This window comes from Allobosea vaviloviae, from assembly GCF_001298265.1.
Lineage (GTDB): Bacteria > Pseudomonadota > Alphaproteobacteria > Rhizobiales > Beijerinckiaceae > Allobosea > Allobosea vaviloviae_B.
Genome location: NZ_LGSZ01000035.1, coordinates 1 through 54,700 on the forward strand (window position 1 = coordinate 1; position 54,700 = coordinate 54,700).

Genomic DNA, 54,700 nt, shown 5'->3' on the forward strand with positions numbered 1-54,700 from the left:
ACCGATCTCTCGGCTACAAGGCCCAACGTCCTGGGAAAGCGCAGAAGAGGCGCCGCTCAGCGGCGGCGCCGTCTCGATGGGCGGTTTATAGGACCCACCACCCAGACCTGTCAACACAGGATTTGAAGAAAATCGACAAAGCCGTCGCGGCCCCGAGGAACCAAGGCGCGAGAGCGGGGTTTATGGCCCCGAAAACCGGCCGGACGCCTTCGATTTCGGGATCTATTCGGCTGTTTCCGGCCAAAGAAGAATCTTCGAATCGTCGCCTCGTCAGGCCCATCCGGCTTAGCAGCGGCAGGCCGACTGTTTTGTGACGTCATCCGACCCTGTTCAGACGCCCGCCCGTCAGGGGGCGCGGCACGCCGGTCGTGCTCGGCAGGCTCAGCGGCAAGCCCTTCACCGAACGGATCGCCAGATAGGCGAAGAGCTGGGCCTCGAGCGCATCGCCATCCCATCCGGCAGCCTCCACCGGCTCGACGGGAACGCCGAGGCGCTGCGACAGGCGCGTCATGAGATGGCGGTTCAGCCGGCCGCCGCCGCCGACAAGCCAGCGCCTGGGCGCGCGCGGCACATGGCGCAGCGCGGCGACGAGGCTCTCGACCGTGAAGGCGGCCAGCGTCGCCGCACCGTCGGGATCGGACAGCGGCTCGACGACCTGCGCCCGGCGATGGAAATCATTGCGGTCGAGCGATTTCGGCGCGGGCCTGTCGAAGAAGGGATTGTCCATGAAGCCCGCGACGAGGTCGTCACGGACGCGGCCGTTTGCTGCGAGCGCGCCATCCGCATCAAAGGGGCGGCCCAATCGGCGCAGCATGAAGTCGTCGAGAAGCGCGCTGGCGGGGCCCGTATCGAAGGCGATGACGTCGTCGCCATCGATATAGGTGACGTTGCCGACGCCGCCGAGGTTGAGCACCATCACCGGCTGCTCCATCCCCTGCGCCAGAGCGCGGTGATAGAGCGGGGCGAAGGGTGCGCCCTCCCCGCCTGCGGCGACATCTGCATGGCGGAACCGATCGATGGTGGGAATGCCGAGCGCGGCCGCCACGGTCGGCCCGTCGATCAGCTGCCGCGTGAAGCGCTGCTGCGGCCGGTGATAGACAGTCTGGCCGTGGAGGCCGACGAGATCGATGATAGCGTGGTCGATGCCGTGATCGGCCATGAAGCGCCGAATCGCCGCGAGATGGTCGGCGGTGACATCTGCTTCCAGTTCGAACAATGGCTCGGTCAGGGCGCGCTGCGCCTCGGCGATCAGGGACTGAAGCGCCTGGCGCGTGGTATCTCTATAAGGATAGGACGCATCGGCGCCGAACGTCACGGCATCTCGCCCGTCACTGGTGACGATCGAGACGTCGATGCCGTCCATCGAAGTGCCGCTGATGACGCCGATGGCCGTCAGCATCGGCTTGTCCAGGGAGCGCATGTGCCCAGCATCTCCTTGACGCGTTTTCCTCACGCGAACCGGCATCCACTTCGCTCGCAAGCGCTCTAGTCGCCGGGCTGGGCCCCGTCATGGCCACCGATAATGACCAGATCGACCTTGCCGACCAGAGCCAGGTGCTTCACCGCCTCCTGATATTCAGGCGAGGCGTAGCAGGCGCGCGCCGTCTCCTCGTCCTTGAATTCGAGGATGACATTGTGCTTTCGCCCCTCGCCGCGCGCGAGCTTGTACTCGCCGCCCCGGACGAGGAACTTCGCGCCGTATTTCGCGAAGGCCACCGCGTTCAGCGCGCGATAGCGGGCATATTCCTCTTCGTTCTCGACATCGACGCGGGCGATCCAATAGCCCTTGGCCATGATCAGACCCCTTCGACCACGACGATGTCGATCTCGCCGGCGCCTTCGCGCAGCTTGCGAGCCTCGGAATATTCCTGCGACATCGCATAGGCCTTGGCGGACTCGAAATCCTTGAACTCGATGACGACGTTGCGGGCCCGACCCTCGCCCTCCGCCACGGTCATCAGGCCACCGCGAACGAGCGGCGTGCCGCCATATTGCTTGATCGCTTCGGAGGCCTTGGCCGCATAGGCAGCCCATTGCGTCGCGTTGGTGACCTTGGCGCGCGCCACGACATATCCCTTGGGCATGATCCGTATCCGTTTCTTGAGGTCATTCTGGAAGGCGAGCTTAGGAGGCCGCCGCGATCTCGTCCATGATCGCGGCCGCCGCTGCACGCGGGTCTGCCGCGCGGATGATGGGACGCCCGACGACGAGATGATCGACACCGGCGCGGATCGCCTCGCCGGGGGTCAAAGTGCGCTTCTGGTCGCCGGCTGCGCTGCCCGCGGGCCGGATGCCCGGCGTCACGATCAGCATGTCGGAACCGATCACGTCGCGGACGATCTCGGTTTCGGCCGCCGAACAAACGATGCCGTCGATGCCTGCGGTGCGGGCCTGTTCGGCGCGCAGGCGCACGAGGTCGCGCACGGCCAGGCCGTAGCCGGCATCGCGCAGATCGCCATCGTCATAGGAGGTCAGCGCCGTCACGGCGAGGAGCTTCAGATCCGCCCCGTCGCGCCCCTCGACGGCGCCGCGCATCGTTTGCGGGTAGGCATGAACCGTCAGCAGATCGACGCCGAGATTGCTGAGCGAGGCCACGCCCTCGGTGACGGTGTTGCCGATGTCGTGCAGCTTGAGGTCGAGGAAGACCTTCTTGCCCTCCGCCACCAATTGCTGGGTGAGCTGAAGCCCGCCGGCGAAGGCGAGCGCATAGCCGATCTTGTAGAAGCTCGCGGCGTCCCCGAGCTGAGAGACGATGCGATAGGCGTCCCAGATCGTCGGCACGTCGAGCGCGACGATCATGCGATCACGAAGGTCGTTGATCTTCTGGGTCATCGGCCGGCTCTCCGCTGTTTGCGGGGAAGGGCCATGATTCGAGCAGGCTTGCAAGCTTTAGGAGCGCGGGCATCATCCGTTCAATGGATGCCCTGTCCGGCGCTTTAGCGTGAGACTGCCAGCCGCAGGCTGGCATCACGGGCCGGCCGGCATCACAGACGGAGTCCTTTGATGTCGACCTGGATCGAATTCAGCAGCCCCATCGGGAAATGGTGCGAAGCGCAGTCGGTGTCGCTTGGCATGACATCTCGGCCGGCAGCCGGCGGACCGGCACGCAAGGCTCAGTCCAGTGATTTTTCAGTGACCCGAGTCGCTGACGCGTTATCGAGCCAGCTGTGGCTCCATGCCGCCAGGGGCACGGTGTTCGGGCTGGTGACGATCGAGTTCTACAAGAACCCAGGCGACATTCTCTATCTCTCCTATGCGCTGAAGGATGTCGTGATCAGTTCGATCTCCAGCAGTAGCGGAGGCGGTCGTCCCATGGAGAGCGTGGGTCTGGCGGCGGGGTCCATCTCCTGGCAGTATTTCAAGAGCGACGACTGATCGCCGCTCTTCACGCTGCGTCGGGCAGAACCTGCGCGAAAACCTGGGCCCAGACCTCCTGCGTCTGAGCGCCCGACACCGCGAGCTTGCCGTCGACGATGAAGAACGGCACGCCGGTGACGCCAACCTGGCGCGCATGGTCCTCAAGCCCGATCACGGTCTCGCGCAGTTCGCCATTGGCGAGTTCGTCGCGCGCCGCCTGCTCGTCGAAGCCCTGCTCAACCGCGATCTCGACCAGGGTCTCGACATCGCCGATGTCGCGACCGTCCTGCCAATAGGCCTTGAACAGCGCCGCCTTCATGTCGCCGCCGCGCTGGACGGTGGATGCCGCCGCAACCAGCATATGCGCCATGCGGGTGTTGACGCTCTTGGTGACGCCGGCCCAGTTGAAGGTGACGCCGCTTTCGAGCGCGGCTTCGGACAGGCGCAGTTCGATCTCGCGGCGCTTGCCGGCGCCGAACTTCGCATCGAGATACTGCGTGCGGTCCATGCCCTCGGCCGGCATGTCGGGATTGAGCTCATAGGGCAGCCAGGTGATGGCGACACGCTCGGTCAGGCCATGGCGGTCGAGCGCCGTCTCGAGCCTGGCCTTGCCAATGAAGCACCAGGGACAGGCGAGATCGGAAACGATCGCGATCGGCAGTTTCTCTTGCATGGGAATGTCCTTCGCGGTTCGCCGCCGGCCGCCCTCACGCCGGCGGATAGCGATGCTGCTCGCCATGGCGGTCTTCGGCGAATGCCTCGGCGCCCGGCATCTCGCAGGCTGACAGAAAGGCGGGTCCGACGGGGATCTTGCCGGCCCCGCCGGGGATGTCGAGGATATAGGTCGGCTGGCACAGTCCGGAAAGATGGCCTCGCAGGCTTTTGATGAGGGCCTGCCCCTCTTCCAGCGAGAGCCGGAACTGCGCCGTGCCCGGCGCGAGATCGGGGTGATGGAGATAATAGGGCTTCACCCGGTTCTCGACGAAGGCCCGCATCAGGGCCGACAACGTTGCGACGTCGGCATTGACGCCCCTGAGCAGCACGCTCTGGCTGATCAGGACATGGCCGGCATCGGCCAGACGCGCCAGCGCAGCACGAGCGGCGGCGCTGAACTCGCGCGGATGGTTGGCATGAACAGCGATGTAGCTCGCCTTGCCGGGCACGCGCAGGGCGCGTGCAAAGTCGGGAGTGATCCGGTCGGGATCGACGATCGGTACGCGCGTATGCCAGCGCGCGACCTTGATGTGGGAAATCGCCGAGAGGCGGCGGGCGATCTCGCGCATGCGCCTGGCCGAGAGGATCAGCGGATCGCCGCCGGTCATGATCACCTCCCAGATCTCGGGGTGCTCGGCGAGGTAGGCCAGCGCCGCATCGAGCTTTTCGCCGGTCAGCGCGTCGCCGCCGGGGCCGACCATCTCGCGCCGGAAGCAGAAGCGGCAATAGACCGGGCAGGCATGGACGAGCTTGAGCAGAGCACGGTCGGGATAGCGGTGCACCACGCCCTCGACCGGCGAATGCGGCTCGTCGCCGATCGGATCGGCCAGTTCCTGCGGCAGGGTGACGAGTTCGGCGGGATCGGGGATGAACTGCCGCGCGATCGGGTCGGTGGGATCGGCGGGGTCGATCAGAGCAGCCATGGCCGGCGTCACGGCGACCGCGTAGCGCGCGGCCACGGCATCGAGCGCAGCACGCCGATCGGGCGCGATGAGGCCGTGGGCGACCAGCGCGTCGATGCTGCGGAGCGGGGTATGGACCGTCATGCCCCTCCCCTGCCCGGTTGCGCGACCGGCGTCCAGAGCACGTCCTCGATCCGGCGCGCACCGGTACAGAGCATCGCCAGCCGGTCGAAACCCATTGCGATGCCGCTCGCCTGCGGCATCTGCGCGAGCGCGGCGAGGAAATCCTCGTCGATCGGATAGCGCTCGCCATAGATGCGTTGCTTCTCATCCATGTCTGCCTCGAAGCGCCGGCGCTGCTCACCTGCGTCGGTCAGTTCGCCGAAGGCATTGGCGAGCTCGACGCCGCAGGCATAGAGCTCGAAGCGCTCCGCCACGCGCGGATCGCCGGGCTTGGGGCGCGCGAGCGCCGCCTCCGAGATCGGGTATTCGCACAGGATCGTCGCGCGGCCGCGGCCCAGATGGGGCTCGATCCTCTCCGACAGGATTCGGCTGAAGATGTCGGACCATGTGTCGTCATCGGCGACGCGGATGCCGGCCTCGATCGCGTCTGCCGCGAGCCCACCCCGGTCGACATCGTGGTCGGCCGTCACGGTCCGAAGCAGGTCGATGCCGGCATGGCGGATGAAGGCCTGCTGCAGTGTCAGACGCTCGGGCTGCAGGAAAGGATTGGCCTCGACGCCGCGCCAGCGCAGCGTGGTCGCGCCCGCGGCCCGCGCCGCCTCCGCCAGAAGCGCGGCGCTGTCGTGCATCAGAGTCTCGTAACCCTCGCCGGCCCGGTACCATTCCAGCATCGTGAATTCGGGATGGTGCAGGGCGGTGCGCTCACGGTTGCGGAAGACGCGGGCGAAGTCGAAGATCCGGCACTCGCCCGCCGTCAGCAGCTTCTTGGCGGCGAATTCGGGCGAGGTGTGCAGATAATAGGGGTGGCCCGCACCGGCATCGTCGACCAGCGTCGTGCCAAAGCCGTGCAGATGCGTCTCGTTGCCGGGCGACACCTGCAGAATCGCGGCCTCGACCTCGACGAAATCGCGCTCATCGAACCAGCGCCGGAGTGCTGCCTTGATGCGGTTGCGCGCCAGCAGCGCCGGGCGCCGGTCGGCATGGATGTCGGGCCGCCAGAAGGGCGGGTGGCCTGCTGTCATGACCGGCGATCAGCCTGCCTGCTTGAGCAGCGCTTCGCGCAGGATGTCGTTGATGCGGGTCTGCCAGCCGGGGCCGCCCGCCTTGGCCCGCTCCAGCACGTCTTGATCGAGCCTGAGGCTGACGAGCTTCTTGGTCGGCGCCTTCTGCGGCCCGCGCTCGCCGCGGCTGCGGCGATGCTCGCGCATGAGCGCCACCAATTCGGAGGGCAGCACTTCATAGGCTGGGCGCATCAAGGCGAAATCTGCATCGGTCAGCTCGCGCACCTCGCCCTCGGCATCAGTTAAAGGCTCCAGCGCCACGTCGATTTCAGCCGGCTTCCTGCTCATAGCGCCTCACCTCTCTCGCATTGGCCTTTCGGAAGCTGATCACGCGAATGCCACCGGGTATCTGCGTAACGCAGACGACATACACCCTCGCGCCGATCAGCCCCAAGGACACGAAACGGCGCTCGGGATACGCAACGCGCCTGTCCTCATGCGTTTGGGCCGTTTCCCAGGAAAACCCATCGACCAGCATGAAATGCAATCCGCGCTCGCGGATATTGCGCTCGTTCTTTGCCGGGTCGAACGTGATCCTCACGCTTTAATTGTATATACGGCCCAGGAAAGTCAAGCGGCGATCACCCGCACTGCCGCGCGACGACTTCCGTTTCGGCCCTGAATGCGGTAGTTGCGCGGCAACGAATTCGCACGATGCGCGCAAGGCGCCGCGCTAGCTCAGGGTATTTGATATGGTCAAGGTCATCGCATCCTCCGTTCGCAAGGGCAATGTGCTCGAACTCGACGGGCATCTCTGCTCGGTTCTCTCGGCCGAGAGCTTCTTTCCCGGCAAGGGCACGCCGACGACGCAGATCGACATGCGCCGGATCCATGACGGCACCAAGATGACGCAACGCTACAAGACGACCGAGCAGGTCGAGCGCGCCTATGTCGAGGATCGCGACTACACCTATCTCTATCAGGACGGCGAGCAATACGTCTTCATGAACCCCGAGAGCTTCGACCAGATCAATGTCGATGGTGATGTGGTCGGCGACATGGCGCCATATCTCCAGGAAGGCATGAAGGTCTCGCTCTCGGTCTTCGAGGAGAAGGCCGTCTCGATCGAGCTGCCGCAGCGCGTGACCGTCGAGGTCGCCGAGACCGAGCCGGTGACCAAGGGCCAGACGGCGTCGTCCTCCTACAAGCCGGCGATCCTGGTCAACGGCGTGCGCACCGCGGTGCCGCCCCATATCGGCCCGGGCGTGCGCATCGTCGTGATGACGACCGACGGCTCCTATGTCGAGCGCGCCAAGGACTGAGGCAGGACGATTGATCGCGCCGCGCCGATGCAATCGACGGCGCAGATGTTATATCGGCGACGCAGCGGGCCCTCTCCGGGCCCGTTTTCGTTTTCCGAGGATAGCCCCATGACGCTCACCACCCGCGCCGTTCTCTCCGGCGTCACCCAGACCCTCAAGGCGCTCGACGCCATTCTCGACAAGACCCTGGTCCAGGCGGCCGAACGCAAGATCGATCCCGCCGTGCTGCTGTCCTCGCGGCTCGCGCCGGACATGCTGCCGTTCACGCGGCAGATCCAGCTCGCTTGCGACTTCGCCAAGAATCTGGTGGCCCGGGTGGGCGGCGGCGAGAACCCGAAATTCCCCGACGAGGAAAAGACCGTCGAGGAGCTCAAGGCGCGCATCGCAAAGGTGCTGGCCTTCGTCGCGGCGGCAGACGACGCGGCGCTCGACGCCGGTCTTGCCAAGGACGTCACCTTCCCGCGCGGCCCCTCGGCGACCGTGACGATGAAAGGCGAGGCTTATGTGACGCGGTTTGCGCTGCCGAATTTCTATTTCCACGCCGCAACGGCCTACAACATCCTGCGCGAGAACGGATTCCATATCGGCAAGCAGGACTTCCTGCTCGGCGCGCTCGACGCCTGACGGACGGCGATAGGCCAGCCCACCCCACCGCGAAGCGAGGCGGCCTTGAATTCGCCACAGGCCGCCTCCATATGAGTGTTACGGCGATGTTGAGGGCGTTCCACTGCCCTCCGGCGCCGCAGAAGACGGCCATGAGCCGAACGTTTGACGCCGGATGTACGCGCACCCGTTCAGGACATGGCCGTTGGTTCTTCCAGGGCCCGTAGCGGATTTCCGCTGCGGGTCTTTTCGTTTTCCGTTGCCGTCACAGCCGGGCTTGTCCGGCCCATCCCGCATCGAGCGCTACGACCGAGACGTGGATGCTCGCCACAAGGACGAGCATGACGGTGAAGCCTAGTCCCGCAGGAACTGGTTGTTGAGCCGCTCTTCGCCCAGCGTGCTGGCAGGCCCGTGTCCGGGCAGGAACTGCACATCGTCGCCGAGCGGGAGAAGCTTGGCCTTGATGCCGGCGATCAGCGTCTCGTGGCTGCCATAGGGAAAATCGGTGCGGCCGACCGAGCCGGCAAACACCGTGTCGCCCGCGAGCAGGAAGCGCAGATGCTTCTGGTAGAAGGTGACGTGGCCGGGCGTATGGCCGGGCACATGCTGGACCGAGAACGTCACATCACCGATCGCGATCTCGTCGCCCTCGACGAGCCAGCGCGCCGGCGTCACCGCCTTCATATCTGTGATGTCGAAACGCAGCCCCGAGGTCGGCAGGTCGTCTAGCAGGAACTTGTCGGCCTGGTGCGGCCCGATCACCGGGATCGACAGCGTCTCCGACAATTCGGTCGCGCCGCCGGCATGGTCAAGATGGCCATGGGTCAGCCAGATCGCGGCAGGCGTCACGCCGAGTTCCTTCAGCGCCCCGAGAATGATCGGAACATCGCCGCCGGGATCGACGATCGCGGCCTGCATCGTCTTCGTGCACCAGACGATCGAGCAGTTCTGCTGGAACGCGGTGACAGGCACGACGGCGATCTGGAGCGGGGGCTGGGGCTGTTGCGTCATTTCGGTCCTTTCGAGGCCACGTCATTCTCGGGCGGAGCGAAGCGCAGACCCGAGAATCTCCGGCCAGAGATGCTCGGGTCAAGCCCGAGCATGACGCGGATTGCCATTTCAGCGTTTGCCGCAGCGGTTCGACAGCAGCGCGCGGTAATCCGCCAGTTCCGAATCCATCATGGCGACATTTTGCTCGCGCTGCGCACCGCTCTGGCAGGTCGCAAACACGGCCCGTGAACTCTGCAGAAAGCCGACATGCTCGCGCCATGTCCGGCACTGGGTCGCCTGATCGGCATTGGCCACGGCGGAGAGCCGCGTCTGCTGCCGACGCAGCGCGCCCTCGTTCTGGAACAGGTCGCGCGAACAGGTCGCCGGCTGGTTCTGTGCGAAGGCGCCTTCGGAGATGGGGACGAGGGCGAGCGCGAGGCCAAGGAGCGCAGCCACCCTCATCCGAGGTTCAACTCCTTGAAGAAGTCGTTGCCCTTGTCGTCGATGACGATGAAGGCCGGGAAGTCCTCCACCTCGATGCGCCAGACGGCCTCCATCCCGAGTTCGGGATATTCGAGCACCTCGACCTTCCTGATGCAGTCCTGCGCCAGGCGGGCGGCAGGGCCACCGATCGAGCCGAGATAGAAGCCACCATGGCGCTTGCAGGCTTCGCGCACGGCGGCCGAGCGGTTGCCCTTGGCGAGCATCACCATGGACCCGCCGAAGGATTGGAACTGGTCGACGAAGGAGTCCATCCGGCCCGCCGTCGTCGGCCCGAATGAGCCCGAGGCCATGCCGTCGGGCGTCTTGGCCGGACCGGCGTAGTAAACTGGGTGGTTCTTGAGATAGTCGGGCATGCCCTGCCCGCTTTCCAGCCGCTCGCGGATCTTGGCGTGGGCGGAATCGCGCGCGACGATGATCGTGCCGGTGAGCGAGAGCCGGGTCTTGACCGGATACTTCGTCAGCGTCGCCAGGATCTCGCTCATCGGCCGGTTGAGGTCGACCTCGACCACGTCGCCGCCGAGCGAGGCATCCTCGACCTCGGGCAGGAATTTCGACGGGTCGGTCTCCAGCGCCTCGAGGAAGATGCCGTCCCGGGTGATCTTGCCCTTGGCCTGGCGGTCGGCCGAGCAGGAGACGCCGAGCCCGATCGGCAGCGAGGCGCCGTGGCGCGGCAGGCGCACGACGCGCACGTCATGGCAGAAATACTTGCCGCCGAACTGGGCGCCGACGCCGAGCGCCTGCGTCATCTTGTGGACCTCCTCCTCCATCGCGAGATCGCGGAAGGCATGCCCCGAAGGCGAGCCGGAGGTTGGGAGCGCGTCGAGATATTTGGTCGAGGCGAGCTTGACGGTCTTGAGATTCTGCTCGGCCGAGGTGCCGCCGATGACGATGGCGAGGTGATAGGGCGGACAGGCGGCCGTGCCGAGCGTCAGGATCTTTTCCTTCAGGAAGGCCATCATCCGATCCTTGGTCAGGAGCGAAGGCGTCGCCTGAAAAAGAAAGGTCTTGTTGGCGGAGCCGCCGCCCTTGGCGACGAAGAGGAATTTGTAGGCGTCCTCGCCTTCCGCATAGATGTCGATCTGAGCGGGGAGATTGGTCGCCGTGTTCTTCTCCTCGAACATCGACAAGGGAGCGACCTGGGAATAGCGCAGATTGCGCTTGAAATAGGCGTCGGCGACGCCCTCGCCCAAGGCCTGCTCGTCCTCGCCATTCGTCCAGACCATGCGGCCCTTCTTGCCCATGATGATCGCAGTGCCGGTGTCCTGGCACATCGGCAGCACGCCGCCAGCGGCGATGTTGGCGTTCTTGAGCAGGTCGTAGGCGACGAACTTGTCGTTCGAGGTCGCCTCGGGATCGTCGAGGATCTTCGAGAGCTGGGCGAGATGGCCCGGCCGCAGCAGATGGTTGATGTCGATGAAGGCCTGCTCGCTGAGCCGGCGGATCGCCTCGCGCGAGACGCTCAGGACCTCACGGTCACCGAGTTTCTCGACCATGACGCCATCGCTGCCGAGCTTGCGATACGGCGTCGTATCCTCGCCGAGCGGAAAGAGATCGACATGGGTATAGGCCATCGGCGGCACTCCGGCATTGAACGGCGCTCCCCCGGCGCATCGCGGCACGAGGGCTCGCGGGATCGAATAGACGATGTTTCGATCTGGTCAAATGCAAGAGCGCGCGATGGCACGGGGGCCGCCATGATTTCGCGGGAACGGCTTGCGCGGGAACGGCTTGCGCGAGGGCGTCGCCTGGTCGGGCTCACGCCGCCTTGGCGGCCGTCTCCGCGAGGATCGCGTAGATCGCCGCAGGATCGCGAATGCTGCGGACCTGTTCGAGCACTGCCTGATTGCGCAGCACGCGGGCGACACGGGCGAGTGCCTTGAGATGGTCGGCGCCGGCGCCTTCGGGCGCGATCAGCACGAAGATGATGTCGACCGGCTGGCCATCGAGCGCGTCGAAGTCGATCGGCTTTTCCGCACGGGCGAAGAGCCCGATCAGTCTATCGATACCGGGCATGCGGCCATGCGGGATGGCGATGCCGTCGCCGATGCCTGTCGAGCCCAGGCGCTCACGCTGAAGCAGTGCCTCATAGAGATCGCGCTCAGGAAGGCCGGCGACGCGCGCCGCATGCTGCGCCAGCTCCTGCAGCGCCTGCTTCTTACCATTGGCCCGCAGCGGCGAAATCACCGCTGCAGGTGTCAGGAGATCGATCAGCGTCATGCGCCAGTCCATGCATGTCCCATGCCGCGTCTCGTAGCCTTTGCGGCAGGGTCAGGTTCGGGGGTCGCGCGGTCGCCCGCCAGACCTACGACAATGCGGACGGCGGATCGATCCAGCCGATATTGCCGTCGCGGCGGCGGTATACGACGTTCGTCCTGCCATTGCCAGCATGGCGGAAGATCACCACCGGCGCTCCCGTCAGGTCGAGTTCCGCGACGGCGTCGCTGACTGTCATCACGTGCAGGGATTTGGTCGATTCGGCGACGATCACCGGGTTGTCATCGGCCCCGTCGAACTCGACCTCCTCGATTTCCTCATCGGGAGCCGCAATCACATAGCTGGGGATTTCGACGCCGGGCTCGCGGCCATTGGTCTGCGACGAGCGATCCTTGAGACGTCGCTTGTAGCGGCGCAGCCGCTTCTCGATGCGTTCGGCCATCTTGTCGAGGCTGGCATAGGCGTCATGCGCCGTGCCGGAGGCTTCGAGCGTGATTCCCGACGACAGATGCAGCACGCCGTCCGTCTTGAAGGCAGTGCCGTCTTTTCCGACCGTGACATGGCCCTGATAGCCGCCCTCGTAATATTTGCTGAGAGCGGCAGCCACGCGGGCTTCGGCCTGACCCCGCAGGGCCTCGCCGACGTCGAGATTCTTGCCGGAGATTCGCAAGCTCATAGAGTGCTTCCCCTTGTTTTAGCTATGGCCAGAAGAGCGGCCATCCATAGGAGCTAAGAACTCACCCCCGGGGAAGTCAATGACGAGCGGGCGATAGGCCTGCGATCCAAGGTGGACATGGCGGTGGGCGCGACGCGAGCCAAAGCAGCAAAACCCCCGGCGTTGCCGACCGATCCAGGCCGACCGTTCGTTATCCAATCGTCATATCGCCTGTTTCTAAGTGCGGCCCTTCCATTCGACCCCATGATGGGTGACCGCCTTGCATCGCGTGCCGTACTCCACTTTCTCCCGCCGCTCCCTGCTGACATCGACCTGCTTGGCAGCGATCGCGACGTCGGCGGGCCTTTTGGTCACGGAGGCGCGGTCCCAGAGCTTCACCATTCCCTCGGGAACGACCCTGACCACCCAGCGCACGCTCACCACCACCGATACCGGGCAGATCGCGGCAGGCGGAGCACTGAGTGTCGGCGGCGGCACAGCCTCGCTTCTGATCGGGACCGCGACGGGCGTCTCCGTCACCAATAACGGCACGCTGGAACAAAGCGGAACGGGCCGCGCCATCGACGTCACCGGCGGCGGCACCACGCGCAGCTTCCTGATCAGCAACGGCGCCTCCGGCGTCATCCGCACAGCCGCCAACGACGTGATCCGCGTCAATGTCGCGGTGACCGGCACCACCATCACGATCGATAATTCCGGGCTGATCCAGGCCGGCGGCACCGGCTTTGCCGGCCTCGGCCAGGCGCTGGACTTCCGGGCCATCACTGCGACGACCGGCAACAACATCACGGTCGTCAACCGCGCCGGCGGCGTGATCGAAAGCCTGACCGACGATGCGGTCCGGCCCGGTCAGGCCACCACCATCCAGAATTCGGGCATCATCCGCAGCTTCGGCGCGAACACGTCGGGCGGCGCGAACGGAACCTCCGACGGCATCGACGCCGGTGGTCGCACCGGCATCACCGTCACCAACAACGCCGGCGGGGTGATCTCGGGCGCGCGTCACGGCATCACCGCAGACAACGACATCACCGTCGTCAACAATGCCGGCGCCACCATCATCGGCCGCAACGGCTCCGGCGTCGGCTCGGACGGCAACGGCACCGTCACCAATTACGGCACCATCACCGGCGGCTATGCCGGCGTCGGCAATATCTTCAACTCGGACGGGACCGCGTCGGCCAACGGCGACGGCGACGGCGTCGATATCGACCTGATCGGCACGATCCGCAATTTCGGCATCATCCAGGGCCTCGGCGCCGGCGGCGTCGATTCCGGCGGGCGTCCCAACGGCTCGGACGGCATCGCCATGGGCGGCGGAACGATCGAGAACAATGCAGGCGCGCTGATCTCGGGCGCCAATCGCGGCATCCTGATCGACGATGGGGCTTTCGGCTCGGCTGTCGCCGCGGTGTCGATCAGCAATGCCGGGACGATCCGCGGCCTGTCAGGCACCGGCATCGGCATCGTCGGCAATTTCAACAACGTGCTCGCCAACAGCGGCACGATCACGGGGACGGGCTCGGAAGCCGCGATCTTCATCAATGGCAACGGTGCCAACAGGATCACCAATAGCGGCACCATCTCGACCAGCGGCAGCGCACAGGCGCTGTTTTTGAACGGCAATGGCGCAAACACCGTGACCAACAGCGGCACGATCGCAACCAGCGGCACCGGCGTCGCGCTCCAGTTCGGCAACGGCAACAACAGCCTGACGACCTCTGGCACGATCCGGGCGGCGAGCGCCGCGGGCACCGCCGTGCTGTTCGGCGACGGCAACAACAGCATGGTCGTGCAGGGCGGCGAGATCGTCGGCAATGTCACGGCCGGCAACGGCACGAACAGCCTGACCTTCGCGCTCGGCAGCGGATCCTTTGCGATCAACAGCGCCTTCAGCGGCTTCTCGAATGTCACGGTCGAATCCGGCAAGCTCCTGGTCAACGGTTCGCTGTCGTCGAGCGGCGGGCTGACGATCGCGTCGGGCGCCTCGCTCGGCGGCAGCGGCGCGCTGCCCTCGCTGACGGTCAACGGCACGCTCTCGCCCGGCAACTCCGTCGGCGTGCTCAACGTCAACGGCAACCTGACGCTGGGCGCGGGCTCGACGAGCATCATCGAGGTGCAGGGCGCCACGATCGACCGGATCAACGTCGCCGGCGCCGCCAACCTCAACGGCACGCTGCAGATCGTCGCGGCAGGCGGGCCCTATCTGTTCGGCACGCCCTACACCTTCCTGACCGCCACCGGCAGGGTCTCAGGCACCTATTCGAGCGTGAACGCGGCGGCCGGCCTTGGTCCCGCCATTGCCCAAACCGTCGCTTATGGCAGCAATGCCGTCAGCTTGACCCTTGCTCCGGCACCGCTGGTCGCCTCGCTCGCCGGCCCGACGGCCGGGCTCGCGCCCGTTCTCGGCATGAGCCAAAGCATCAACGTGACTCAGGTCGGCTACAGCCTCGACCGCGCCGCCGCGAGCGGAGCCGATCTCTCCCCGCTCTTCCCGGTCTACAACCAGCCGACGCGGGCCGAGCTCGCCGGCGCGCTCAACACGCTGTCGGGCGAGGTCCACACGGCGACACCGGCCATCGGCTACCGCATGTCCGAGCAGTTTCTGCGCACGATGCTCGACCCGCACGCGACCGGCCGCAGCAACACGGTGCTCGGCGGCGGGGCGAGCGACTTCACCGCCGACCTGCCGGGGCGCAAGGGCCGCGAGCCGACCACTGCGCCGGCGCTGCGGATCGAGCCCAGCTACCAGCTCTGGGGCTCCGTCTCGGGCCAGACCGGCACGACCGATGCAGACGCCTTCAGCGGCGCGGCCAAGCGCAGGATCAACGAGGGCAGCCTTGCCGCGGGCGTCGATGTCCGGGTGATGCCGGGCGCCGTCGCGGGCTTTGCTTTGTCGGCCGGCCGGGCCGAGGCGCGGCTTTCCAACGGGCTCGGCTCCTCGGAGGCCGATGTCTTCCAGGCCGGTCTTTACGGCGCAACGCGGATCGGCGCGGTTCAGCTGGGCGCTTCGGCGTCCTATGGCTCGCTTCAGATGGATACCCGCCGTAGCGTGCCTGTCCTGGGGCAGTCGCCGGTCGCCGACTACCGGGCAGAGGTCTTCGCTGGTCGGCTGCAGGCTGGCTACGACCTGTTCGCCGGACATGGCTTCCTAATCTCGCCGTTTGCCGCCTTGCAGGTGCAGAGCGTCAGGACGCCGGGCTTCGTCGAGACCAACGCGCTGACGGGCCTCGGGACCGGCGTGACCGGCCTTGGCCGGACCAATATGGCGCTGCGCTCCGAACTCGGCTTCAAGGGGAGCACGGTGACGACCCTCGCCGGGCGTCCGCTGACGCTGTTCGGCGAGGTCGGTTGGGGCCACGACTTCATGCGCGAGACCGCCTTCGCTGGCAGCCTCTCCGCGATCCCCGCCGCGAGCTTCGTCGTCACCGGCGCGCGTCCGGATCGCGACGCAGCGCTGTTTGCCGCCGGCGTCGATTACCGCCTGTCGTCCAACATCGTGCTGGGGGGCCGTATCGACGGCACCGCCTCGTCCAACAGCCGCAATCTCGGCGGGTCGGCCTCGCTGACGGTCAGCTTCTGACGCCGGCCTCGGCGGCGCTCAAGCCCCCAGGTCTCAGCGGCTGCCCATGGCCATCGCGACTTTCTCGCGACGACGCTCCATCGAGGAGGGAATCCGTAGGGATTCACGATATTTGGCGACGGTCCGGCGGGCGATGTCGATGCCGCCGGCCTTGAGCCGCGCCACAATGGCATCGTCGGACAGGACGTCGGCCGGCGCCTCGTCGTCGATCATCTGCCTGATGCGAAAACGCACGGCCTCGGCCGAATGGGCCTCGCCATAGCCGGTGGCGGCGATCGCAGCCGAGAAGAAATACTTCATCTCGAAGACGCCGCGCGAGCAGATCAGATATTTGTTCGAGGTGACGCGCGAGACGGTCGATTCATGCATGCCGATCGCATCCGCAACCGTCTTGAGGTTCAGCGGCCGCAGATGCTCGACGCCATGGGCGAAGAACCCGTCCTGCTGGCGCACGATCTCGCTCGCCACCTTGAGGATGGTGCGGGCACGTTGCTCCAGCGACCGCGTCAGCCAATTCGCCGTCTGCAGGCATTCGGCGATGAAGGCCTTGTCCTCGTCCTTGCGGGCGGCCTTCGAGACCTTGGCGTGATAGGTCTGGTTGATCAGCACGCGCGGCAGCGTGTCGGGGTTCAGGTCGACCAGCCAGGAGCCGTCGGGCGCGGCACGGATGAAGACGTCCGGCACCACGGTCTCGGCCGTCGAGCCGCCGAAACCGCGCCCGGGCTTGGGATCGAGCCGCCGGATCTCGGCGACCATGTCGGCGATATCCTCGTCATCCACGCCGCAGAGACGCTTGAGCGCAGCGAAATCGCGCTTGGCGACGAGGGGAAGATTGGCCACGAGCGCCTGCATGGCGGGGTCGAAGCGGTCGCGGTCGCGCAGCTGGATCGAAAGGCATTCGCAGACGTCGCGCGCCGCCACCCCTGAAGGATCGAAGCTCTGGACGATCCGCAGGACGCCCTCGACGCGGGCGACCGAGACGCCCAGCCGCTCGGCGATGTCGGGCAACGCCTCGCCGAGATAGCCGGAATCGTCGACCGCATCGATGAGATGGCGGCCGATCAGGCGGTCGGCGGGATCATCGACGGCGAGATCGAGCTGCGTGCTGAGATGGTCGTGCAGCGAGGCCTCGACCGTCAGGCTGCTCTCGAAGCCTTCCGGTCCCTCCTCGAAGGAACCGCCCGAGCCGCCATAGGCACCGCCGATGATCGGCAGGCTGTCGGCGCCGCGGGTATCGAGCCTGGCCACGCTCGGCTGCTCGCCCTGGAAGACGTTGTCGAGCCCCGTCCCGAGGCGGCTTTCCATGCCTTCCTGGCTGTTCAGGCTCTCGGCGCGGTCATAGCTTTCGGCATCGGCCGCATGCACGTTGTCGCCGCCACCCGCCTGGAAGGGGCCCTCGGAGACATCGTCGCGCTCCAGCAGCGGATTGCGCTCGAGTTCGCCCTCGACGAAATTCTGCAATTCGAGATGCGACAACTGCAGAAGCTTGATCGCCTGCAGAAGCTGCGGCGTCATTACCAGGGACTGTCCCTGGCGTAGCTCCATGCGCGGCATCATCGCCATTGCGGCATCGACCCTTCCATGTCAGCGCGCCAATTCGGCACACTTCTTGCTTGGAAGGGAGACTAGCGCCGTCTGGCCGGCGCGTCAAAGCCTTGCCTCACGATTGAGCACGGAAAATCGTGCACTGCAACATGAGCGCCAAGCGCCTCAGCCTTAAAGTCGGAAATCCTCACCCAGATAGACGCGACGCACATCCGGGTTGGCGATGATCTCGGCCGGCGACCCCTCGGTCAGCACGCGACCGGAATGAATGATGTAGGCGCGGTCGACCAGTCCGAGCGTCTCGCGGACATTGTGGTCGGTGATCAGGACGCCGATGCCGCGATCGGTCAACTGCCGCACCAGCGCCTGGATGTCGCCGACAGCAATCGGATCGATGCCGGCGAAGGGCTCGTCGAGCAGGATGAAGGAGGGCTTGCCGGCAAGCGCGCGGGCGATCTCGCAACGCCGGCGCTCACCACCCGAAAGCGCGATCGAGGGCGCCTTGCGCAGGCGGGCGATGTTGAACTCCTCCAGCAGCGTATCGAGCTGCCGGTCGCGAGCCTTCCGGTTCGGCTCGACCACCTCGAGGACGGCGCGGATGTTGTCCTCCACGCTGAGGCCGCGAAAAATCGAAGCCTCCTGCGGCAGGTAGCCGATGCCCAGCCGCGCGCGCTGGTACATGGGCAGCTGCGTGATGTCGTTGCCCTCGAGCGAGATCGTGCCGAGATCGGCGGCGACCAGGCCGGTGATCATGTAGAAGATCGTGGTCTTGCCGGCACCATTGGGGCCGAGCAGGCCGACGGCCTCGCCCTGGCGCAGATGCAGGCTGGCATCGCTGACGACCATGCGACCGCCATAGCTCTTGCGCAGGCCGCTGACGGCGAGAATGCCGGCGCCGCCGATCTTGGCCGCCTCCGAAGCCCCGATACCGACGACGTTGTCGCCACGGGCGTCCGAGCGGCCGAACAGACGGCTGAAGACGCCTGCGTTGCGCGGATGGGACGGTGGCGCGTCAAGGGGCGCCATATCTGATTGCGACATCGGGACAATCGTCACTAAGAGGGACTGCGCCTGCTCTGGAGCAGATATCGGGAAAGCATGGGCCGCGCCGGGGACAGCGCCAGCCACAGTCGTTCAATTTGTCGGCGTCGCCGGCTTGGCGGGCGCGGCGCCGGCGGTGGGCTTCGTGCCGGTCTTGGCGTCTGTCTTGCCGGTCTCGGTCGAGTTGGGCACGAACAAGCCTTGTACGCGGACGCCCGGCGGGCTTTGGACATTGGCGATGCCCGTGACGGTGTTGTAGGTCAGCTTCTCGCCGCGGGTGATGTTGGGGCCGTCGTTCAACGCGACATTGCCGGTCATGATCACCTGGTTGTTGGCACGGTCGAACACGGCATTGTCGGAGCTCGCGGCCTGGGTCTTCGAGACCACCGTGACCGGCCCCTTGCATTCGATGCGCTTGATCGAGCTGTCGCCCGACGCGGCAGGTGCTCCGGGAGCGACAGGCGTCGCTGCGGATGCAGCGGCGGGCGTCGCTGCGGCCGGCTTGGCTCCCCCGGCGGAGCCCTGCCCGCTGCGCCCCTCATAAAACACCGTCATGATCGAGCAGCGCACTGTCGTCTCGCCCTGGACGGCGACGACGTTGCCGCTGAACACGGCGCGGTTGTCCTTGTCGAGCACATCGAGCTTGTCGGCGTCGATCTTGATCGGCTCCTTGCTGTCGCCGCCGAGCCCGCCGAGCGGCGAGTTCGCCGCGCCGCCCTTGCCTCGCCCCTGCGCAAGCGCATCCTGCGGTGCCAATAGGGCCGCCGCGACGGCGATCGTCATCAGGGCCGCGGCGGAGCCTGCGGCGACACGGCCGAAGCTGAAGGGGCGAATGGCTAGCTGCATGTCACTGTCCCGTACCGTTCGGTTGATTGCCGGTCGATGCCTCATTGGAGGGCGCAGCCCGTCCAGACGACTGGAGCAATTCCAGCTGCGGCGTGCTGCCCTCGCGCTCCGGACCCGCGATCGTGCCGGCAGGAGCGTTTGGAATAAAGGCGCGGACCCGGCCCTGGAAAACGATCAGCGCGCCATTGTCCTTCACGTCCAGGGTATCGGCATCGATCGTCGTCGTGCCGAGGCTGACCTTCACCGGCTCCTTCGACACCACAGTGCCGCCCTTGAAGTCGACATCGGCGGTCCGCATGCGGATGTCGTAGCCGGCCTCGGTCTTGACATGGACGTCGTCGACGAGCCGCAGTTTTTCCTTTTGGGTGTCGAAAAGGCCGGATTTCGCGTTCACCGTGACCCAGCCCTCGCGCTCCATCTGCAGCCTGGCGGTCAGCTTCTGCAGCTCGACCTGCGTCGGGTTGCGGATTTCCTGAAGCGCGGCCTCAGCCGTGACCTCATAGGGCCGATTGTCCTTGCGATATCCCGAGAGGCGCGGCGTTTCCATGCGGACCTTGCCGCCGGTGATGCCGACTGCGCCTAAAGACACATTGGCGACGCCGCGCAGCGGATTCAGGAACGGCACCACGATCAGGCCGAACACAGCAGCGACGGCGGCAAAGGGAATGGCACGGCGCAAGAAGCGCACCAGCCTGGTGTGCCGGCGCGCGGCCGTGAACGCCGCAGCGCTGCGGCTCATTGTGCCCGAAGGGAACGGTACGGTCCCGTCAGGGCGGGCGGCCCAGTCATTGGATGTCATCGCCACAGTCATGTCCCGCGCAATGGCAGTCGCTAACGGCTTTTTCGTGTCGCCCGCCGCGCGCGCTCACGTCGGCAATCATCGCCAGACTGACGCAAGATGCCTTATAATTTGTCAAGTATGAGCGAAAATGTCGGTCTCGGCCCAGCCTGCGAGATCGAGCTCGGCCCGGAAAGGCAGGAAGTCGAAGCAGGCCTTGGCGAGATGGGTGCGGCCTTCACGCGCCAGCATCATCTCCAGCCGCGCATGCAGCGCGTGCAGATGCAGCACATCCGACGCGGCGTAGGTGAGCTGGGCCTCGCTCAGCGTGTCCGCGCCCCAATCGGAGGATTGCTGCTGCTTGGAGAGATCGACTCCAAGCAGCTCCCGCACCAGATCCTTCAGCCCGTGCCGGTCGGTATAGGTGCGCGTCAGCTTGGAGGCGATCTTGGTGCAGTAGACCGGGCCGGTGACGACGCCGAAGGCATGGCGCAGCACGGCGACATCGAAACGCGCAAAGTGGAACAGCTTCAGGACCGCCGGATCTTCGAGCAGGCGCACCAGATTGACCGGGCGTTCGGCGCCTTTCCGGATCTGGACCACGTCGGCGCTGCCGTCGCCTCGCGAGAGCTGAACGACGCAGAGGCGGTCGCGATGCGGGTTGAGTCCGAGCGTCTCGGTGTCGATCGCAATGCTGGCGCCGGCGTCGAACCCGTCAGGCAGGTCGCCGCGGTGGAAACGGATGGTCATCTCGCAAACCTCGCTCAGGCGCCCACGCGCCCTCAAAACGGATGCAGCCACGCCCGCGCCGCAGCCTGATCCCGTCTGCGCCATGCCAACACCTGCCGCCGCAGCTAGCGGCACGGGACACGGCGTTCAAGCGTTTTCTACCGGGCCGCACTTCGCAGCCGCGTTAACCAATTATTTACCATAAGCTTCCCGGCCTCGATGCCGCATGGCAGAAAGGCGGCATCGGAGTTTTCACGATGTCCCTGGTCCGCCTGTTCACCGATTTCGAAGGTCGCATCGGTCTGCGCCAGTTCTGGCTGGGCAGCGCGCTGGTCGCGCTCGCGCTGTTCGGCGTGCAGAAGTTCGCGCCGTCGCTCTTCTTCTTCCATGCCGAGAAGATCGTCGCTTTCGCCAACGCCTTCGCATTGTTTCCATGGGCCGCATTGGCCGCAAAGCGCGCGACCGATCGCGGCAGCGCGCCGCTTTATGGCATCGTCCTGATCTGCGCGATCGTTCTGCCCGGCCAGCTCCAGCCCTGGCTGCCCTATCTCTGGGCTCCCTCTCTCGACACGATGTCGCTGATCGCCTGGCTGTTCGCGCTGGTCGATCTCGGCCTGATGCCGTCGGCGCGCGGCGACGACCGGCTTGCGGCCGCCGACGGCGATGCTAAAGCGGCACGATGGACACGCCAGCACGCCCCCCACTCAACTTCGATCCCCTCGACCCCGTCGCGCTGACGCAGGCGCTGATCCGCTGCCCGTCGGTGACGCCGCATGAAGGCGGCGCGCTGGCGCTGCTCGATCACGTCCTGTCGGCCCATGGCTACGTCGTCGAGCGCCCGGTGTTCAGCGCGCCGGGCACGGCGGATGTTGAAAACCTCTATGCCCGGATCGGCACGCAAGCGCCGCTCTTCGTCATCGCCGGCCATACCGATGTCGTGCCGGTCGGCGATACCGCCGCCTGGACGCGCGACCCCTTCGGCGGCGCCCTCGAAGAGGGCATGGTGCATGGTCGCGGCGCCTGCGACATGAAGGGAGGGTTGTCCGCGATGGTGGCGGCCGTGCTGCGCTTCCGGCGCGAGAACCCCGATGCGCCGGGCTCGATCGCGTTTCTCGTCACCGGCGACGAGGAAGGCCCGGCCGTCAACGGCACCGTCAAGCTGCTCGACTGGGCGCATGGCCGCGGCGAGCGCTTCGACCACTGCCTGCTGGGCGAGCCGACCAATCCGGCCACGATGAGCGACATGATCAAGATCGGTCGACGCGGCTCGCTGACCGGCCGCCTCACCGTCAACGGCAAGCAGGGCCATGTCGGCTACCCCCATCTCGCCGACAATCCCATCCGCGGCATGGTACGACTGCTGGCGGCGCTGGACGCCACGCCGCTCGACGCCGGCACCCAGCATTTCGACCCGAGCAATCTCGAGGTCACGACGCTCGACGTTGGCAACCCCGCGACCAATGTCGTGCCGGCGCAGGCCAAGGCGGTGTTCAACATTCGCTTCAACGACGTCTGGACGCCGGAGACGCTGGCCGCCGAGATCGAGCGGCGGCTGCGCGAGGCGGCCGGCAACGCCGTGCGCTACGAGATCAGCTTCGAGCCGACCAATGCGGTCGCCTTCCTGACACAGCCCGGCCCGTTCGTGGCAATGGTGGCGGATGCGGTCGAGGTCGAGACGGGCCAGCGACCTGCCCTGTCCACCACCGGCGGCACCTCGGATGCGCGCTTCATCAAGAGCTATTGCCCGGTGGTCGAGTACGGCCCGGTCGGCAAGACCATGCATCAGGTCAACGAATCCGTGGCTGTCGCGGACCTGCTGGCGCTGGAGCGGATCACGCATCGTTTACTCACGGCCTATTTTGCAGTGCAGCACGAGACTTGACGCAAAGGCCGGCTGGGCTGATATTCGCCTTAGACGAAAGTCTAAGGAACGAGGCGATGAGGCTTGCCGCTGAGGATGTGACGCGATCGCTGCGCGGTTCGTGGCACCTGATGACCAGGGGCTCCGAGGCCCTCCAGGAACTCGACCTGACGCGCGACGGCTTCTGGCGCTCCTTCCTCGCCTTCGCGCTGATGCTGCCGGCGAGCATTGCCGTCCTGGCCGCTGTGCGGCTGCTTGCGGGCCTGCCCAACTCCGCCGGATTGTTCACCTCGCCAGCCTTGGCCATGGCTGTGATCGGGGCCGAATTGCTCGCGGTCCTGGCGGTGCCGGCGCTGCTGATCGCACTCGCGCCGAACCTGGCCCATGCGCCGCGCTTCACCAGCTTCGTCATCGCCTGGAACTGGGCGGGAATCGTCTCGGCCAGCCTGATGGCCGTCCCAGCCGCCGTCTTCGCCATCGGCTGGTCGAATCCGGAGCTCGCCGCGATGCAGTCGCTGGCCTTCGGCGTCATCGTGCTAAGGCTGCGCTACTGCGTGGCGCGCGCCGCTTTCGGCGCTGACAGCGGAATCGCCATCCCCATCGCGATGGCGAGCGTGATGGCCGATTATGCTGTGGTGCGGCTGTTCGGGCTGCTGCCGCTTTGACGCGACGGTTCGCGCGGCACCTTCAATAGTCCACACCAGCGAGGTAGAGCCCGCAAGGCGGCGCCAGCGCGGCGCATTGCGAGCGGTCGCGGGCTTCCAGAACCTTGCCGAGCTTGTTCTCCGGCCAGCGCCCGGCGCCGACCATCTTCAGGCAGCCGACGATCGAGCGGACCTGGTGGTGCAGAAACGAGCGGGCATGGGCGTAGACCACGATCTCATCGCCCTCGCGGCGAACATCGAGCCGGTCCAGCGTCCGCATCGGGCTGTTGGCCTGGCATTCGGCAGCGCGGAAGGTGGTGAAGTCGTGATGGCCGAGCAGGAATTTGCCGGCACGGTCCATCGCCTCGTGGTCGAGCTTCACGGGCACGTGCCAGAGCCGGTCGCGGTCGAGCGCCGGCTGCGCGCGCCGGTCGATGATGCGGTAGATGTAGTAGCGCCGCTTTGCCGAGATCCGCGCGTCGAAATCGTCGGGCACCGCTTCCGCGCTGACGACCGCAACCGGCAGGCGCTTGAGCCGGGCATTGCTGGCGTCGCGCACCACATCGGTGCGCCACTCCTTGTCCAGATCGACATGGGCGACCTGATGCGTGGCGTGGACGCCGGCATCGGTCCTGCCCGCGCAATGCAGCCTGACGGAATGGCCGCAGAAGGCTTCGATCGCCTCCTCGACGCTTTGCTGAACCGACGGTCCGTTGAGCTGGCGCTGCCAGCCCGAAAAGGGCGTGCCGTCATATTCGATGACGAGCTTGTAGCGCGGCATCAGAGCATGCCGCCGAAAAGGGGACTGCGGTGTTCGGACAACGTCATGCTCAGCTTAAAGCATGACGCCGGCGGCGAGCCGGGCACCACGCAGGAACTCGGCGCCGCTGACGGGCCTGCCTCCGGCCCTCTGGACCTGCAGAAGCTTGACCGCTCCTTCGGCGCAAGCGACCGTGCCCTCGTCGTCCAGCAGCATGCCGGGCTCGGCCGCACCGCCCGCAAGCGCCGTGCGCAGGATCTTGAGACGCTCCGGGCCCTTGCCGAGATCGATCTCGGCGAACGCACCGGGGAACGGCGCGAGGCCGCGGACGAGATCGTGCACCTGCCGCGCCGGGCGGGCCCAGTTCAGCTTCGCCTCGGCATTGCCGATCTTGGCGGCATAGGTGACACCCTCCTCCGGCTGCGGCGTGAACCGCAGGCCGCCGCGACCGAGCGCGGCCAGCGCGCGTACCATCAGATCCGCGCCCAAGGGCGCCAGCTGGTCGTGCAGTTCGCCCGAGGTCATGTCGGGGCCGATCTCCAGCCGCTCGACCATGCCGACGGGACCGGTGTCGAGGCCTGCCTCCATCTTCATGACGCAAACGCCGCTCTCGGCATCGCCCGCCATGACCGCACGCTGGATCGGCGCCGCGCCGCGCCAGCGCGGCAGCAGCGAGGCATGCAGGTTGAGGCAGCCCAGTTCAGGCAGATCGAGGATCGCTTGCGGCAGGATCATGCCATAGGCGACGACGACGGCCACGTCGGCGTCATGCGAGGCGATCTGCTCGGCAACGTCCGGCGTTTTCAGGGTCGAGGGCGTGAAGACGGGGATGCCGAAGCGCTCGGCCGCCTTGTGAACGGGAGACGGCTTGAGTTCGAGGCCGCGCCCGGCCTGGGCCGGGGCGCGGGTGTAGCAACTCACGACCTCGTGGCCCTGGCCGATGATCTCGGTCAGGGTCGGGACCGCGAAATCGGGCGTACCCATGAAGATAACACGCAGACTCATACGCTGGACTTTACCTCGAACGCGCCCGAACGGCGGTATCCTTGCCTACGCGACGCCGTCGCGTTTGGCCTGCTTGGCGAAGCGCTTGGTGACACGCTCGCGCTTGAGACGCGAGAGATGGTCGATGAACAGCACGCCGTTGAGGTGGTCGATCTCATGCTGCAGGCAGGTCGCCAGCAGGCCGTCGGCCTCGATCTCGTGGCTCTTGCCGTCGAGATCCATGTAGGCGACCTTGACCGACGCCGGACGCTCAACATCCTCATAATATTCCGGGATCGAGAGGCAGCCTTCCTCATAGACGCTGGTCTCATCCGAAGACCAGATGATCTGCGGGTTGATAAAGGCCATCGGTTCGCGCGGCTGGGCATCGCGCTTCTCCTGCGCCTCCCCGCCCTCATCCGGTTCGCCTTCGTCTTTCCCGCTCGCGGCCCGCTTGGCCACGTCGAGGGTCACGACGCGCCAGGGCACGCCGATCTGGATCGCGGCGAGGCCAATGCCGGGCGCGTCATACATCGTCTCGAACATGTCGGCGACGAGCGTGCGGATCTCAGGCGTGATCGTCTCGACCGGGGTCGAGACGAGCCGAAGCTGGGCATCGGGCAGGATGACGAGGGGACGGATGGCCATGGACGGGTTCTGCGCGGGCTTTCGTGACGAACCGGCGACATAAGCCCTTGTGTACTGCCGGTCAAACTGTTCCGCTTTCGTTCGTATTTATTTACGCGAATCGGCTATCGTGGCGCCATGAAAGAGATCGCCTTCGTCCTGCTCGAACGCCCCGTGACCTGGGCCGAGGCCGCCTTGGGCTTCGCCGGCTTGAGCCTCGCCCTGCTCGTCCTGGTCGCGCTCTCCGCCTGGCGCGGCGGCCGAGGTCGTGCGCTGGAGGCGGCGATCGCCGCCGAGCGCGCCCGCGAGATGGACGACAAGGTCGCGGAGATGAACCGGCTCCAGTCGGAGTTGACTGGCCGGATGCAGTCCATGGCCGAGATCCTCTCGACGCGGCAGGGCGATCTGGCGCGGCTCGTCGCCGACCGCATGGACGGCTTGCGCCACCAGGTCGGCCAGGGGCTGGAGCAGAATGTCCGCCAGACCTCGGAGAGCCTGGGCAAGCTGCAGGAGCGGCTGGCCGTCATCGACTCCGCGCAGAAGAACCTCACCGACCTGACCTCCGAAGTGGTGACACTCAAGGACGTGCTCTCCAACAAGCAGGCGCGCGGCGCCTATGGCCAGGGCCGGATGGAGGCAATCGTCCGCGACGGCCTGCCCGCGGCCTTCTTTGCCTTCCAGCCCCAACTCTCGAATGGCCGCCGACCGGACTGCATGGTGACCCTGCCGGGAGATGGGCGCGGGCTGGTCATCGATGCCAAGTTCCCGCTGGAGAGCTTCACGCTGCTGCGCGAGGCGCGCGGCGAGGAGGCGCGCAAGGCGGCCGGGATCCGAGTCCGCAACGATGTCGGCGTCCATGTGAAGGACATCGCCGAGCGCTATTTCCTGCCCGGCGAGACGCAGGACATCGCGCTGCTGTTCGTGCCGTCGGAATCGATCCATGCCGACCTGCACGAGCATTTCGACGACGTGATCCAGAAGGCGCATCGCGCCCGGATCATGATCGTCTCGCCCTCGCTGCTGGCGCTGGCGATCCAGCTCATGCAGTCGCTGGTGCGCGACGCCCGCATGCGCGAGGAGGCGCAGGTCATTCAGAGCGAGGTCGGCAAGCTGCTCGCCGATGTCCGGCGGCTGGGCGAGCGCGCCGAAAAGCTCGACCAGCATTTCCGCCAGGCGCAGGACGACGTCGCCGGCATCCGCACCTCGGCGGGCAAGATCACCAGCCGGGGTGAGCGCATCGTGGCGCTGGAGTTCGACGACGCGAAGGGCGAGCCGACGCTGCCGTTTGCGGCGGGGCTGGCGCTGAAGAACGCTGCGGAGTGATCAGGCGACCGACAGCGTCGCCGACAACTCCGGCTTCACATTCAGCGTCTGGAACACGACGCAGTAGCGCTCGGTGAGTTTGAGCAGCGTGTCGAGCTTCTCCTGCGGCGCATCGGTCTCGACGTCGAAGGAGAGCCTGATCGCCTTGAAGCCGACGGCTGCATCCTTGGCGACGCCGAGCGTGCCGCGGAAGTCGAGATCGCCCTCGGCATGGACGACGCCCTTCTTCAACTCGATCTCGAGCGCGGTCGCGACCGCCTTCAGCGTCACGCCGGCGCAGGCGACCAGCGCCTCCAGCAGCATGTCGCCGGAGCAGAGCTCGGCGCCGGAGCCGCCGGTCGCCGGATGCAGGCCGGCAAGCGCGATCGCGCGGCCGGTCTCGACCTTGCAGGCGATGTGCTGGTCGTCGAGCTCACCCTTTGCCTTCAGCGTGATGACGGCGGCGGCGGGATCGGTGCGGTAGGCATCCTTGAGCGGAGCCTGGAGTGCGCGAAGGGCGGTGACGTCCATGATCGTGAACCTTGCTGTCGGGTTATTCAGTCGACGACGGTTGATAGAAGCTTGTGGGACAACAGGCCATCGCAAAGCAACGAAGGCCGGCGTCTTCACAAGCACATCCCCGTGCTCTCGGCCGCATTCTGCTGATGCCGGGGCTCGTCGCGCAGCGAACGGTCGAGGCGCGCAACACTTCGAGCTTGGCGGCTTCAAATGCCGGCGAGAGCCTGTCGCGCGGTCGCGTAAGCGGGTTGACGAACTCGTCGGAGACGCGGCCGGGCTTGGGATGCACCACGATACGATCAGCCAGCGTCACCGCGTCTTCGACGCCTTGGTCCGCAAACAGCCGGCTCAAATCCACATTCGTCCGCATTATAGGTCTATTCGTTCTTTATGACAAACAAAACATACGTAGATGTTCAATAACCCAAATCACGCTCTCTATCCGGCAATGAAAGCGCTTTGCGAATCCTCCTCCCATGCTAACCAGCGACCACGGCCCGCGCGCCGATCGACGTCCGCAATCGAGGTCAGGCCAGGTGTCATCCGTCGCCGATCAGCCGGCTCTCGAACTCGCCTTCGTTCTGGAGTCGCCCCAGCGGGCCGTTGCCCGTCTGCTGGACAGCGCCGGCAGCAGCAGCAATGTCGAGATTCGAAGCCACCTCGTGGCGGGGCTGCGCGAGGTGCTCGATCAAGGCCATGCCTCGGCGCGCGAACTGCTGAAGCGGCCACGTCACGGGCTGGTCTGCGCGCAGTATCTCTCGGGGGTGATGGACGGCGTCGTGTGCTGCCTGCATGTCGCCGCGACCGAGCACTTCTATCCCGCGCTCAACCCGTCGCAATCCGAGCGGATCGCCGTGGTCGCGGTCGGCGGCTATGGCCGCGGCACGCTGGCGCCCGGCTCAGATGTCGATCTGCTGTTCCTCTTCCCGCACAAGCAAGGCGCCTGGGGCGAGAGCGTGGTCGAGGCCATGCTCTATCCGCTCTGGGATCTGAAGCTCAAGGTCGGCCATTCCGTGCGCTCGATCGACGACTGCGTGCGCGAGGCGCGCGCCGACATGACGATCCGCACGGCGCTGCTGGAAGCGCGCTTCGTCGCCGGCGACCCGCTGCTGTTCCACGACATGGTGCGCCGGTTCGGCGCCGAGGTGGTCGAGGGCACGGCGCCCGCCTTCACCGAGGCCAAGCTGCAGGAGCGCGAAACCCGCGTCCGGCGCGCGGGCACCTCGCGCTATCTTGTCGAGCCTAACGTCAAGGACGGCAAGGGCGGTCTGCGCGATCTCAACACGCTGTTCTGGATCGCGAAATACGCCTACCGCGTCAACGACGTGCGCGAGCTCGTGGCGGCCGGCCTGTTCGACCGCAAGGAACTGCTGATGTTCCAGCGCTCGGAGGAGTTCCTCTGGCGCGTGCGCTGCTGGCTGCACTTCATCACTGGCCGGGCCGAGGAGCGGCTCTCCTTCGACCTGCAGCGCCAGGTGGCGACCGCGATCGGCTATGCCGGACGCAGCGGCCAGGCGCCGGTCGAGCGCTTCATGAAGGCTTATTTTCTCGTCGCCAAGGATGTCGGCGATCTGACCGCGATCGTCTGCGCAGCGCTGGAAGCCCGCCAGCAAAAGCCACGCGCCTCGCTGTCGCGCCTGCTCGGCTCGTTTTCCAAGCGCAAGCGCGTGCGCGCGCTCGGCCACCCGGATTTCACGCTGAAGAGCCAGCGGCTGAACGTGATCGACCCGGAAGCCTTCAGGCGCGACCCGGTGAACCTGCTGCGGCTCTACGAAATCGCCAGCCGCGACGACCTCGCCATCCATCCCGATGCGAGCCGGCTGGTGACGCAGTCGCTGAGGCTGGTGACGCCGCAACTGCGCAACAGCCCCGACGCCAACCGTATCTTCCTGGAGATCCTGACGGCTCGGCGTTCACCCGAAGCCGTCCTGCGGCGGATGAACGAATCCGGCCTGCTCGGCAAGTTCGTGCCCGATTTCGGGCGCGTCGTGGCGATGATGCAGTTCAACATGTATCACCACTACACCGTCGACGAGCATCTGATCCGCGCCATCGGCGTGCTCGCGGAGATCGATGCCGGCGTGCTCGAATCCGAGCACCCGCTCGCCAACGAGATCATGCCGACGATCACCAACCGGCGGGCGCTTTATGTCGCGCTGCTGCTGCACGACATCGCCAAGGGACGGATTGAGGATCACTCGATCGCCGGTGCGAAGATCGCGCGCAAGCTCGGGCCGAGGCTCGGCCTCACCGAGGGACAAACGGAAACCGCCGCCTGGCTGGTCGAGCATCACCTGGACATGTCGACCGTCGCCCAGAGCCGCGACCTCGGCGACCCCAAGACGATCGAAAGCTTCGCCGCGACGGTGCAGACGCTGGAGCGGCTGAAGCTGCTGCTGGTGCTGACGGTCGCCGACATCAAGGCGGTCGGGCCGGGCGTCTGGAACGGCTGGAAGGGCCAGCTCCTGCGCACGCTCTACTACGAGACTGAGATCGTGCTGGCCGGAGGGCATTCCGTGATCGAGCGCAAGGCCCGGGTTGAGAAGAAACAAGACGCGCTCAAGGAGCTCCTGTCGGATTGGGGGCCAGCCGAGCGCGACGCGTATCTGGCGCGGCATTACCCGCCCTATTGGATCAAGACCGATCTCGCGCGCCAGGAGAAGCATGCCCGTTTCCTGCGACGCGCTGAGCAGGAGGGCCGGACCACGGCAACGCTGGTCGAGACCGACCAGTTCCGCGGCGTGACCGAACTGACGATCCTGGCGCCCGACCATCCGCGCCTGCTCGCGATCGTCACCGGCGCCTGCGCGGCGGCCGGCGGAAACATCGTCGATGCGCAGATCTTCACCACGACGGACGGGCTCGTGCTCGACACGATCTCGGTGTCGCGCGCCTTCGACCTGGATGACGACGAACTGCGCCGGGCCGAGCGGATCGCAGCCGCCATCGAGCGCGCGCTGAAGGGCGAGATCAAGATCGCCGACCTCGTTGCGCAGCGCCGCGCCCCGCCGCAGCGCGGCCAGACCTTTCAGGTGGCGCCGGAGGTCATCATCGACAACGTCCTGTCAGCGCGCCACACCGTTCTGGAGATCGCCGGGCTCGACCGGCCGGGGCTGCTCTACGACCTCACCACCGCGATCGGCAAGCTCAACCTCAACATCGCATCGGCCCACATCGCGACCTTCGGCGAGAAGGCGGTCGACGTGTTCTACGTCACCGACCTGACCAACGCCAAGATCGTCTCGACCGCGCGGCAACTGACGATCCGCCGGGCGCTGCTCGACGTCTTCGGCCCCGATGCCGAGAAGGCGCACGCGACCAAGGCCAAAGCAGCCGCGCGTGCTTGATTTAAGCCGGCATAAGCCCGATATCGGCCACGAACGCAGCCTGCATCGCCCTTCCCTGCAGAGCGCCACGTCTTGTCAGAATTGGATCACGCCATGACGCAGAATCCTGCGACGGAAAACCCGAACGCCGAGCCTTTGGTCAACGAATCCGCGCCCCAGTCTCCGGAGGAGATCATCCAGGCCAATTTCGCCAAGATCGAAGCCGAGCGTGACGACCTCAAGGACAAGCTGCTGCGCACGCTCGCCGACATGGAGAACCTGCGTCGCCGCACCGAGCGCGAGATATCCGACGCCAAGGCCTATGCGGTGACGAGCTTCGCCCGCGACATGCTGGGCTCGGCCGACAATCTGCGCCGGGCGCTGGAGAGCCTGCCCGAGACAGCGCGCACCACCGATGAGCCCGCGCTCAAGGCCTTGATCGAAGGCGTCGACCTGACCGAGCGCGACCTGCTGAAGGTGCTGGAGCGCCATGGGGTGCGCAAGATCGATCCGCAGGGCGAAAAGTTCGATCCGAACATGCATCAGGCGATGTTCGAGGCGCCGGATCCGGAGATCGCGAAGGGACTGGTCTCGAAGGTCGTCCAGTCCGGCTACAAGATCGGAGAGCGCGTGCTGCGGCCGGCGCTCGTCGGCGTTTCGGCCGGCGTGCCGAAGCCCGCGGCAACCGAGGATGGCCAGACCCCACCCACCGGCAACTGAGCCGTGATCGAGGCCGTCGGCGTCGCCGTCTTCGCGCTTACCGGCGCCCTCGTCGCCGCGCGCAAAGGCATGGATCCGTTCGGCTTCATCCTGCTCGCAACCGTCACCGGCGCAGGTGGCGGCACGCTGCGCGATCTGCTGCTGGGACGACCGGTCGCCTGGGTCGAGGCGCCCGTCAGCGTGGTGATCTGCACCGGGGTTGCGCTGATCGCCTGGACGATCGCCTACAGCCGGCCGGGCCGGCTCGACGGCTGGAGCGCCAAGCGCCTTCTGCTCTGGGCCGACGCTGCGGGTCTGGCGCTCTTTGCCGTCTCGGGAACGCAAAAGGCGCTCGCGGCGAACGTGCCGATCCTGTCGGCGATCGCGCTCGGGGCCATGACCGCGTCCTTCGGAGGTATTCTGCGCGACATTCTCGCCGGGGACCGCGCCATGGTTCTGTGGAGCCGGGATTTCTACGTGACGGCCGCTGCGGCCGGGGCCGCTGCGACCGCGCTGCTCACCTTGTTCGGCTTCGGCCCGGCGGTCGTGATGATCGGAGGCCTTGCCGCCGGTTTCGGCTTGCGGGCCGGCTCGATCCTGCTGGGCTGGTCGTTTCCGAACCTGCCTGGGGCGGATGATTCGCGCTGAGGCTTCCCGTCATTGCGAGGAGCAGAGCGACGAAGCAATCCAGAGGGACGTCGAGCACGCGGCTCTGGATTGCTTCGCTGCGCTCGCAATGGACGGGAAGGGTCAGCCAGCCGGCTTCGTCACCCTGCGCAAGGTCAGGTTAATCCGCCCGCCCTGCGGCAGCAGCGCAGACGACCCAGCCAGGATACGGTCGATGCCGTGATAGGCGAGCCTGGCCTCGCCACCGAAGAGCAGCGCATCGCCCGAGGCGAGCTTGAGCGAGACCGTCTTGCCCCCGCGCTGCGTGCCGCCGATGCGGAAGACCGCCGTGTCGCCGAGCGAGAGCGAGAGAACGGGTGCTTCGAAATCCTGCTCATCGCGGTCCTGATGCAGGCCCATCCTCGCGGTGCCCTCGTAGAAATTGACCAGGCAGGCCTCAGGCGGGTGCTCATAGCCCGCGAGTTCCTGCCAGGCCCGCGACAGCACGTCCGGCATCGGCGGCCAGGGCTCGCCCGTCAGCGGGTGCAGCGGCTGGTAGCGATAGCCGGCCTCGTCGGAAACCCAGCCGAGCGAACCGCAATTGGTCATCCGAACAGAAAAGGGCTTTCCGGTCCTGGGCATGCGCGGCTGGAAGAATGGCGCCAGACGCGCCACCTCGCGCAGATCCGCCACCAGCGCGGCCTGCTCGTCGGCAGAGAGATAGCCCGGCCAGTGAACCACGCCCGGCGCGACAGCGAGCCGGGTCATCTCACGATCCTACAGGGCATCGAGGCCGAGCACGTCGGTCATGGAATAGAGACCGGGCTTGCGCCCCCGCCCCCATAGCGCGGCCTTGACCGCGCCCTGCGCGAACAGGCCGCGATCCTCGGCGACATGGCTGAGTTCCAGCCGTTCGCCCGCGCCGGCGAAGATGACCTTGTGGTCGCCGACGACGGTGCCGCCGCGCAACGCAGCAAAGCCGATCGTGCCGGGCGCGCGCGCGCCGGTCTGGCCGTCGCGGACGGCGACGCGCTGCTGCGCCAAGTCGACCTGGCGTCCTTGCGCCGCGGCCTCGCCGAGCAGGACGGCCGTGCCGGATGGCGCATCGACCTTCATGCGATGATGCATCTCAACGATCTCGATGTCCCAGTCGGTGCCAAGCGTGGCCGCGACATTGCGGACCAGCGCCGCCAGCAGATTGACGCCGAGGCTCATATTGCCGGAGCGGATGATCGCGGCATGGCGGGCCGCGGCTTCGAGCTTCGCCAGATGCTGCGGCTCCAGACCCGTGGTGCCGACGATATGGGCAATGCGGGCCTGGGCGGCGAGCGCGGCGAAGGCAACCGTCGAATCCGGCGTGGTGAAATCGAGCACGCCCTCGGCCTCGACAAAGGCGGACAGCGCGTCGTCGCTCACCAGTACGCCGCTCGCAGGCAAACCGGCCAGCACTCCGGCATCCTGGCCGAGCAAGGGTGAGCCGGGTCGCTCGATCGCGGCTGAGAGCACACAGCCCGGCGTCTCGTGGATCGCCTTGATCAGCATCCGGCCCATGCGGCCGGCGGCACCGACGACGACGAGACGCATATCGGACATCGGGAGAGCTCCAAAAGGGGGTGCAAAGGCATCAAGGCTGCGCCGCCCTTCCCCGCCGACGACGCCAAGATCGCCTATAGGACGGATCGCGAGCGCGCGACACCCGAAACCCCGCAACGAAAAACGGCCGGGTTGCCCCGGCCGTTTCCAAAAGCTTCGATCGATGATCGGTCAGGCGGCCTGCTGGATGCCCGAGAGCTTCCAGGGACCGCCACGCGAGCGCACGAAGGTCCAGTGTTCCGTGACCTCCTGCGGGACGGTGGCGCTGCCCTCGACGACCTTGCCGCTGGCGCGCTCATAGAGCGCGTTGATCAGGCTGAAGCGCATCGCGACCGTGGCGAAATCGAAACCGTCCTCGTTCCAGGCTTCCGACAGGTCACCCTTCAGCAGCTTCACATCGGAGACGCGGTCGACCAGGCCCTTGCGGGCATTGCCCGAAAGATCCTCGTCGAAATAGCCGAACATTTCGGGCGTCACGCGCTGGCGCAGGCCAGCCTCGTCCTCGTTCGAGTAGGCCGTGTTGATCTCTCCAAGCAGGCGCTCGAAGGCGCCGAAATCCTCACCCGAGAGCTGGATCGGCGTGGTCTGTGGAGCCGCGGAAGCTGCGGAACGGCCCATTCCGCCACCCACGGCACCTCCAGCCATGGCGCCCATACGGGCGTCCGGTTGCGGCTGGTAGGTCTCGCGCGACATCGGCGCACCAGCGCCGGCCAGTTGCGGCTCGGAGCGGCGGCGGAAGAAGCGCAGCGCCAGCCAGATCGCGCCACCGATCAGGGCGATCTGAAGCAGGAAGCCGAACATGCCGGCGAGCGAAGCGAGGCCGCTGAAGAAACCGGCGCCCGAGAGCATTCCGAACAGGCCGGCCCCCAGAAGACCGGCGCCAAGGCCCATCATCAGGTTGCGGGCCATGGACGGCCGGGCAGCCTGTGCGGCGGCGGCACCTGCGGCAGCAGGAGCGGCCTGCGACGGTGACGGCGTCGCGCTGCGCTGGAAGGGCTGGGCTCCATTGGGTGCAGTGTCGGTACGGGCCGGAGCGGACTCGGTGCGCGAACCGCGGCTGCCCAAACCGGCCTTGCCGCCGCCGGGACGCGCCTCGGCGAGAACAGGGACCAGCAGAAGCGCGCCAGCAACGACAGCGATGACACGGCCACGACGAGCGAGCGAAATCAGAGACATGGTTCCTCCCGGAGCCCCCCTTGGGCTCTCTTCAGGGGAATATGGGCCATACCGGCGTCTTCCGCAAGGTCGAGCCAACTAAGCATCTGCGATATAACAATAATCTGCAAATATAACGGAAGCTGGGCGGATATAGCGCTTCGTGCTAGACTGCCGGCCTGGCCGTTGCACTGAAAACTGAGCTGCGCGGGAGTCAGCCGTGACCGTGATCGCGCCCCGACTTTTCGACCCGGAAGGTGGGGCGCTACGTCCTCACCCAGCGCCATCCCGTGGCCTGTTGCCCTGGCGCGGCCTGGCAACCGTGCTGATGGTGGCCCTCCTTCCCGTCGACACTCTGCAGGCAGCCGAGCCCGCCATCGCGCTCGATCCGCCCCGGCTGGCCCAGGCGCCCGAGCCGCTCTGCTTCTGCTGGACCGACGGCCGCAAGATCGCCGAGGGCGCAGCGGCCTGCATCCGCACGACGCAGGGACGCCGTCTCGCGCAATGCGGCCGGGTCATCAACATGATGTCCTGGCAGGTCACCGAAACGCCCTGTCCGGAAAGCTGAGCGGCCCCGCGACCAGCCGGCACCAGAAAAGCAAACGCCGCCGGGACGATGTCCCGGCGGCGTGGCTTAAGGCTCTAGTGGTCCCTGCGACTCGAGACTGACGTCAGTCAGAACGCTCCCAGAACGATCGCCATCATGAAAACGAATGCCGCACCCATGACCAATCGGTCGAGACGTAGCGTGAGGCTCATCACACCCTCCTTTGTCATTGACCTGACACAAGGCTAGCAGAACTGGCGGCGGCCGCAAGGGGGCAGAAGCGTGGCAGGCCGGCGGCGGAGCCAAGAGTATCCTTAAACGTCGGTTAAACCATTGAACAGTTTTGGGGATAACCTCGGCTACGCGCCTGCTGCAACAAGCTTTTCCAGCCCCTTCGCCACGGCGATGACATGATCGTCGGCGCCGAATCCGCCGATGATCTGTACTGTGGCCGGCAGTCCACGCGGACCGCGCATCAGCGGCACGGTCATGCAGGGCACGCCGAGCAGCGTCCAGAGCCGGTTGAAGCGGGAATCGCCCGTCGATTCGAGCGTCTCGGGCGCCTCGCCCGGGGCGGCATAGCTGACCACGACATCGACCTCGGCGAAGAACCCGCGCGCGGCGTCGCGGCCCCGACGGGACAGCCGACGCGCCTCGTCATATTGCCGGGGCGTGGTCGCGCGAGCCCCGTCGAGATAGGCGCGCAGCTTGGGCGGCAGGGCGTCGCGATGAACCGCGTACTCCCAGGCAAGAGCCTGCGTCGCCTCGTAGTCCTGCAACGGTCCATGGGACTGGAAGGCCTCGGCCAGCGCGGCCGAGCCATCATGGGGGACAAGCGTCGCGCCCGCGGCGGCAGCGAGTTGCTCAAAACGCCGCAGCGCTGCCGCCGAGGCAGGCTCGGCTGCGCCGGCATAGGCCTGCTCGTGAATGCCGATGCGCAACCCCGACAGGCTCGCGGCGGTCGCGTCGAGTTCCGGGCGACCGGTGATCGCCGCCAGCGCGAGGCCGACATCGTCAGCGCCCGCGGCCATCAGCCCCAGCGTATCGAGCGACCAGGAGAACGGCTTCACCCCGACCATTGGCAGCAGCGCATAGGACGGCTTGATCGCCGCGACGCCGCAATAGGCGGCAGGCCGGATCACCGAGCCGCCGGTCTGCGTGCCGAGCGCGAGCGGAATCATGCCGGCGGCGACGGCGGCGGCCGACCCGGCCGAGGAACCGCCAGGGCTCGCGGTGAGATCGTGCGGATTATGTGTCGGCGCGGGGTCGAGGAAGGCGAAGGCGGTCGTATGGGTCTTGCCGGCGACCGTCGCGCCTGCCGCCTTCAGCGCCATGACGATCGGCGCATCGGCGCGCGGGCGCCAGCCCTCGTAGATCGAGGAGCCCATCTGCGTCGGCAGGTCGGCGGTGTCGATGATGTCCTTAACGCCGCAGGCGATGCCAGCAAGCGGGCCGATGCCGGGCACCAGCGCGTCGGGGCGGCTGGCGAAGGCCTGGATCTGCGGCTCGCTGTCCGCGATGCAGGCGGCGCTGAGCGCGAGGGCCGCTTCGGGCGTGATCTCGCCACCGGCAATGCGGCTGATGACGTCGCGCAGGCTCTGCATGCTATTCTCCAATGACGGCGATGATCAGCCCCGTCGCGCGGCGCGCGACGGGAATGGCAATGAAGGCCGCGCACGCGGCGCAGGGCCAGGCGACCGCGAAAGCCTGGAGCCAGTGACGGACGAAATCGGGAGGCAGGCCGAGATTGAGCCAGGTCACGAGGGCCGTCATCAGGAAGGCCATGATGCCTGCCATCAGGACCGGAAAGATAAAGCGCGCCTTGCCAGTCACGAACCGATCTCCTCTCGGGGAAGCTTGAGCTCCTTCCCGCTGTGTTGCATGCGGAAAACCCTCGGCGCCAGTGATGTTTCGCTCATGCCGGGATGCGCCGATTGAGCCCACCGCGATCAGGCGGGGCCAGGACGCACCTCGCCCTTGACGCACCGGCAGCACGCATCGCAATGTAAATCGAATTTACATCCATGGACCACCAGACGATGACCTTCGTGCCGCTGGCCACAGCCTCGCCCATCATCCAGATTCATGTGTTGGCAGCATTGTCAGCGCTGACCGCCGGCATCGCGGTGATGGCATCCCGCAAGGGCACGAGCCTGCATCGCCGCATCGGGTGGTTCTTCGTGCCAGCCATGGCCATCGTGGCGCTGAGTTCGCTCTTCATCACGCGGGATGGGCATTTCAGCGCGATCCACCTGCTCACGCTGCTGACCCTCGTTACCTTGCCGCAAGCGGTCATTGCGCGCCGACGCGGCAACATCAGGGCTCACAAGAGCGCAATGATCGGCCTCTTCGCGGGGCTCGCGATTGCTGGCGCCTTCACTCTCCTGCCTGGCCGGCTGATGAACCAGGTCACCTTTGGACAGACCACGGCGGCCCCGTTAAGCGCTCGTTAACCGCGGCTTCAAAGTTAATCCGGCTGTGTCGTTCCGGGCTCACGGGGTTGAGAAACCGTTCACGAAACGGGTCGCATTTGATCGCTCATGCGACGTGCTCATCTCGCCCTCATCGCGCTCGGCCTGCTCGGCTCCGGCCTCGCCGGCTGCGGCCAGTTCCAGAAACCGCAGCGCGCCGCCTGGCGCGACCAGGCGGAAGCCGCCTGCCTGGCCTCGCGCCAGGTGCAGCTGTCCTCCTATGTCAGCCTGCGCGGCAAGCCGATCGACGGACCCGGAACCTGCGGCATGGAAAAACCGCTCAAGGTCTCGGCCTTCGCCAATGGCGGCATCGGGTTGACCAGTTCGGCCACGCTGTCCTGCCCGGTGGTCGCGACGACCGACACCTGGCTGGCGCAGGTGGTGCAGCCGGCCGCACAGAACGTCCTTGGCGCTCAGGTCGTCGAGATGCGCGCCGGCTCCTATTCCTGCCGCGCCATGAACAACGGCACCGGCACGAGCCGGACCTCCGAACACGCCTTCGGCAACGCCGTCGACGTGTTCTCCTTCAGGCTGAACGACGGCCGCAACATCACCGTCAAGGATGGCTGGCGCGGTTCGCCCGAGGAGCAGAACTTTCTGCGCGAGGTCTTCGTCGGCGCCTGCGAGCATTTTTCCACCGTGCTCGGCCCGGGCGCCGACATGTTCCACTACGACCACTTCCATATCGATCTGGCGCGGCACTCCAAGGGCCGTCACATCTGCAAGCCGATCATCAAATACACGCCGAACTACAACCTGCCGCCGCCCGATCCGGCTCGGCCCTATTCGATGGCGCAGCCGACGCTGCGCGACAGCGCTCCGGCATTGGTCGCAGGCGGCGGCCTGCTGCGCCAGCCGGCGGGTGGACTGCGTCCGCCGGGCGCGTTGCAGGGCGGCTACCCGGTCGCGAGCCATGCTGGCCAAGGGCTGGAGAGCCAGCGGCGCTTCCTCGAGGAGTATGACAACAAGCCGCTCAACCCGCAGCGCTCGAACCGGGCCGGTTCCGCCCAGACGGAAACCCTGCCGAGCGAGCAGCGCGGCCCGCTGACGCTGCCGGGCTCGGTGCCGCCGACCGAAGAGATGATCCTCGGCGACGACGAAGGCACCGGCGTGCTCGATCAGGAGGGCTATGACCAGGCGCAGCCCGCGATCACGCCGCAGCGCGACCCGTTCGCCTACCGCGCGGGCAGCACGCCGCAGCGGCGCTGATCCGCCTCAGCGCGAGACCAGAACCTGCCGGCACTCCGCCGGCAGCGCATCGAGCGACATGGGCGGCTTGGGCTTCGGCGGCGGGCCGGTACGGGGGGGCTTGGGCGGCGCGAAGATCGCGGCCCGCTGGCGCTCGATCCAGCCCGTGAGCTCCTCGCCGCAGCCATCGCCGAAATTGGGCGGCTCCTGGCCCTGGCAGCTCGCCATGCCGGCCGGGCAGCTCATGCGAATGTGGAAATGGTAGTTGTGGCCCCAGATCGGCCTGACCTTGTTCAGCCATGAGCGGTCGGCGCCGGCCTCACGGCAGAGCGCGACCTTCAGCGCCGGATTGACGAAGATGCGCTCGACCCGGGGCTCGCTGGCCGCAGCCCTGATCAGCTTGGTATGGGCCGGCGTCCAGTTTTTCGGATCGACGTCGCGCCAGTCGGCACGGGCCATGTTGACCGCCGGCATGTTCTCGCGCGCCTCACGGTCAAGCTTCGTGCGCGGCATTGGCGTCAGCCAGAGATCCGCGTCGAGGCCGATCTGGTGTGAGGCGTGGCCGGTCAGCATCGGCCCGCCACGCGGCTGCGAGATGTCGCCGACCAGAAGACCCGGCCAGCCATTGATCCTGGGGATCTCCCGCGCGAACTCCTCAAGATAGTCAATCAGGACCGGGTGACCCCAATTGCGGTTGCGGGCTTGCCGCATCACCTGCCAGCTGGGGCCGTCGACAGGCAGGGCGGTGGCGCCAGCCAGGCAGCCACGCGCATAGGAGCCGATGGCGCGGGCCTGCATGCTGGCTGGCGCCGTCTTCTGGCCAAAGAGGGAGCGGGCAGCATCGGGGAAGGCGGCGATATTGGCGGCCCGGCGCTTGGCTTCCTCATCAGCTGTCGACTGGGCCTGGCCCAAGGCGGGTGCTAGCGCCGCGATGAGGAGCACGGAAGCGGCAGCGATACGGCGGTGCAGGGCGAGCATGCCGGGAGAATCGGCGCGACCGGTGTCAAAGGTCAAGCTCGGGGCCGACAATTTGCCGATAGACAAGCCTCGGGCGAGACGCCAGCCTTGGCATCAGCGAGAGCCGGACGATCAAGATCCGGACCTCATCGCGCCTCTGGGAGGGAAGACGGATCATGAACGATATCAGGATCGACCGCCGCGCGCTGCTTAGCGGCGCCGCTGCCACGCTGGCCGTGCCCGGCGCGGGGCTTTGGCAGAACACGGCCTGGGCCCAAAGCAGTTGGCCTCAGGGGCGCACGCTCAAGCTCGTCGTGCCCTTCCCGCCTGCGGGTGCGACCGATGTGCTTGCGCGCCTGGTCGCCGACAAGCTCGGCCAGAGCTGGGGCACGAATTTCGTCGTCGAGAACCGGGCCGGGGCCGGCGGCAATATCGGCACCGACGTCGTCGCAAAGGCGGAGCCGAACGGCGACACGATCCTGATCGTCTCGGTGGGGCTCGCCACCAACCAGTATCTCTATGCGAAACTGAACTACGATCCGGTCAAGGACCTGACCCCGATCACCATGGTCGCGCTGGTGCCCAACCTGCTCGTCGTGAACAAGGACCTGCCGGCCAACAATGTCGGCGAGCTGATCGCCTATGCCAAGGCCAATCCGGGCAAGCTGACCTATGGCTCGTCGGGCGTCGGGACCTCGGTGCATCTGTCGGGCGAGTATTTCCAGAAACTGACCGGCACGAAGATGGTGCATGTGCCCTATCGCGGCACGGCCCAGGCCACCCAGGACCTGATCGGCGGGCGCATCGACCTGATCTTCGACAACATCACCCAGGCGCTGCCGCATGTCCGGGCGGGCTCGATCCGCAGCCTCGGCATTACCACCGCCAAGCGGTCGCCGGCGGCGCCGGAATTCGCACCGATCGCGGAGACGGTTCCGGGCTTCGACGTCTCCTCGTGGTTTGCGCTGTTTGCTCCCGCACGCACGCCCCAGGCGATCATCGACAAGATCCAGGCCGACACCAAGGCGGGCCTCGCCGATCCGGCCCTGCGCGCCAAGATGGACACGCTGGCGGCTGAGCCGGTCGGCAACACACCCGCCGAACTCGGCGCTTTCCTCCAGTCGGAAATGAAGAAATGGGGCGATCTGATCAAGGAGATCGGGGCCAAGGCGGAATGAGACCTTAACCGACCGCGTGCGACACTGTCGGCATGCAGACCTCTGGAATTGTCGAGATGAAGGCCGGGTGGCGTACGTTTGCCCTCTTCGTTGCGATGTGTGCGGCGGTCTACCTCGCCTATCGTGGGTTTCTGGCAGCCGACCAGAAGTTCGGCACCTTGAAAGGCGCGTGGATCGATAGCCTCCCGATCGAGGTCAAGCGAGGGTTCCTGCTCTGCTTCGGCACTCTGTTCGGGCTCGTTGCCGCGAACCTGATCCCGCCCCTGCTTCTACGCGTCCCCTTGGTCAGGCTCGATAGCGCCGGGATCCATCGCTACGCGCTGCGGGGGCGGACGTTCATCCGATGGAGCGATATTCTCTCGATCAACGACTCGACCAGAGATCGACAGAGGGTGACCTGGTCGAGTTCCGGACATCATCGCTTCAGCATCCGGCCGATTCCCTCCGACGAGGATCAAAGGGACCTGATCTTTCCCTGGATCATGATCGACATCAACGCGTTGGCCGAACATATCCATGCCTTCCGCCCTGACCTGATCTCGATCCCGCCCAGCATGGTCAAGCGACGCGCGATCGAGGCCAGGGCGGCGAGAGCCGCGCGCCGTCCACCGCCCCGCCCCCCTGCACCGCCGATCGAAATCGATCCCAGGAATTGGACGGGCTGATGCTCCCGGCACCGGGCCGCGGGCGTGCTGTTTCGACACCGGGAACATGCCGGGCGTCGCTCACGTTCTCCCGTCGTATCCGGCCGCGCAGTTCAGCGGCTCACCGGGAAGGAACCCCCTATGTCCACGCTCGTCATCGTTCTTCTGGTCATTCTGCTGCTTGGCGGCGGCGGCTATTACGGCCATCGCTCCTATGGTGCGACCGGCCTCGGCGGCGTCCTGGGTCTCGCCCTGGTCGTCTTCCTGGTGTTGTGGCTGATGGGTGCGATCGGCGGCGCGCCGGTCCGTATCTAACGGCCGACAGCACGTGCCCGCGCGAGGCCAACAAGCCTCGCTCGGGCACGTGAAGCCTATGAGGACAGGTCCGATCGCCTCAGGCGGCGGGTCTGTTGTCCCAGACAGCGATCGCTGCCGCGAGATCCTCGAGCGAGACGCCGACCGACTTGAACAGGGTAATCTCGCCGCCTTCCGCATGGCCGGCGACGCGGCCATGGCAGAGATCGGCCAGGGTGCCCGCGATCCTGTCGGCGGAATAGCTGCCCTCGGCGATCGCGATGGCGACATCGCCACCCTCGTCGATCGCCTTGGCGGAATCGACGATGACGCGGGCCCGGTCGAGCGCATCGGCGTCGGCCTCACGCATCTGCATGGTGAAGGCGCCGATGAGATCGAGATGGGCGTCGCGCTTGAGCCAGCGGCCGTGAATCAGCGGCTCACTGGCATTGGTGGCGCAAGAGATGATATCGGCGGTTCGTGCCTCGCCTTCGAGATCGGTGACGGCCCGCGCGGCGATACCATCGCCGGCAAGCTGGGCGACGACGGCCTCGGCCGCCTCTGGACGACGTGCCCAGATCGCGATGTCGGTCAGCGGGCGAACCGCGCGATGGGCCTTGATCAGGAAGGGCGCGAGGGCGCCAGCGCCGACCATCAGCATCTTGCTCGCGGTCGGGTTCGCCAGGAAGCGGGCAGCAAGCGCGGAAGCTGCGGCCGTGCGCCAGAGCGTCAGACGGTTACCGTCCATCACGGCCAGTGGTTCGCCGGTCGCGCCGTTCATCAGCAGATAGGCGCCCATGACGCCGGGCAGATTGCGCGCGCCGTTGCCGAAGAACACCGAGACGATCTTGGTGCCGACATAGGGCGTCGGGCTGTCGGGCGCGCTCCAGGCCGGCATGATCAACAGGATCGCGTCCTCGCCGGGACGCTCGATTGGATGGTGGGTGCGCGGCGGCACGATCGCGTCGCCCCGGAAGGCCTCAGCGAGCGTCTCGATCAGTCCGGGGAAGTTCAGCGCGGCGTCGATGTCGGCAGGCGTGAAAAGCCGCATCAGCCGCGTCCGTTGGTCAGTGCCGGCAGCGCTGAATCGGGCACGGCTGCGCGCAGCATCTGCGTTTCGGAGCGCAGCGTCGCGGCCTCGCGCCGGCTGCGACGGGCAGCCTTGCGATGCTTGCCCTGCGCCAGCCAGGAGGCGAGCCCACCGATCAGGACGCCGACGGCGAGCGCCGCCAGGACGATCGCAAACAACGGAACGTCGAAGGCCAGAACCGGGGCATCGCGGCTGATCGGATCGAAGGAGACTCGCACGGCGGCCCGGTTCGCAACCGAGAACAGCACGACCGCCAGCGCAATCGGCACGAGCACAAGGGCCTTGAAGAAGGATTTCATCGCTGTTCCTTTCGGCAGATCGCGCCTTGAGCCGTCGCCTATGCCGGCAGGCAGGCAGGCCGGCCTTGCCCTCCTACCCCCAGCTCTGAGAGCCGATCTGCCCTGGCATCACACCTTGCCGTTCAGCCTCAGGCGCAGTTCCTTGCCGGTCTTGAAGACGGGCACGAACTTCTCCTCGACGTCGACGGCATCGCCTGTCCGGGGATTGCGCCCGACGCGAGCAGAGCGCGCCTTGCGGGAAAAGGCGCCGAAGCCCCGTAACTCGACCCTGTCGCCGCGCGCGAGCGCCTTGACGACCTCATCGAGGATCGCCGTGACGATATTCTCGATATCGCGCTGATAGAGATGGCTGTTGCGCTCGGCGATGCGTTGTACAAGTTCTGATTTTATCATCGCTGCAATATAACCGCTTGTATCAACATCACTTTTCGACCGCAGGCTGCCAGAGCGCCATGGGCGCGTCAAGCCGCAAACCAAAGGGCTGATCGGCGGCGCGGGCGATCAAAGCCGCCAGCGTTTCGAACCCTGCCGCACGGGCCAGAGCCTCGCTGGCGCTCCAGAGCCCGTAGGACGAGGATTCGCTGCGGCGACGCCAGTCGCGGACGCTCAAATCCTTGGCGACACCCCTCTCCCGCACGAGCCAGGCGATGGCCTCCGGCTCGCCGCCGAGTTCGTCGACGAGCTTGAGCCCGACAGCCTGTCGCCCCGTATGGACGCGCCCGTCCGATACCGTCGCAACCTCGGCATCGCCGAGCTTGCGACGCTCGCGCACCAGGCGCTTGAACCAGTCGTAATTGTCGTCGACGACGCGCTGGAGCGCGGCCCGCGCCTCGGGCGAGGTCGGCTCGTAGCCATTGGGTGCCGCCTTGAGCGGGCTCGACTTGATTTCCTCGAGCTTGACGCCGACCGTGTTCAGAAGCTGCCCGACATTGGGAATCTGGAACAGAACGCCGATCGAGCCGACGAGCGAACTCTGGCGCGCGATGATCCGGTCCGAGCCGATCGCGGCGATGTAGCCGCCCGACGCCGCCAATCCGTTCACGACGCTGACCATCGGCTTTTTCGCGGCCAGACGGCGCAGGGCGTCGTAGAGCGCCTCGGAGCCGCTGACCGTGCCACCTGGGCTGTCTATCGTCAGCAGCACCGCGGCGGCGCGGCTGTCCTCGAGCGACTTGATCAGTTCGAGGGTTCGCCGATCGCCGGAGATGAAGCCGGAGATGGTGACGCGGGCGATATGAGCCTGGCTGATCGAGCCGGGGGTCCGCCCGGTCCAGGCCAGACCGGCCACGACGGCGGCGCCGAGAACGCCGACGACGGCGAGAAGGCGCCAGAGCGTCAACTTGCGGCGCAGGCTGCGGCGATCGGCAAGCAGATCGGCATCAGACGACATCACGGCACTCCACTCGGCTTCGGGTCCGTGGTGTAACCTCGCACTGGAGGCGGGGCAAGGCGAAGGACGGCGCTCAGGCCGCGACGCAGGAGCGCGCGCGGTCGAGCGCCAGCAGCGCGAGCCCGCTCGCCACCGAGCGGAAGGCATCGCCGACATGGATGCGTTCCGCTCCGAAACGACGGTCGAACAGCGCGCGCACGGCCGGAACATGCGAGGTGCCGCCGGTCATGAACACGGCCTCGATCGCGCCTGCCGGAACACTCGCTTCTGCCAGCGCCCGGTCGAGGGCGGCCTCGATCGCGGCAACGTCGCCCGCGATCCAGCCATCGAAATCGGCGCGCGTGATGGTGCGCTCGATCGACACATCCATCTGATGGAAGCGCAGCACGGTTTCATCGGCGCCCGAGAGCGCGATCTTGGCGGCGGAGACGGCGCGGTAAAGCTCATAGCCGAGATCGTATTCGATCACCGTCAGCAGATCCTCGAGCTTGCCGGGCTCGACGGCGTCGCGGATCAAGGCCTTGAGCTCGGCCATGGTCTCGCGGCTCTTCATCAGAGAGAGGCGGTGCCATTGCGCGAAGGCGGCGTGGTAATGCGCGGGTATCGGCAGCAGCTTCTCGAAGGAGCGGTAGTCGGAGCCCTTGCCCAGCCGCGGCGAGATCGCATGCTCGATGATGCGGTAGTCGAAGGTGTCACCGGCGACGCCGACGCCGGCATGGGAGAGCGGGATGGCCTCCAGGCGCCCTGCCCCGCCGGGCTCGAAGCGCATCACCGAGAAGTCGCTGGTGCCGCCGCCGAAATCGGCGACCAGCATGGTCTGTGGCTGCTTGAGGTCGCGGGCATACCAATAAGCGGCGCCCAGCGGTTCATAGGCGAAATCGACCTGCGGCATGCCCGCCTTGGCATAGGAGGCCCGAAGCCGGCCAAGCGCCAGGTCCTCGTCGGGACGTTCACCGGCGAAGACGACGGGGCGGCCGGAGACCAGCGGCGTGACGGCCAGACCGTCGAGACCGGCCGAGACATCCGACAGGAAGACGCCGATCAGATCCTCCAATTGGAAAAGCTTGCCGAACAGCCGCGTCTCCTGGAAGGCACGGCTGGAGAGATGGGTCTTGAGCGACTGCAGGAAGCGGTGCTCGGTGGTCATGCCCAGCGCCATGTCGAGCGCGTCTGGGCCGCTGACATGCGCGATGCGAGCCTGCGGCGGGCGGCCCTCGCGCCAGAACATCAGCGCCGAGCGATAGGCATCGACCGCGCCCTGTTTCGTCGCGAAAGAGCGCGTCGTCACCGAGCCGTCGGCCGCGGCCAGAGCGACGACGCTGTTGGTGGTGCCGAAATCGATGCCGATCGCCGCCGTGGTCATGGCGCAGGTCCTTCTTTGCGATGAGCACGCTGTCATTCCGGGGCGTCGCGCAGCGATGAACCCGGAACCCACGACGGGGCGAGCGTGTCCCAGCAGCAGTGGCCAGGGCTCGCCCAGTCGTGGGTTCCGGGTTCGGCCCTGGCGGGCCACCCCGGAATGACAGCGTGGTTTCGAAACAAAAGCCCGCGCGGATTTCTCCGCGCGGGCTGATCGAGACATCCGGCCGCCGTAGCGGCCGAACGATCACTTCTTGTCGGTCGTCGCCTTCTTGAGGGCGGCGCCCAGGATGTCGCCGAGCGAGGCGCCGGAGTCGGCGGAGCCGTACTGCGCCATCGCCTCCTTCTCCTCGGCCATTTCCAGGGCCTTGATCGAGACCTGGATCTTGCGGGCCTTCTTGTCGAAGAGGATGACGCGGGCGTCGACCTTTTCGCCAGCCGCGAAGCGCTCGGGGCGCTGCTCGGCGCGATCGCGAGCGATCTCGGCGCGCTTGATGAAGGTGGTCATGTCGGTGCCGGCGATCTTGACGTCGAGACCGCCTTCCTTGACCTCGATCACCTCACAGGTGACGACCTGGCCCTTCTTGAACTCGCCGGCATCCACGAAGGGATCGCCGCCGAGCTGCTTCAGGCCGAGCGAGATACGCTCCTTCTCGACGTCCACATCGAGAACGACAGCCTGGAGCATGTCGCCCTTCTTGTATTCCTCGATGACCTGCTCGCCCGGACGGTTCCAGTCGAGGTCGGAGAGATGGATCATGCCGTCGATATCGCCTTCGAGACCCAGGAACAGGCCGAACTCGGTCTTGTTCTTGACCTCGCCCTCGACCACCGCACCGGCCGGATGGGTCTCCGCGAAGACCTCCCAGGGGTTGCGCAGGGTCTGCTTGAGGCCGAGCGAGATGCGACGCTTGACCTGATCCACCTCGAGGATCGCGACGTCGACTTCCTGCGAGGTCGAGACGATCTTGCCGGGGTGGACGTTCTTCTTGGTCCAGGACATCTCGGAGACGTGGATGAGGCCCTCGATGCCCGGCTCCACTTCGACGAAGGCGCCGTAGTCCGTGATGTTGGTGACGCGACCCTTGAGGCGCGCGCCGACGGGGTAACGGGCCGCAATGCCATCCCACGGGTCAGCAAGCAGCTGCTTGATGCCGAGCGAGATGCGGTGCGTGTCCTGGTTGATCTTGATGATCTTGACCTTGACCGTCTGGCCGATGGTCACGACCTCGGACGGATGGTTCACGCGGCGCCAGGCCATGTCGGTGACATGGAGCAGGCCGTCGATGCCGCCCAGATCCACGAACGCACCGTATTCGGTGATGTTCTTGACGACGCCGTCGATGACCTGGCCCTCTTCGAGCGAAGCCACGAGCTCGGAACGAGCCTCGGCGCGGGTCTCTTCGAGGACGGTGCGGCGCGACACGACGATGTTGCCGCGGCGGCGATCCATCTTGAGGATCTCGAAGGGCTGCGGCTGGCCCATCAGCGGGCCGACGTCGCGGATCGGGCGGATGTCGACCTGCGAACGCGGCAGGAAGGCCACGGCGCCGTCGAGATCGACGGTGTAGCCGCCCTTGACGGTGTTGAAGATGACGCCCGAGACCTTCTCGCGAGCCTCGAAAGCCTTCTCGAGCTTGACCCAGCTCTCCTCGCGGCGAGCCTTGTCGCGCGAGATGACGGCTTCGCCGAGCGCGTTCTCGATCCGGTCCAGATAGACCTCGACCTCGTCGCCGACCTTGATGTCCTGGTCACGGCCGGGGCCGTTGAATTCCTTGAGCGCGACGCGCCCTTCCGTCTTCAGTCCGACATCGATGATCGCCATGTCCTTTTCGATGGCGACGACGATGCCCTTGATGACGGAACCTTCGAGGGCTTCGTTCTGACCGAAGGATTCCTCGAGAAGGGCGGCGAAATCCTCGCGGCCCGAAAAGCTTTCTACGGCTGACATGCATTCTCCTGACGCCGGCCGCGTATCCCGCGGATGTCCGGCAAGCGCCCGATTGGGTTGGTGTTGCAGGCCGAATGCTCCCGTCGGCGCCTCGTGAGAGGCTGGTCCACCCGTCCGCGCATCGCAGCGCCGGAACGGAAGAACGGCGCTAGGCCGCCGGTTTCACATCCGCATCCGAACGATCCGCCCCAAACACGAAACGGGAGCCGGCCGAAAAGGCCGCCCCCGGCTGTGATCGATCACGGCCTTATCGGACAGGCGCGATGTAGTGGAAACAGGGCGCGAGGGCAAGGGCGAAGGCGCTTCAGCCCTCAATCAGCCAGTTCTCGATCGTGAGGCCGGGAATGTCGCGGAAGTCGCGCTCGTTGTTGGTGACGAGGGTGGCGCCGAGGCTGATGGCGTGGCCTGCGATCATGCGGTCAAAGTCGCGGCCACGGACCCAGCCTTGCGCTGACAGCATCGCGCCATACGCCTCGGCCTGAGCCTTGCCGAAGGCAACGATGGGAAGGTGTGCAAGTAGCTTCTCCAGCCGCCCCCGACGTCCCAGTGCATCGAGATCGTTCGATCTGAGCCCTCGCTGAAGCTCGGCGATGCTGAGAGCCGACACCAACACGGCGCCTTCATGCTCTATCATTTTCCTCAAGATCGACCGCACGCCGTCGCGGGCATCGATATCGACGTTGGTGTCGAGCAGAAAGCCCACGCTCAATACCGCTCCCGTTCGGGAAGCTCCATTCGCTCAATCGGCTCGGAAGGCGGTAGCGGCGGGGCCAGGAGAAGTTCTACCAGAACCTGTCGGAGACCTTCGCGCTTCGGCAAGATCGTCAACACGTCGCCATGACGCGTGATCGTCAGCTCCTGGCCATCCTCGAACGCCATCTCCGCGGGGACGCGGATCGCCTGGCTGTTACCGGATTTGAAAGCGCGGGTGGTGGCCATCGGCTTTCTCCTGCAAGACGATCATGCTTTCATCAGGGAATGTGGCCAGCACGATCAGCCATGTCAATCCTCGTATATACATGAGATGGCGATGACCGACGATCCTGACACCCCCGCCGACAGCAAACTTACCCGGACCAAGCAGGCCTGGGCGCGCTCGGCCAAGTTCCTGACCGGGCGCATCGCTCGTCCAGACAGCGAGCGGCTGCCGCCGGGCCAGCATCTGGTCAAGGACTGGCCCGTGCTCGATCTCGGCCTGCAACCGGAAATCGCACTGGAAAGCTGGACGCTCGACGTCGACGGCGCGGTCGAGAACCGGCTGCACTGGCGCTGGGCCGATGTCCTGGCGCAGGAGCAGACGCAGGACGTCTCCGACATCCACTGCGTCACGACCTGGTCACGCTACGACAACCGCTGGGAGGGCGTCTCGACGCGGACGCTGCTCGACCTGGTCCATCTGAAGCCGGAGTGCGGCTTCGTCGTGCTGCATTCCTATGACGGCTACACCACCAACCTCACACTGGAGGATTTCGCCAGCGGGGACGCCATCCTCGCCCATCGCTGGGAGGGCAGTCCGATCCCGACCGAGCATGGCGGGCCGCTGCGGCTGGTGCTGCCGAAGCTCTATTTCTGGAAGAGCGCCAAGTGGCTGAAGCGGATCGAGTTCACGACCGCCAACCGGCCCGGCTTCTGGGAGGTCCGCGGCTATCACGACCGCGGCGACCCGTGGATGGAAGAGCGCTATAGCGGCGATTGAGAACAGGAAACGGCGCCGGGGACCTCATCCCCGACGCCGCTGCTGCCGCCCTACTTAATCGACCGCTCGTCCTTGACCCGCTGCCAGACCCGATCACGGCCGTCTAAAGGATCAGAACTCCGACCAGCCACCGGCCGATCCGCCGGCCGCACGCCGCGGTGGCGTCTGCGGCCGTTGCGGCGTGTGGGCACGGACGGCGGCCATATGCGGCGCGGCCTGCTTGAGTTCGGCCATGACACTGGCTTCCAGGCTCCGCAATGGAGCCCCCGAGATGCGGAAATTCTCCACCATCTGCCTCAGCGAGGCGGTCGCGGTCTGAAGCTCGCGGGCCACGCCGGCGCTCTCATCGGCCATCGCGGAGTTACGCTGGGTCATGTCGTCCATATGGGCGACGACCTTGGCGACCTCCTCGATGCCGTTGGCCTGTTCGTTCGACGCGCTGGAGATGTCGGCGAGCGCGGCGGCGACGCTGGTCGAGGAGCCCACGATTTCGGACAGCGCCGAGCCGGCGTCCTTCACCAGCCTGACGCCGCTTGCGACCTCCTGCGTCGAGTTGGTGATCAGCTTCTTGATGTCGTTGGCGGCTTCGCTGGAGCGCTGAGCCAAGGCGCGGACCTCCGAGGCCACGACTGCAAAGCCCTTGCCGGCATCGCCAGCGCGGGCTGCCTCGACTGCCGCGTTCAGCGCCAGCAGATTGGTCTGGAACGCAATGTTGTCGATCACCGTGATGATCTCGGCAATATCGCTCGATGCCTTTTCGATCCGCTCCATGGCGATCACCGCGTCGCCGACGATCCCGCCGCCACGATTGGCGATGCCGTTGGCCGTCTCGCCAAGGCTCGTCGCTTCGCGGGCGCGCTCCGCGCTCTGCTTGACAGAGGCGGCAAGCTCCTCGGTCGTCGCGGCTGTTTCCTCGAGGCTGCTGGCCTGCTCTTCCGTGCGCTGGGCCAGATCGCGGCTGTCTGCACCGATCCGGTCGGCGCCGGTGGTGATCTGTTGCGAAATCGTCGCGACCGTCCGGATGACCTCGGCGAAGGAATCGACCAGTTCGTTGATGCCGCCACAGAGTTCGGCGATCTCGCCGGTCTTGCCCTGCAGCGAGATCCGCTCGGTCAGATTGCGCGCCATCGCGGCGTTGACGACACCGCGGGTATCGGCGACGGCATCGCGCAGCGCATCCTGAGCCAGTTTGTTGGCCGTGATGTCGGTGGCGAATTTCACGACCTTGAACGGTTTGCCGATGGCATCGAAGATCGGATTGTAGCTCGCCTGGAGCCAGATTTGACGGCCGCCCTGGCCGATCCGGCGATACTGGCCCTCGTCATACTCGCCGCGCCCGAGTTTCTCCCAAAACCGGCGGTAGGCTTCGCCGCTCCGTTCCGCGGGATCGACGAACAGGCTGTGATGCTTGCCCTTGATATCGGCCAGGGTGTAGCCGACCGCGCCGAGGAAGTTGTCGTTGGCGTCGAGGATCGTTCCGGCGAGATCGAACTCGATGACGGCTTGCGACTTTCGAATCGCGGTCATCTGGCCCTCGAGGTTCGCTGTCGCTTCCTTCTGCGCCGAGACATCCGTGGCGAATTTGATGACTTTCACCGGCTTGCCGGAGGAATTGAGGATCGGCGTATAGGTCGCCTGCAACCAAACCCGCTTGCCGCCCTTCCCGATCCGGAGAAATTGCTCCTCGATCGCCTCGCCCCGGTTCAGGCGCGCCCAGAATTCCGCGTATTCGGCCGAGCCGCGATACGAGTCGTCGACAAACATCCGATGATGCTTGCCGAGAATTTCTTCCCTTGAGTATTTGACAACGTCTGTAAAATTCTTGTTCGCATCGAGAATGTTTCCCGACATATCAAATTCGATAACGGCCTGGGAACGCCTTATCGCGGCAGCTTCACCAGCAACGGAATGCCCCAAGCCCGAAAATGGTATTCTCATTGTCATTGTCCCGAACCGTGGCGGTAACGCGATGACGTTACGTCCGCTTTGTTTTGAACAATAATGGTTAAAAAATTGGTTCGGACCGGGCGCCTGCGACATCGTAGACATGGCGCATTGCCCGCCGCTCAGACCCAGCCGCGCAACGCGCAGCGGCCATCTTCCCCTACGTCGTCCTTCATGCGAGGTTGCATGCGAGATTTCGCCTGCGCTTGAGGAGCACGCCATGGGCTGGGTCGTCTTGGGGCTGATCGCTGCCCTCGCTGTCTACCTGGTCATGACCTATAACGGCCTCGTCGCGATGCGACAGCGGGTCGGCCAGGCCTTCGCGGACATCGACGTCCAGCTCAAGCAGCGCCACGACCTCATCCCCAATCTGGTCGAGACGGTGAAGGGCTACGCCACGCATGAGAAGAGCACGCTCGACGCCGTGATCGCGGCGCGCAACGCGGCGCAAGGGGCGGGCAGCGTTCATGACAAGGCCGCAGCCGAGCAGCAGCTTTCGGGCGCAGTCGGCCGGCTTCTGGCGCTGGGCGAGGCCTATCCCGACCTCAAGGCTTCAGCCAATTTCCAGCAGCTCCAGGTCGATCTCGGCCATGTCGAGGACAAGCTCGCCGCCGCGCGGCGCTTCTTCAACAATGCCGTCAGCGAGTTCAACGCCGCTATACAGGCCTTTCCGGCCGTGCTGTTCGCGCCGCAGATGGGCTTCACGCAGCGGGAGTTCTTCGATGTCGGCGAGACGGTGCGCGGGCAGATCGAGGTGGCGCCGACCGTGAAGTTCTGACAGCCGGCCGATACCGGCGACAGGAGCGGCGATGCTGGGCCAGGCCTTCGGGCTCTACAGCCATATGCGCAACAACCGGATCAGGTCGGGCTTCCTGATCGCGGGGCTGTTCGCGCTGGTCTATCTGACGGTCTGGGGCCTGCTGCTCGTCTTCAACGGCTATGGTGGCGTCCCCCGTGGGCGAACGGCCTTCGGCGAAGCCGGACGGCAGTTCTGGGCCTGGCTGCCCGTCACCACGCTCGCTGCCGGGGCCTGGGTCTTCATCGGCTTCCGCGTCAATGTCGGGCTCATCAGCGCTGTCTCCGGCGCGCAGGGGCTGTCGCGCGAGGACAACCCCAAGCTCTACCGCATGCTGGAGAATCTCTGCATTTCGCGCGGCCTCACCGTGCCAAAGCTCGCCATCGTCGAGAGCGAGGCGCTGAACGCCTTCGCCAGCGGGGTCAACGACGAGCAGTTCACGGTGACGGTAACCAGCGGTCTGCTGGCGCAGCTCAACGACGCCGAGGTGGAAGCGGTGCTCGCCCATGAGCTGACCCATATCCGCAATGGCGATGTCCGGCTGATGATCATCGCGGTCGTGATCGCCGGCATCATCTCGCTGGTCGGTGAACTGATCTTCCGCAATCTCGGCCGCGTGCGGGTGTCCTCGGACGATGCCAAGAAGGGCAGTTTTGTCGCGATCCTGATCGGCTTCGCCGTGATTGCCGTGGCCTGGTTCCTGGCCGTGGTGATCCGGCTTTCGCTGTCGCGCTCGCGGGAATATCTCGCCGATGCCGGCGCCGTCGAGCTGACCAAGAACCCGGACGCGATGATCTCTGCCCTGCTCAAGATCGCCGGCCGCGCCGATATCGAGGGCGTGCCCTCGGGGGTGATGGACATGTGCTTCGAAAACGACCCGGACGATTTCGCCGACCTGTTCTCGACCCACCCTTCCGTCACCAAGCGGGTGCAGGCTCTGGTCCAGACAGCCGGTGGGCGGATGCCTGCCATGCCGCCTCATCCGCCAAGGGTCGCGGAGCGGCAGGATCTGCAGACGATGGTGGAGGAATCGGCGGCCGGAATTGATCCAGCCGCGCGCGGACCCTGGGCGCGCCCGCCGGGCGGTGGAAGCGCAAGCCCCTGATCCCGCGCATGCCGCGGCTTCTGCTCAGCGGCCGTGCTTGGACCAGTCCAGCGCTTCCTCGAGCCGATCGTCGCCCCAGAACACTTCGCCATCTTCTGTCACGAAGGTCGGCGCCCCGAAGATGCCGATCGACTTGGCATATTCGATCTCGGCCCGGAGCCGGCCTTTGACCTCCTCGCTGCGAGAGGCTGGAAAGGCGACGCCGGGATCGGCCCCAGCCTGCTTCAGAGCGGCATTCAGCACGGCTTCCTCGGCGATGTTTCGGCCCTCGCCGAACCCCGCCTGGAACAGCGCCTTGGAGAAGGCCGGCATCCAGCCCGCCTCCCGACCCGCCAAAGCGAGTCTCGCCGCGATCAGGGAGTTCTGCGGAAAGGTTTCAGGCTTGACGAGGGCAAGCCCGTTACGGCCGGCACGGCGCTCGACATCGCGCCACATGTAGCGGCCCTTGCTCGGATAGAGCGCGAAGGGCGAGGTCGACCAGCCCTGGGCCGCGAAGATGGGGCCCAGCAGGAAGGGTCGCCAGCGCAAAGTGACCCCCGCCGCCTCGGCGAGCGGTTCGATCCTCAGCGCGCTCAGGAAGGAATATGGCGATGCGAACTCATACCAGAAGTCCAGAACAGGACGATTCGGCATTTAGCCTCCGAGTCGGTCGTCTAGGTTTCGAGTCGCGCAATTGAGAGTCTGGCCCTCTCCATGCCCAACCGCAAGATGGGGCGACGCCCCGGAC

General features: G+C 66.3%; 59 protein-coding genes. 20 read left to right on the forward strand and 39 right to left on the reverse strand.

Going from position 1 to position 54,700, the window contains the following annotated elements:
- Positions 1–316: 316 nt before the first annotated feature.
- From AE618_RS10810 to pyrF, 4 genes are all read right to left on the reverse strand, one after another.
- The gene (locus tag AE618_RS10810; RefSeq protein WP_248310830.1) at positions 317–1,420 is read right to left on the reverse strand and encodes an anhydro-N-acetylmuramic acid kinase; all 1,104 of its coding nucleotides are present in this window, start codon (positions 1,418–1,420) and stop codon (positions 317–319) included.
- A 65-nt stretch (positions 1,421–1,485) separates the two neighbouring features.
- A complete protein-coding gene (locus AE618_RS10815) occupies positions 1,486–1,794 on the reverse strand; it encodes a DUF1330 domain-containing protein (RefSeq protein ID WP_054209084.1) in 309 nt (102 codons plus the stop codon).
- A 2-nt stretch (positions 1,795–1,796) separates the two neighbouring features.
- Positions 1,797–2,084: a DUF1330 domain-containing protein gene (locus AE618_RS10820; RefSeq protein ID WP_054209085.1), complete on the reverse strand. Its 288-nt coding sequence runs from the start codon at positions 2,082–2,084 to the stop codon at positions 1,797–1,799.
- A gap of 40 nt (positions 2,085–2,124) precedes the next feature.
- Complete coding sequence (gene pyrF / locus AE618_RS10825; RefSeq protein ID WP_054209086.1) at positions 2,125–2,832, reverse strand: orotidine-5'-phosphate decarboxylase; 708 nt, start codon at positions 2,830–2,832, stop codon at positions 2,125–2,127.
- 171 nt (positions 2,833–3,003) lie between these two features.
- On the opposite strand from pyrF, the gene AE618_RS27295 reads away from it, so the two are divergent.
- A complete protein-coding gene (locus AE618_RS27295) occupies positions 3,004–3,375 on the forward strand; it encodes a type VI secretion system tube protein Hcp (RefSeq protein ID WP_082365179.1) in 372 nt (123 codons plus the stop codon).
- A 10-nt stretch (positions 3,376–3,385) separates the two neighbouring features.
- Here AE618_RS27295 and AE618_RS10835 read toward each other — a convergent pair whose 3' ends face one another.
- The 5 genes from AE618_RS10835 to AE618_RS10855 are packed head-to-tail and all read right to left on the reverse strand — an operon-like array spanning position 3,386 to position 6,758.
- Complete coding sequence (locus tag AE618_RS10835) at positions 3,386–4,030, reverse strand: DsbA family oxidoreductase (RefSeq protein ID WP_197280749.1); 645 nt, start codon at positions 4,028–4,030, stop codon at positions 3,386–3,388.
- A 34-nt stretch (positions 4,031–4,064) separates the two neighbouring features.
- On the reverse strand, positions 4,065–5,117 hold the full coding sequence (locus AE618_RS10840; protein WP_054209089.1) for a lysine-2,3-aminomutase-like protein: 1,053 nt from the start codon (positions 5,115–5,117) through the stop codon (positions 4,065–4,067).
- Positions 5,114–6,178, reverse strand: a complete 1,065-nt coding sequence (gene epmA, locus AE618_RS10845; protein ID WP_054209090.1) for an EF-P lysine aminoacylase EpmA — start codon at positions 6,176–6,178, stop codon at positions 5,114–5,116. Before epmA ends, AE618_RS10840 begins: the two co-directional genes overlap by 4 nt.
- 9 nt (positions 6,179–6,187) lie before the next feature.
- Positions 6,188–6,505, reverse strand: coding sequence for a BrnA antitoxin family protein (locus tag AE618_RS10850; protein ID WP_054209091.1), 318 nt, complete (start codon positions 6,503–6,505; stop codon positions 6,188–6,190).
- Positions 6,486–6,758 (reverse strand): BrnT family toxin, encoded by a 273-nt coding sequence (locus AE618_RS10855; RefSeq protein ID WP_054209092.1) that lies wholly within the window; start codon positions 6,756–6,758, stop codon positions 6,486–6,488. Before AE618_RS10855 ends, AE618_RS10850 begins: the two co-directional genes overlap by 20 nt.
- A gap of 151 nt (positions 6,759–6,909) precedes the next feature.
- Between AE618_RS10855 and efp the strand changes: the two genes are divergently transcribed.
- Positions 6,910–7,479, forward strand: a complete 570-nt coding sequence (gene efp / locus AE618_RS10860; protein WP_054209093.1) for an elongation factor P — start codon at positions 6,910–6,912, stop codon at positions 7,477–7,479.
- Positions 7,480–7,587: 108 nt separating this feature from the next.
- Positions 7,588–8,103, forward strand: coding sequence for a DUF1993 domain-containing protein (locus AE618_RS10865; protein WP_054209094.1), 516 nt, complete (start codon positions 7,588–7,590; stop codon positions 8,101–8,103).
- Positions 8,104–8,436: 333 nt separating this feature from the next.
- Here the strand turns inward: AE618_RS10865 and AE618_RS10870 are convergent, their stop codons facing one another.
- From AE618_RS10870 to hpf, 5 genes are all read right to left on the reverse strand, one after another.
- On the reverse strand, positions 8,437–9,093 hold the full coding sequence (locus AE618_RS10870) for an MBL fold metallo-hydrolase (protein ID WP_054209095.1): 657 nt from the start codon (positions 9,091–9,093) through the stop codon (positions 8,437–8,439).
- A gap of 108 nt (positions 9,094–9,201) precedes the next feature.
- Entirely contained in the window at positions 9,202–9,534 is a 333-nt protein-coding gene (locus AE618_RS10875; RefSeq protein ID WP_054209096.1) for a hypothetical protein, read from the reverse strand.
- Positions 9,531–11,147: a fumarate hydratase gene (locus AE618_RS10880; RefSeq protein ID WP_054209097.1), complete on the reverse strand. Its 1,617-nt coding sequence runs from the start codon at positions 11,145–11,147 to the stop codon at positions 9,531–9,533. Before AE618_RS10880 ends, AE618_RS10875 begins: the two co-directional genes overlap by 4 nt.
- A 184-nt stretch (positions 11,148–11,331) precedes the next feature.
- Complete coding sequence (gene ptsN / locus AE618_RS10885; protein ID WP_054209149.1) at positions 11,332–11,793, reverse strand: PTS IIA-like nitrogen regulatory protein PtsN; 462 nt, start codon at positions 11,791–11,793, stop codon at positions 11,332–11,334.
- A gap of 85 nt (positions 11,794–11,878) precedes the next feature.
- Complete coding sequence (gene hpf / locus AE618_RS10890; RefSeq protein ID WP_054209098.1) at positions 11,879–12,466, reverse strand: ribosome hibernation-promoting factor, HPF/YfiA family; 588 nt, start codon at positions 12,464–12,466, stop codon at positions 11,879–11,881.
- A 316-nt stretch (positions 12,467–12,782) separates the two neighbouring features.
- Here hpf and AE618_RS10895 point away from each other — a divergent pair, with 316 nt between their 5' ends.
- Positions 12,783–16,049 (forward strand): autotransporter outer membrane beta-barrel domain-containing protein, encoded by a 3,267-nt coding sequence (locus AE618_RS10895; RefSeq protein WP_054209099.1) that lies wholly within the window; start codon positions 12,783–12,785, stop codon positions 16,047–16,049.
- 33 nt (positions 16,050–16,082) lie between these two features.
- Here AE618_RS10895 and rpoN read toward each other — a convergent pair whose 3' ends face one another.
- From rpoN to AE618_RS10920, 5 genes are all read right to left on the reverse strand, one after another.
- Complete coding sequence (gene rpoN, locus AE618_RS10900) at positions 16,083–17,612, reverse strand: RNA polymerase factor sigma-54 (protein ID WP_054209100.1); 1,530 nt, start codon at positions 17,610–17,612, stop codon at positions 16,083–16,085.
- 153 nt (positions 17,613–17,765) lie between these two features.
- On the reverse strand, positions 17,766–18,620 hold the full coding sequence (gene lptB, locus AE618_RS10905; protein WP_197280754.1) for an LPS export ABC transporter ATP-binding protein: 855 nt from the start codon (positions 18,618–18,620) through the stop codon (positions 17,766–17,768).
- Positions 18,621–18,728: 108 nt separating this feature from the next.
- Positions 18,729–19,481 carry an LptA/OstA family protein gene (locus AE618_RS10910; RefSeq protein ID WP_054209102.1) on the reverse strand — a complete coding sequence of 251 codons (753 nt, stop codon included), beginning with the start codon at positions 19,479–19,481 and terminating at the stop codon, positions 18,729–18,731.
- Between the two features lies 1 nt (position 19,482).
- On the reverse strand, positions 19,483–20,280 hold the full coding sequence (lptC, locus tag AE618_RS10915) for an LPS export ABC transporter periplasmic protein LptC (protein ID WP_197280750.1): 798 nt from the start codon (positions 20,278–20,280) through the stop codon (positions 19,483–19,485).
- 114 nt (positions 20,281–20,394) lie between these two features.
- Positions 20,395–21,009, reverse strand: a complete 615-nt coding sequence (locus AE618_RS10920; protein ID WP_054209104.1) for a ribonuclease D — start codon at positions 21,007–21,009, stop codon at positions 20,395–20,397.
- A 236-nt stretch (positions 21,010–21,245) separates the two neighbouring features.
- On the opposite strand from AE618_RS10920, the gene AE618_RS10925 reads away from it, so the two are divergent.
- The 3 genes from AE618_RS10925 to AE618_RS10935 are packed head-to-tail and all read left to right on the forward strand — an operon-like array spanning position 21,246 to position 23,514.
- Entirely contained in the window at positions 21,246–21,725 is a 480-nt protein-coding gene (locus AE618_RS10925; protein ID WP_054209105.1) for a DUF805 domain-containing protein, read from the forward strand.
- Positions 21,668–22,870: a succinyl-diaminopimelate desuccinylase gene (dapE, locus tag AE618_RS10930; protein ID WP_054209106.1), complete on the forward strand. Its 1,203-nt coding sequence runs from the start codon at positions 21,668–21,670 to the stop codon at positions 22,868–22,870. Before AE618_RS10925 ends, dapE begins: the two co-directional genes overlap by 58 nt.
- 56 nt (positions 22,871–22,926) lie before the next feature.
- Complete coding sequence (locus tag AE618_RS10935) at positions 22,927–23,514, forward strand: hypothetical protein (protein ID WP_054209107.1); 588 nt, start codon at positions 22,927–22,929, stop codon at positions 23,512–23,514.
- 22 nt (positions 23,515–23,536) lie between these two features.
- Here the strand turns inward: AE618_RS10935 and truA are convergent, their stop codons facing one another.
- From truA to def, 3 genes are read right to left on the reverse strand one after another with little or no spacing between them, the layout of a single operon-like run.
- Positions 23,537–24,274 carry a tRNA pseudouridine(38-40) synthase TruA gene (truA, locus tag AE618_RS10940; protein ID WP_054209108.1) on the reverse strand — a complete coding sequence of 246 codons (738 nt, stop codon included), beginning with the start codon at positions 24,272–24,274 and terminating at the stop codon, positions 23,537–23,539.
- Positions 24,275–24,328: 54 nt separating this feature from the next.
- Entirely contained in the window at positions 24,329–25,258 is a 930-nt protein-coding gene (gene fmt / locus AE618_RS10945) for a methionyl-tRNA formyltransferase (protein WP_054209109.1), read from the reverse strand.
- A gap of 45 nt (positions 25,259–25,303) precedes the next feature.
- Positions 25,304–25,885 carry a peptide deformylase gene (gene def / locus AE618_RS10950; RefSeq protein ID WP_054209110.1) on the reverse strand — a complete coding sequence of 194 codons (582 nt, stop codon included), beginning with the start codon at positions 25,883–25,885 and terminating at the stop codon, positions 25,304–25,306.
- A 117-nt stretch (positions 25,886–26,002) separates the two neighbouring features.
- Between def and AE618_RS10955 the strand changes: the two genes are divergently transcribed.
- Positions 26,003–27,187, forward strand: coding sequence for a DNA recombination protein RmuC (locus tag AE618_RS10955; RefSeq protein ID WP_054209111.1), 1,185 nt, complete (start codon positions 26,003–26,005; stop codon positions 27,185–27,187).
- On the opposite strand, the gene AE618_RS10960 is transcribed toward AE618_RS10955, so the two are convergent.
- On the reverse strand, positions 27,188–27,697 hold the full coding sequence (locus AE618_RS10960) for an OsmC family protein (protein ID WP_054209112.1): 510 nt from the start codon (positions 27,695–27,697) through the stop codon (positions 27,188–27,190).
- A gap of 569 nt (positions 27,698–28,266) precedes the next feature.
- On the opposite strand from AE618_RS10960, the gene AE618_RS10965 reads away from it, so the two are divergent.
- From AE618_RS10965 to AE618_RS10975, 3 genes are all read left to right on the forward strand, one after another.
- On the forward strand, positions 28,267–31,032 hold the full coding sequence (locus tag AE618_RS10965) for a [protein-PII] uridylyltransferase (protein ID WP_054209150.1): 2,766 nt from the start codon (positions 28,267–28,269) through the stop codon (positions 31,030–31,032).
- Positions 31,033–31,125: 93 nt separating this feature from the next.
- On the forward strand, positions 31,126–31,731 hold the full coding sequence (gene grpE, locus AE618_RS10970) for a nucleotide exchange factor GrpE (protein WP_054209113.1): 606 nt from the start codon (positions 31,126–31,128) through the stop codon (positions 31,729–31,731).
- 3 nt (positions 31,732–31,734) lie between these two features.
- Positions 31,735–32,358 (forward strand): trimeric intracellular cation channel family protein, encoded by a 624-nt coding sequence (locus AE618_RS10975; RefSeq protein ID WP_054209114.1) that lies wholly within the window; start codon positions 31,735–31,737, stop codon positions 32,356–32,358.
- 102 nt (positions 32,359–32,460) lie between these two features.
- On the opposite strand, the gene AE618_RS10980 is transcribed toward AE618_RS10975, so the two are convergent.
- The 3 genes from AE618_RS10980 to AE618_RS10990 all read right to left on the reverse strand — a co-directional run bounded on the left by AE618_RS10980 (position 32,461) and on the right by AE618_RS10990 (position 35,085).
- Positions 32,461–33,084: an alpha-ketoglutarate-dependent dioxygenase AlkB family protein gene (locus AE618_RS10980; RefSeq protein WP_054209115.1), complete on the reverse strand. Its 624-nt coding sequence runs from the start codon at positions 33,082–33,084 to the stop codon at positions 32,461–32,463.
- 9 nt (positions 33,085–33,093) lie between these two features.
- Complete coding sequence (dapB, locus tag AE618_RS10985) at positions 33,094–33,900, reverse strand: 4-hydroxy-tetrahydrodipicolinate reductase (protein ID WP_054209151.1); 807 nt, start codon at positions 33,898–33,900, stop codon at positions 33,094–33,096.
- 180 nt (positions 33,901–34,080) lie between these two features.
- Entirely contained in the window at positions 34,081–35,085 is a 1,005-nt protein-coding gene (locus tag AE618_RS10990) for a Tim44 domain-containing protein (RefSeq protein ID WP_054209116.1), read from the reverse strand.
- A 199-nt stretch (positions 35,086–35,284) separates the two neighbouring features.
- Here AE618_RS10990 and AE618_RS10995 point away from each other — a divergent pair, with 199 nt between their 5' ends.
- A complete protein-coding gene (locus tag AE618_RS10995) occupies positions 35,285–35,632 on the forward strand; it encodes a hypothetical protein (RefSeq protein ID WP_156330215.1) in 348 nt (115 codons plus the stop codon).
- Between the two features lie 338 nt (positions 35,633–35,970).
- On the opposite strand, the gene AE618_RS11000 is transcribed toward AE618_RS10995, so the two are convergent.
- Both AE618_RS11000 and AE618_RS11005 read right to left on the reverse strand, forming a co-directional pair.
- Positions 35,971–37,215: an amidase gene (locus tag AE618_RS11000; protein ID WP_054209118.1), complete on the reverse strand. Its 1,245-nt coding sequence runs from the start codon at positions 37,213–37,215 to the stop codon at positions 35,971–35,973.
- A gap of 1 nt (position 37,216) precedes the next feature.
- On the reverse strand, positions 37,217–37,444 hold the full coding sequence (locus AE618_RS11005) for a DUF2798 domain-containing protein (protein WP_156330216.1): 228 nt from the start codon (positions 37,442–37,444) through the stop codon (positions 37,217–37,219).
- A gap of 191 nt (positions 37,445–37,635) precedes the next feature.
- Here AE618_RS11005 and AE618_RS11010 point away from each other — a divergent pair, with 191 nt between their 5' ends.
- Both AE618_RS11010 and AE618_RS11015 read left to right on the forward strand, forming a co-directional pair.
- Entirely contained in the window at positions 37,636–38,064 is a 429-nt protein-coding gene (locus tag AE618_RS11010) for a DUF2306 domain-containing protein (RefSeq protein WP_248310831.1), read from the forward strand.
- Between the two features lie 87 nt (positions 38,065–38,151).
- Positions 38,152–39,291 (forward strand): extensin-like domain-containing protein, encoded by a 1,140-nt coding sequence (locus tag AE618_RS11015; protein ID WP_054209119.1) that lies wholly within the window; start codon positions 38,152–38,154, stop codon positions 39,289–39,291.
- Between the two features lie 6 nt (positions 39,292–39,297).
- Here AE618_RS11015 and mepA read toward each other — a convergent pair whose 3' ends face one another.
- Entirely contained in the window at positions 39,298–40,248 is a 951-nt protein-coding gene (mepA, locus tag AE618_RS11020; RefSeq protein WP_054209120.1) for a penicillin-insensitive murein endopeptidase, read from the reverse strand.
- A 155-nt stretch (positions 40,249–40,403) separates the two neighbouring features.
- Between mepA and AE618_RS11025 the strand changes: the two genes are divergently transcribed.
- From AE618_RS11025 to AE618_RS27300, 3 genes are all read left to right on the forward strand, one after another.
- Positions 40,404–41,405: a Bug family tripartite tricarboxylate transporter substrate binding protein gene (locus tag AE618_RS11025; RefSeq protein ID WP_054209121.1), complete on the forward strand. Its 1,002-nt coding sequence runs from the start codon at positions 40,404–40,406 to the stop codon at positions 41,403–41,405.
- A 56-nt stretch (positions 41,406–41,461) separates the two neighbouring features.
- Complete coding sequence (locus AE618_RS11030; RefSeq protein ID WP_156330217.1) at positions 41,462–42,070, forward strand: hypothetical protein; 609 nt, start codon at positions 41,462–41,464, stop codon at positions 42,068–42,070.
- A gap of 120 nt (positions 42,071–42,190) precedes the next feature.
- On the forward strand, positions 42,191–42,364 hold the full coding sequence (locus tag AE618_RS27300; protein WP_082365182.1) for a DUF3309 family protein: 174 nt from the start codon (positions 42,191–42,193) through the stop codon (positions 42,362–42,364).
- Positions 42,365–42,443: 79 nt separating this feature from the next.
- Here the strand turns inward: AE618_RS27300 and AE618_RS11035 are convergent, their stop codons facing one another.
- From AE618_RS11035 to AE618_RS11070, 8 genes are all read right to left on the reverse strand, one after another.
- A complete protein-coding gene (locus AE618_RS11035) occupies positions 42,444–43,394 on the reverse strand; it encodes an ornithine cyclodeaminase family protein (protein WP_054209123.1) in 951 nt (316 codons plus the stop codon).
- Positions 43,394–43,732: a LapA family protein gene (locus tag AE618_RS11040; RefSeq protein WP_054209124.1), complete on the reverse strand. Its 339-nt coding sequence runs from the start codon at positions 43,730–43,732 to the stop codon at positions 43,394–43,396. Before AE618_RS11040 ends, AE618_RS11035 begins: the two co-directional genes overlap by 1 nt.
- A 108-nt stretch (positions 43,733–43,840) precedes the next feature.
- On the reverse strand, positions 43,841–44,125 hold the full coding sequence (ihfB, locus tag AE618_RS11045) for an integration host factor subunit beta (RefSeq protein ID WP_054209125.1): 285 nt from the start codon (positions 44,123–44,125) through the stop codon (positions 43,841–43,843).
- 28 nt (positions 44,126–44,153) lie between these two features.
- The gene (gene sppA, locus AE618_RS11050; RefSeq protein WP_054209126.1) at positions 44,154–45,122 is read right to left on the reverse strand and encodes a signal peptide peptidase SppA; all 969 of its coding nucleotides are present in this window, start codon (positions 45,120–45,122) and stop codon (positions 44,154–44,156) included.
- 73 nt (positions 45,123–45,195) lie between these two features.
- Positions 45,196–46,485, reverse strand: coding sequence for an Hsp70 family protein (locus AE618_RS11055; RefSeq protein WP_054209127.1), 1,290 nt, complete (start codon positions 46,483–46,485; stop codon positions 45,196–45,198).
- A 243-nt stretch (positions 46,486–46,728) separates the two neighbouring features.
- Positions 46,729–48,432 (reverse strand): 30S ribosomal protein S1, encoded by a 1,704-nt coding sequence (rpsA, locus tag AE618_RS11060; protein WP_054209128.1) that lies wholly within the window; start codon positions 48,430–48,432, stop codon positions 46,729–46,731.
- Between the two features lie 304 nt (positions 48,433–48,736).
- Positions 48,737–49,135 (reverse strand): type II toxin-antitoxin system VapC family toxin, encoded by a 399-nt coding sequence (locus tag AE618_RS11065; protein WP_054209129.1) that lies wholly within the window; start codon positions 49,133–49,135, stop codon positions 48,737–48,739.
- Between the two features lie 2 nt (positions 49,136–49,137).
- Entirely contained in the window at positions 49,138–49,371 is a 234-nt protein-coding gene (locus AE618_RS11070; protein WP_054209130.1) for an antitoxin, read from the reverse strand.
- A gap of 91 nt (positions 49,372–49,462) precedes the next feature.
- On the opposite strand from AE618_RS11070, the gene AE618_RS11075 reads away from it, so the two are divergent.
- Positions 49,463–50,128 carry a sulfite oxidase-like oxidoreductase gene (locus AE618_RS11075; RefSeq protein WP_054209131.1) on the forward strand — a complete coding sequence of 222 codons (666 nt, stop codon included), beginning with the start codon at positions 49,463–49,465 and terminating at the stop codon, positions 50,126–50,128.
- Positions 50,129–50,239: 111 nt separating this feature from the next.
- On the opposite strand, the gene AE618_RS11080 is transcribed toward AE618_RS11075, so the two are convergent.
- Complete coding sequence (locus AE618_RS11080) at positions 50,240–52,294, reverse strand: methyl-accepting chemotaxis protein (protein ID WP_082365184.1); 2,055 nt, start codon at positions 52,292–52,294, stop codon at positions 50,240–50,242.
- On the opposite strand from AE618_RS11080, the gene AE618_RS11085 reads away from it, so the two are divergent.
- Positions 52,293–52,850: a LemA family protein gene (locus AE618_RS11085; protein ID WP_054209133.1), complete on the forward strand. Its 558-nt coding sequence runs from the start codon at positions 52,293–52,295 to the stop codon at positions 52,848–52,850. The two genes, AE618_RS11080 and AE618_RS11085, sit on opposite strands and share 2 nt — an antisense overlap.
- A gap of 31 nt (positions 52,851–52,881) precedes the next feature.
- Positions 52,882–53,973 (forward strand): M48 family metallopeptidase, encoded by a 1,092-nt coding sequence (locus AE618_RS11090; RefSeq protein WP_082365185.1) that lies wholly within the window; start codon positions 52,882–52,884, stop codon positions 53,971–53,973.
- 24 nt (positions 53,974–53,997) lie between these two features.
- On the opposite strand, the gene AE618_RS11095 is transcribed toward AE618_RS11090, so the two are convergent.
- A complete protein-coding gene (locus AE618_RS11095) occupies positions 53,998–54,606 on the reverse strand; it encodes a 2-hydroxychromene-2-carboxylate isomerase (RefSeq protein ID WP_054209134.1) in 609 nt (202 codons plus the stop codon).
- Positions 54,607–54,700 lie beyond the last annotated feature (94 nt).

Coding starts and splice junctions, on each gene's coding strand:
- AE618_RS10810 (WP_248310830.1), bottom strand. CDS start 1,420: ATGCGCTCCCTGGACAAGCCGATGCTGACGGCCATCGGCGTCATCAGC.
- AE618_RS10815 (WP_054209084.1), bottom strand. CDS start 1,794: ATGGCCAAGGGCTATTGGATCGCCCGCGTCGATGTCGAGAACGAAGAG.
- AE618_RS10820 (WP_054209085.1), bottom strand. CDS start 2,084: ATGCCCAAGGGATATGTCGTGGCGCGCGCCAAGGTCACCAACGCGACG.
- pyrF (WP_054209086.1), bottom strand. CDS start 2,832: ATGACCCAGAAGATCAACGACCTTCGTGATCGCATGATCGTCGCGCTC.
- AE618_RS27295 (WP_082365179.1), top strand. CDS start 3,004: ATGTCGACCTGGATCGAATTCAGCAGCCCCATCGGGAAATGGTGCGAA.
- AE618_RS10835 (WP_197280749.1), bottom strand. CDS start 4,030: ATGCAAGAGAAACTGCCGATCGCGATCGTTTCCGATCTCGCCTGTCCC.
- AE618_RS10840 (WP_054209089.1), bottom strand. CDS start 5,117: ATGACGGTCCATACCCCGCTCCGCAGCATCGACGCGCTGGTCGCCCAC.
- epmA (WP_054209090.1), bottom strand. CDS start 6,178: ATGACAGCAGGCCACCCGCCCTTCTGGCGGCCCGACATCCATGCCGAC.
- AE618_RS10850 (WP_054209091.1), bottom strand. CDS start 6,505: ATGAGCAGGAAGCCGGCTGAAATCGACGTGGCGCTGGAGCCTTTAACT.
- efp (WP_054209093.1), top strand. CDS start 6,910: ATGGTCAAGGTCATCGCATCCTCCGTTCGCAAGGGCAATGTGCTCGAA.
- AE618_RS10865 (WP_054209094.1), top strand. CDS start 7,588: ATGACGCTCACCACCCGCGCCGTTCTCTCCGGCGTCACCCAGACCCTC.
- AE618_RS10870 (WP_054209095.1), bottom strand. CDS start 9,093: ATGACGCAACAGCCCCAGCCCCCGCTCCAGATCGCCGTCGTGCCTGTC.
- AE618_RS10875 (WP_054209096.1), bottom strand. CDS start 9,534: ATGAGGGTGGCTGCGCTCCTTGGCCTCGCGCTCGCCCTCGTCCCCATC.
- AE618_RS10880 (WP_054209097.1), bottom strand. CDS start 11,147: ATGGCCTATACCCATGTCGATCTCTTTCCGCTCGGCGAGGATACGACG.
- ptsN (WP_054209149.1), bottom strand. CDS start 11,793: ATGACGCTGATCGATCTCCTGACACCTGCAGCGGTGATTTCGCCGCTG.
- hpf (WP_054209098.1), bottom strand. CDS start 12,466: ATGAGCTTGCGAATCTCCGGCAAGAATCTCGACGTCGGCGAGGCCCTG.
- rpoN (WP_054209100.1), bottom strand. CDS start 17,612: ATGGCGATGATGCCGCGCATGGAGCTACGCCAGGGACAGTCCCTGGTA.
- lptB (WP_197280754.1), bottom strand. CDS start 18,620: ATGGCGCCCCTTGACGCGCCACCGTCCCATCCGCGCAACGCAGGCGTC.
- AE618_RS10910 (WP_054209102.1), bottom strand. CDS start 19,481: ATGCAGCTAGCCATTCGCCCCTTCAGCTTCGGCCGTGTCGCCGCAGGC.
- lptC (WP_197280750.1), bottom strand. CDS start 20,280: ATGACATCCAATGACTGGGCCGCCCGCCCTGACGGGACCGTACCGTTC.
- AE618_RS10920 (WP_054209104.1), bottom strand. CDS start 21,009: ATGACCATCCGTTTCCACCGCGGCGACCTGCCTGACGGGTTCGACGCC.
- AE618_RS10925 (WP_054209105.1), top strand. CDS start 21,246: ATGTCCCTGGTCCGCCTGTTCACCGATTTCGAAGGTCGCATCGGTCTG.
- dapE (WP_054209106.1), top strand. CDS start 21,668: ATGGACACGCCAGCACGCCCCCCACTCAACTTCGATCCCCTCGACCCC.
- AE618_RS10935 (WP_054209107.1), top strand. CDS start 22,927: ATGAGGCTTGCCGCTGAGGATGTGACGCGATCGCTGCGCGGTTCGTGG.
- truA (WP_054209108.1), bottom strand. CDS start 24,274: ATGCCGCGCTACAAGCTCGTCATCGAATATGACGGCACGCCCTTTTCG.
- fmt (WP_054209109.1), bottom strand. CDS start 25,258: ATGAGTCTGCGTGTTATCTTCATGGGTACGCCCGATTTCGCGGTCCCG.
- def (WP_054209110.1), bottom strand. CDS start 25,885: ATGGCCATCCGTCCCCTCGTCATCCTGCCCGATGCCCAGCTTCGGCTC.
- AE618_RS10955 (WP_054209111.1), top strand. CDS start 26,003: ATGAAAGAGATCGCCTTCGTCCTGCTCGAACGCCCCGTGACCTGGGCC.
- AE618_RS10960 (WP_054209112.1), bottom strand. CDS start 27,697: ATGGACGTCACCGCCCTTCGCGCACTCCAGGCTCCGCTCAAGGATGCC.
- grpE (WP_054209113.1), top strand. CDS start 31,126: ATGACGCAGAATCCTGCGACGGAAAACCCGAACGCCGAGCCTTTGGTC.
- AE618_RS10980 (WP_054209115.1), bottom strand. CDS start 33,084: ATGACCCGGCTCGCTGTCGCGCCGGGCGTGGTTCACTGGCCGGGCTAT.
- dapB (WP_054209151.1), bottom strand. CDS start 33,900: ATGCGTCTCGTCGTCGTCGGTGCCGCCGGCCGCATGGGCCGGATGCTG.
- AE618_RS10990 (WP_054209116.1), bottom strand. CDS start 35,085: ATGTCTCTGATTTCGCTCGCTCGTCGTGGCCGTGTCATCGCTGTCGTT.
- AE618_RS11000 (WP_054209118.1), bottom strand. CDS start 37,215: ATGCAGAGCCTGCGCGACGTCATCAGCCGCATTGCCGGTGGCGAGATC.
- AE618_RS11010 (WP_248310831.1), top strand. CDS start 37,636: ATGGACCACCAGACGATGACCTTCGTGCCGCTGGCCACAGCCTCGCCC.
- AE618_RS11015 (WP_054209119.1), top strand. CDS start 38,152: ATGCGACGTGCTCATCTCGCCCTCATCGCGCTCGGCCTGCTCGGCTCC.
- mepA (WP_054209120.1), bottom strand. CDS start 40,248: ATGCTCGCCCTGCACCGCCGTATCGCTGCCGCTTCCGTGCTCCTCATC.
- AE618_RS11025 (WP_054209121.1), top strand. CDS start 40,404: ATGAACGATATCAGGATCGACCGCCGCGCGCTGCTTAGCGGCGCCGCT.
- AE618_RS11030 (WP_156330217.1), top strand. CDS start 41,462: ATGAAGGCCGGGTGGCGTACGTTTGCCCTCTTCGTTGCGATGTGTGCG.
- AE618_RS27300 (WP_082365182.1), top strand. CDS start 42,191: ATGTCCACGCTCGTCATCGTTCTTCTGGTCATTCTGCTGCTTGGCGGC.
- AE618_RS11035 (WP_054209123.1), bottom strand. CDS start 43,394: ATGCGGCTTTTCACGCCTGCCGACATCGACGCCGCGCTGAACTTCCCC.
- AE618_RS11040 (WP_054209124.1), bottom strand. CDS start 43,732: ATGAAATCCTTCTTCAAGGCCCTTGTGCTCGTGCCGATTGCGCTGGCG.
- ihfB (WP_054209125.1), bottom strand. CDS start 44,125: ATGATAAAATCAGAACTTGTACAACGCATCGCCGAGCGCAACAGCCAT.
- sppA (WP_054209126.1), bottom strand. CDS start 45,122: ATGTCGTCTGATGCCGATCTGCTTGCCGATCGCCGCAGCCTGCGCCGC.
- AE618_RS11055 (WP_054209127.1), bottom strand. CDS start 46,485: ATGACCACGGCGGCGATCGGCATCGATTTCGGCACCACCAACAGCGTC.
- rpsA (WP_054209128.1), bottom strand. CDS start 48,432: ATGTCAGCCGTAGAAAGCTTTTCGGGCCGCGAGGATTTCGCCGCCCTT.
- AE618_RS11070 (WP_054209130.1), bottom strand. CDS start 49,371: ATGGCCACCACCCGCGCTTTCAAATCCGGTAACAGCCAGGCGATCCGC.
- AE618_RS11075 (WP_054209131.1), top strand. CDS start 49,463: ATGACCGACGATCCTGACACCCCCGCCGACAGCAAACTTACCCGGACC.
- AE618_RS11085 (WP_054209133.1), top strand. CDS start 52,293: ATGGGCTGGGTCGTCTTGGGGCTGATCGCTGCCCTCGCTGTCTACCTG.
- AE618_RS11080 (WP_082365184.1), bottom strand. CDS start 52,294: ATGGCGTGCTCCTCAAGCGCAGGCGAAATCTCGCATGCAACCTCGCAT.
- AE618_RS11090 (WP_082365185.1), top strand. CDS start 52,882: ATGCTGGGCCAGGCCTTCGGGCTCTACAGCCATATGCGCAACAACCGG.
- AE618_RS11095 (WP_054209134.1), bottom strand. CDS start 54,606: ATGCCGAATCGTCCTGTTCTGGACTTCTGGTATGAGTTCGCATCGCCA.